This is a genomic window from Bacillus bruguierae, assembly GCF_037104725.1.
GTDB classification, from domain to species: domain Bacteria; phylum Bacillota; class Bacilli; order Bacillales; family Bacillaceae_G; genus Bacillus_A; species Bacillus_A bruguierae.
This window is the reverse complement of record NZ_JBAWSX010000023.1, coordinates 1-56,870: the sequence shown is the minus strand read 5'-3', so window position 1 is coordinate 56,870 and position 56,870 is coordinate 1. Positions and strand designations below refer to the sequence as shown.

Sequence of the window (56,870 nt, the reverse complement as noted above, 5' to 3'; positions counted from 1 at the left end):
AAGCGAAATCCCAATTAGATTATGATCAAACGAAAAAAATGATTATTGATATTTTAAAAACGGATCAAGGAAAAAAAGCAATTCAAGATGTACTAACCGATGAAAAAATGAAACAAGCTCTTATTTTAGACGAATCTGTAGTAAAAAAAACGATTGAAGATACTATGATATCAGAGAAAGGGCAACAATTTTGGGAAAAAGTATTTAAAGACCCTGAGTTTGCCACTAAATTTGCAAAAAGCATCGAGAAAGAACAAACAAATTTAATGAAAACTTTATTAAAAGATCCTGATTATCAAGCTGGTGTTATAGAAATCATGAAAAATCCAGAAGTAGGAAAAATCATGATGCAAACAATGAAAAGTAAAGAGTACCGTCAATATTTACAGCAAGTCTTAACCGAAACTGCCGAAAGTCCATTATTTCAGGCAAAAATGATTGATATTATTAGTAAAGGTGTTGAAAAAGCGCAGAAAAGTGGTGGTGAACAGAAAAAAGAAGGCGGATCAGAAGAAGGCAAAAAAGAACAAAAATAACCCTCGTACTGAGGGTTATTTTTGTTTAATTGCAGCTCTCTCAATTACTTGCTGAGCAATTTGTTTATAGATTACTCCAATTTTATGATTTTCATCGTATACAGATGGAGCAAATTCTTCTGTATTCCAATCTGGTTGCTGAAGCGGAATTTGACCGAGTACTACTGTCTGCAGTTCTGTTGCTAATTTTTCCCCTCCGCCTTTTCCGAATACATATTCTTTTTCACCAGTTACTTTACTTTCGAAATAAGACATATTTTCCACAACACCAATAATCTCATGCTCTGTACGAAGTGCCATTGCGCCAGCTCTAGCTGCTACAAAAGCTGCTGTTGGATGCGGTGTTGTTACAATAACTTCTTTACATGCCGGAAGCATTGAATGCACATCTAATGCTACATCACCTGTACCAGGAGGTAAGTCTAACACTAAGTAATCTAAATCCCCCCACTCTACTTCTGTGAAGAAATGATTTAACATTTTACCAAGCATAGGACCTCTCCAAATAACAGGCGCATTATCTTCTACGAAAAATCCCATAGAAATAACTTTCACACCAAAACGTTCTACTGGAATGATTTTATCACCACGTACAATAGGACGTTTTTCAATCCCCATCATATCCGGCACACTAAATCCGTATATATCAGCATCAACAATCCCAACCTTTTTCCCTAAACGGGCAAGAGAAATTGCCAAGTTTACAGAAACCGTTGATTTTCCAACACCGCCTTTTCCACTCGCTACTGCTAAGAAAGTTGTTTTAGCATGCGGTGATAATAAAGATTCACTCTGCTCTTCTTGCGGAGCAAATTGTAATCGTTCCTCTTCGGTAAATTCTGTAAAGCGCAATCCTACTGTCGCTGCTCCTAATTCTTTCACTAATTTTACGAGTGTTCCTTGCAGCTGCATTTGCTCCGCTGTTCCTGTTTTCACAATTGCAACTTTAATGCTAACATGTTCTTTTTCTGGTTTTACTGTAACTTCTTTAATAGCATTTGTTTCTTTTAATGTTTTATTTAGAAACGGATCTACAATCCCTTCAAGTGCTCCCATTACTTGTTCTTTCGTTACCATAATCTGTCCCGCCCCCTGTTATGAAGATAATTGAAATTAAGTTCTTACGAGCATGTAATTGCCGTTAAAACGAAATAAATGCGTTTTCATTGTAAGTATAGCATATTTTCGGAAAACTCCGTTACAAAGAAACCCTCCCTTAATCGGGAGGGTTTCCTTTTTCAGTAAAGTAGCGCAAGACTCCGCGATATATAGCAGCGGAAACTTTTTGCTGATATTTCTCTGAGTTCAGTAAATATCTTTCGTTTACATTTGATAAAAAACCAGCTTCAACTAATGCACCAGGTGTTTTCGCATACTTTAATAAATAAACATGAGAAATTGTTTTCGCCGAACGGTTCGTATTCTCAAGACTTGTTCGTAATTCAGCTTGAATAAATTTTGCCGCTCGTTCGTTTTCTACTAAAGAACGATAATAAAATGTTTGTGCTCCTTTTGAGCTACCACTTGGAAGGGCATTCAAATGCACACTAACAAAAAAGTCAACATCAGGCTTATTAATAATTTCTACACGTTTTTTTAAATCCTCTGCTTTACGGCGACTATATCCCTTCGTGCTTTTGTCAGCCAAATCATAATCTCCATTACGCGTTAAAATAACAAGTGCTCCTTGTTCCTGCAAATAGTCTCGTACCTTTTTAGTAATTTCTAGTGTAATATCTTTTTCAACAATATCTTCTCCGCCAACCGCTCCTCCATCTGGGCCGCCATGACCAGCATCTAATACAATAATTTTTCCAGACAAAGGCAAATTCCATGCTCTCCATGATTTTGTGATTTGAAATTCCTGCTTTACTAAAAAAAAGAGTACCACCGCTGCTAACATAAAAGAAATAATCCGAATTCTTTTCATACCTTTCCTCCTCTAGCTAGTCCCTCTACTTACTTATATGGGACAAGAGGAAAGTTTATGATTTACTTAATGCAGCTTCATGCGATATCTTTTCTCACCCTTCTCATATCCTTGTTGCCACCAAGCGCTAATAAAGTACTGACACGATTGATATAGCTGCTCATCTTCATTTTCTTCCAAAGTACGCAAAGGCACACTTGTCAAAAAATGAAACAGCATTTCTGTTAATTGAGTTTCTTCATGAGATGATCTGTTCTTTACATCTAAAAGCGATTCTCCATAATATCCAAACTTACTATACCTAGCTCCTAATAAATAAGACTCAATGCCGAGTTCTATACAATAATCTTCATAATGACGATGAAATGTATCCATACAAAAGCAATTACGAATATTTTCTCTAAGTGTTTGTAATGATAATTCACGCAATATTTTACGTTCATACTTCAATTGCTTTTCTCTTTGTTTTTCTTTCAGACTCACAATAACATTCATAGTACTTAAAACCTCCCTATGTACGTATTAGTCTAAACTTCTCAGTAGGAAGCATACACAAGAAGGTAGCACTAAAATATTCCAAAGAAGGAGATGCTAACAAAAACTATTGAAGAACATAAAAAAACCCCAGCCAAAAGGCTGAGGTTTGAAGTTCGCAAAAATTAACGTTTTGAGAACTGAGGTGCACGACGAGCACCTTTAAGACCGTATTTTTTACGCTCTTTCATACGTGCATCACGAGTTAATAGACCTGCACGTTTTAATGTTAAACGGTATTCTGGATCAGCTTTTAGTAAAGCGCGAGAAATACCGTGACGGATAGCACCAGCTTGACCAGTGTATCCACCGCCATGTACATTTACAAGTACATCGTAGTTACCTAAAGTTTCTGTTGCAACTAGAGGTTGTTTCACTACTTCACGTAATGCAGCAAATGGGATATAGTTTTCAAAATCACGACCGTTAATGATAACGCGTCCTTCGCCTGGAACTAGGCGTACGCGTGCTACTGAACTCTTACGACGTCCAGTACCATTGTATTGTACCTGTGCCAAAGTAAGCCCTCCTTTAATTAATTATCCGCGAAGTTCGTAAACTTCTGGTTTTTGTGCTTGATGTGGATGCTCAGATCCAGCATACACATTTAATTTTTTAGACATTTGACGTCCTAAACGTCCTTTTGGAAGCATGCCTTTAATAGCAAGCTCTAACATTTGTACAGGGTAGTTTGTACGCATTTCTAGAGCTGTTCTTTGTTTAAGTCCACCTGGGTGGTTAGTGTGACGGTAGTAAATTTTATCGTTTAATTTATTACCTGTTAAGTGAATTTTCTCAGCGTTAATAATAATTACATGATCACCCGTGTCAACGTGTGGTGTAAATGTTGGTTTGTTTTTACCACGTAAAATGGATGCTACTTCACTAGAAAGACGACCTAAAGTTTGACCTTCAGCGTCAATCACATACCATTTACGCTCAACTTCGTTAGCTTTTGCCATAAAAGTCGTACGCATTTGTTTCCCTCCTACTCGTTATCTTTTCCATAGAAAAAATCTATTGTTTATCTTAAACACGATTTCCTTCCGGGGCTAATCGTGGTTTTAGAAACAATACCATATGTTATGATATACTTTTGAGTTTCTAATGTCAAGCGAATGTTACACCAGGATTAGTTGTTATAGTTTACCTCCCATAAATAAAGGCCTTGCCCCGGTACCATCTTCCCAGCAAAACGGCGGTCTTGTTTTTTTAAAATGTCTGGAATGCTTTCAGGAGCAATTTTTCCTTGACCAACGCTAAGCAGCGTACCGACAATAATTCGAACCATGTTATATAAAAAACCATTTCCAACAAAGCGAAAGATTAGCTCATCGCCTTGCTCTATTAAATCTATTTCATAAATTGTTCGTACTTTATCTTTTTTATCAGTTTTTGCCGAACAAAATGAAGTAAAATCATGCGTTCCAATAAAATAAAGAAGTGCGTTTCGAATAGATTCTATATCTAATTCATACGGATACTGATATACATAATTTCTACGGAATACATCAGCTTTTTTAGATAATAATACACGATAACGATATTCTTTTTTTACAACGCCGTACCTTGCGTGAAAGTCTAACGTTTTTTTCTCAGCCTGCTGCACAGCAATATCATCTGGCAGCATTGTATTTAAAGCCGCCATCCATTGCTCTCCTGTTAATGATAGGGGTGTATCAAAATGAATAACCTGGCCTTTGGCATGAACGTTGGAATCTGTTCTTCCTGACGCTTGTACACGAACAGCTTCCCCTTTATGCACCTTTTGCAAAGCTTTCTCTATTTCTTGTTGAACAGTACGTTGATTCGGTTGAATCTGATATCCACAAAAGTTAATTCCATCATACGAAACTGTGCATTTTATTCTTTCCATATTCATACTCTCCATTACGATCGAACCAAAATTAAAATACACGCTAAACCAAATAGACTTAAAAGCGTTAATGTATCGATCCATTTCCATTCTAGCTGCCGGAATTTCGTACGATATCCGCTGCTTTGATAACCTCGTGCTTCCATAGCAATTGCCAAATCTTCTGCACGTTTAAATGCACTAATAAATAGCGGTACAAGTAACGAGATAATCGCCTTCACCCTGTCTTTCATTGGACCGCCTGCAAAGTCTATACCACGAGAAGCTTGTGCTTTCATAATTTTACTTGTTTCATCCATCAAAGTTGGAATAAAGCGCAAAGAAATAGACATCATAAGTGCGATTTCGTGAACAGGAACTTTTATACGTTTTAAAGGATGCAGCAGTGTCTCCATGCCATCTGTAATTTCAATTGGTGTTGTCGTTAATGTTAATAGGGTCGTCATTAAAATAATGACCAAAAAACGAATAGAAATATAAATTCCCTGCTCCAAACCTTTCTCATATATAGAAAACCATCCAAATTGAACGAGTACAGCACCTTCTTTTGTTGTAAAAATGTGCAGAAAGAACGTGAATAAAAAAATCCATAAAATAGGTTTTAGCCCAGAAAGAATATAGCGAATCGGCACTTTTGCAAAAAACAAAGCAATGAGTGCATACAAAAATAGCAAGCCGTATGAAATTGCATTATTTGCTAAAAATACAACAAATACATATAAAAAGACCATTAACAGTTTTGTACGAGGATCCAATCTATGAATAGCAGATTCTCCCGGAATGTACCTTCCAATAATTAACTGCTGCATGATGAATCCCCACCTTTTCTAAACAGTTGTATGACTTCATCTGCTAAATCTTCTAAAGACAAGGTGGCTTTCGGTATAGAAATGCCTAATTTCTCTTCAATTTCTCGCTTATACTTTAGCGACATCGGAAGAGATACACCAATTTGTTCAAGCTCATCTGCATGCGTAAAGACTTCCTCTGATGTTCCTTGCAAAAAGACCGTTCCTTTATGCATCACAACAATGTTGTCTGCATATTTTGCAGCATCCTCCATATTATGTGTCACAAGAATCACCGTAAGATTTTTTTGCTTGTGAAGATGATAAAACATCTCCATAAGTTCATTTTGTCCCTTAGGATCAAGTCCTGCTGTTGGTTCATCTAACACTAATACCTCAGGCTCCATCGCGAGTACACCTGCTATAGCAACGCGTCTCATTTGTCCACCGCTTAATTCAAACGGAGATCGTTCTAATAGCTCCTCTGGTAGCCCAACTAACCGAATAGAATCTTTTGCCTTTTGTTTTGCCGCTGCTTCAGATACACCAAAGTTTAAAGGCCCAAAGCAAATATCCTTTTCTACCGTTTCTTCAAATAATTGATGCTCTGGAAATTGAAAAACAACCCCTACTTTTTTTCGAAGAGGCTTTAACTTCTTCGCTTTCTTTTGAGAAGAAATTCTATATTCCCCAATTTGAACAGTACCAGTCGTTGGTTGTAATAAGCCATTTAAATGTTGAATCATCGTTGACTTACCCGATCCCGTATGACCGATAATCGCATAATAACCACCACTAGGAAGCGAAATATCTATATCGTAAAGGGCTCGTTTTTCAAATGGGGTTTTATATTGATAACGATGCTCTACTTTTTGGAATGTAATCTCCAAAGTTCGCTCACCAAACTTTCCATTGTAAGATGCATTGATTGTAAAGGAATTTTATTGCTTTTCAATAATTCTGCCATTTTCACTGAAAATGGTACGTCTAAACCGATTTCTTGCAGCATTTCCGGTGATTGAAAAATTTGTTCAGGTGTTCCCTCTTCTAGTAATTCTCCGCGATTTAAAATAATAATACGATCTGACTGCGCTGCTTCTTCTAAGTCGTGAGTAATCGAAAGAACTGTAATTCCCTTCGTACGAACAAGGTCTCTTACCGTTTCTACCACTTCTTTACGGCCTTGGGGATCAAGCATAGATGTTGCCTCATCTAATACTAAAATAGACGGCTGAAGTGCTAATACGCCTGCAATTGCAACGCGCTGCTTTTGTCCACCCGATAAATAGTGAGGTTCTTCATTTTGGAATTCTTCCATTCGAACGAGCTCCAAAGCGTGTTTCATACGTTCTACCATTAGTTCTCTTGGCATTCCGGCATTCTCAAGCCCAAAGACAACATCATCCTGTACAGTTGTTCCGACAAATTGATTATCTGGATTTTGAAAAACCATTCCAATCTGCTTACGAATATCCCATACAGTTTCTTCTGATAAAACAAGTGTTCCATTTACAGTAATTGTTCCTCCTGATGGTAAAAACAAGCCATTTAATAACTTTGCAAGCGTTGATTTCCCTGACCCATTCTGTCCAATAATAGATACCCACTCTCCTTCATATAAGGAGAGTGAAACGTCACGCAGGGCGTAAGAAGCAGCTTGAGGATATTGAAATGATATGTTCTCAGCACGAAGCTTCTCTTTTTTCACTTGTGGACACCCTCTTCCATTATTCAGCCCAATAAACGTTTTCTTCTATACTTAAAAAAAAAGGGCCATGACCAGTTACTTAAAAAGTACTGTCCTGCCCTTTTGCTTGACATTATACTAACTCGATAATTACCATTGGTGCAGCGTCACCGCGACGTGGACCAATTTTTGCAATACGAGTGTATCCGCCTTGACGCTCAGCATAGCGTGGAGCTACATCAGCGAATAATTTTTGTAATGCATCTTGACCAGTCTCAGCATTAGCAACTTCATTACGAATGTAAGCAGCTGCTTGACGACGAGCATGAAGATCTCCGCGTTTACCTAAAGTGATCATTTTTTCCACTACAGAACGAAGTTCTTTTGCACGAGTTTCTGTCGTTTGGATGCGCTCATTGATAATTAAATCAGTAGCTAAGTCACGTAACATAGCTTTACGTTGCGCACTTGTACGGCCTAATTTTCTGTATGCCATTCGTAGTTCCCTCCTTCGTTGATGAATTTAAATCCTCAGTCGTCTTTACGTAAGCCTAAACCTAATTCTTCCAGCTTATGCTTAACTTCTTCTAAAGATTTACGTCCTAAGTTACGAACTTTCATCATATCTTCTTCAGTTTTATTCGCAAGCTCTTGTACAGTGTTAATACCTGCACGTTTTAGGCAATTATAAGAACGAACAGAAAGATCAAGTTCTTCAATTGTCATTTCTAGAACTTTTTCTTTTTGATCTTCTTCCTTTTCGACCATAATCTCAGCATTTTGTGCTTCGTCAGTTAAACCAACAAAGATGTTTAAATGCTCTGTTAAGATTTTGGCACCTAAAGAGATAGCTTCTTTTGGCCCGATGCTTCCATCCGTCCATACATCAAGCGTAAGCTTATCATAATTTGCCACTTGTCCAACACGTGTCTTTTCCACTTGGTAAGTCACACGTGATACTGGAGTATAAATAGAATCAATAGGAATTACACCTATTGGTTGATCCTCGCTCTTATTTGCATCAGCTGGCGTATACCCACGGCCACGCTTTGCAGTTAAACGCACGCGGAAATGCGCATCCTTTGCTAACGTCGCAATGTATAAATCTGGATTTAAGATTTCAACATCACTATCGTGAGTAATATCAGCAGCTGTGACAACACCTTCGCCCTGTACATCGATTTCGAGTGTCTTCTCTTCTTCAGAGTAGATTTTGAGAGCTAACTTTTTCAAGTTTAAGATGATCGTTGTAACATCTTCTACTACACCCTCAACTGTCGAAAATTCGTGTAATACGCCATCAATTTGGATGGCAGTAACAGCGGCACCAGGGAGTGAGGATAAAAGGATACGACGTAAGGAGTTACCCAAAGTAGTACCATATCCACGCTCAAGCGGTTCAATAACGAATTTACCATACTTAGCATCTTCGTTAAGCTCAACCGTTTCGATTTTCGGTTTTTCAATTTCAATCATTAACTAAACCCTCCTTCAAAACGTCGAAACCTCGGCTAAACAAAGGAAAAACCTCTGTCTAACCGAAAGTCCCCCTTAGGCAGTTCCCGATTGTGCACAACAAGCGATGTTTCTGTACGAAATTTCTCGATAATGCATCATATCCATTATAGACAAAAGGGAAAATTCTATACAGAAAAATTAAACACGACGACGTTTTGGCGGACGACATCCATTATGAGGAACTGGAGTAACATCTCTGATTGCTGTTACTTCTAGACCTGCAGCTTGAAGAGCACGAATTGCAGCTTCACGACCAGCACCAGGACCTTTTACAGTAACCTCTAAAGTTTTTAAACCGTGCTCCATTGCAACTTTAGCAGCAGTTTCAGCAGCCATTTGTGCAGCGAATGGAGTAGATTTACGAGATCCACGGAAACCAAGTGCACCAGCACTAGACCAAGAAAGCGCGTTACCGTGAGTATCTGTAAGTGTTACGATTGTGTTGTTGAAAGTAGAACGAATATGAGCTACACCAGCTTCAATATTCTTTTTCACACGTTTTTTACGAGTGTTTGTTTTACGTGCCATTGTTAGTTCAACCTCCTTTACTTATTATTTCTTTTTATTTGCTACTGTACGACGTGGACCTTTACGTGTACGAGCATTGTTTTTAGAGTTTTGACCACGAACTGGTAAACCACGACGGTGACGAAGACCACGGTAAGAACCGATCTCCATTAGACGTTTAATGTTAAGGGATACTTCACGACGAAGGTCTCCTTCAACTTTGATACGATCGACGATATCACGGATACGTCCTAATTCGTCTTCAGTTAAATCGCGAACTCGTGTTTCTGAAGAAACACCAGCTTCAGCAAGAATTTTTTCAGCAGTTGTGCGACCAATGCCGAATACGTAAGTTAAAGAAATAACAACGCGTTTGTCACGAGGAATATCTACACCTGCGATACGTGCCATTCCGAATGCACCTCCTTCTGATTAACCTTGTTTTTGTTTATGTTTAGGGTTTTCACAAATAACCATTACTTTTCCACGTCTACGAATAACTTTACATTTTTCGCAGATCGGCTTAACTGACGGTCTTACTTTCATGTCTCGAACCTCCTTAAAGATTACGGAGTGCTATATTATTTAAAGCGGTACGTGATACGACCACGATTTAAATCGTACGGAGATAATTCTACCGTAACTTTATCTCCTGGTAAAATACGAATGAAGTTCATACGGATTTTACCAGAAACGTGAGCCAATACAACATGCCCATTCTCTAATTCTACTTTGAACATAGCATTTGGCAACGTTTCAATAACGGTACCTTCGACTTCAATTACATCATCTTTAGCCATTCAATGTTCTCCCTTCTTCAAATCAGTAACATTCTACACTGTTCTGAAATTCCGGAGAGCCAGCTACCTATAAAGTGGTAAGGATTTCGTATCCTGCTTCTGTAAGAGCAATCGTGTGCTCGAAATGTGCACACCATTTACCATCTACCGTTACCACTGTCCAGTCATCAGATAGTGTTTTTACATATCGTCTTCCTTGGTTCACCATCGGCTCAACACAAATGACCATTCCCGGTTTTAATCTAGGCCCTTGATTTGGTGGACCATAGTGTGGGATTTGTGGGTCTTCATGTAAGTCTTGCCCGATTCCGTGACCGACATACTCCCTAACGATCGAGAATCCACTATCTTCAACATACGTTTGAATCGCATGCGAAATATTTGATAATCGCTCGCCCGGTTTTGCGTGTTCTAGACCAAGATACAACGATTTTTCTGTGACATCAAGTAGCTTTTGAACAGATTCGGAAATGTTTCCTACTGGATACGTCCATGCAGAATCTCCATGGTATCCATTATATTTCGCACCAATATCGATACTAATAATATCGCCTTCTTGGAGCTTGCGCTTTCCTGGAATCCCGTGTACAAGCTCTTCGTTTACCGAAGCACAAATGCTTCCCGGAAATCCGTTGTATCCTTTAAAAGATGGCACAGCGCCATATTTTAGAATCGTTTTTTCCGCTATTTGATCGAGCTCTTTCGTTGTAATTCCTGGGGCAATATGCTTTTTTAACTCTTGATGAGTTAAAGCAACAATCTTGCCAGCTTCTCGCATAATCTCGATTTCGCGAGGAGTTTTGCAAATAATCATTACGCTAAGCCTCCGATGAGAAGATCGACATCAGCAAATACTTTATCGATATCTTGCTCACCATTAATGCTTTTTAAGTAACCAAGCTCTTCGTAGAAATCAAGCAACGGCTTTGTTTGCTTAATATTCACTTCTAAACGATTTGCTACAGTTTCTTCGTTGTCATCAGAACGCTGATATAACTCGCCACCACACTTATCGCACACGCCCTCTTTTGCTGGCGGATTGAATTCTAAGTGGTAAGTCGCACCGCACTCTTTACAAATGCGACGGCCTGTTAAACGTTTTAGCAGTAATCCTGAATCCACATTAATGTTTAAAACATAATTGATCTTTTTGCCAAGATCTTTCATGATTTCTTCAAGAGCTGAAGCTTGTGCAACTGTTCGTGGAAAACCATCTAATAAGAAGCCTTTTACACAGTCTTCTTGACTCAAACGCTCACGCACGATTCCGATTGTAACTTCATCTGGTACAAGTGCTCCTTTATCAATAAAGGACTTAGCTTGTAAACCAAGTTCAGTTTCATCTTTCATAGCAGCACGAAACATGTCTCCTGTTGAAATGTGAGGGATGTTATACTTGGCAACAATCTTTTCGGCCTGTGTGCCTTTACCGGCACCTGGAAGCCCCATTAAAATTAAGTTCATCTGTATTCCCCCTCATGAATGAGCATACAGGGAAGATGAATCTTCCCGCTTACTCACTGTTTGATAAACCCTTTGTAATGGCGTTTTACTAATTGACTTTCGAGCTGCTTCATTGTTTCTAAAGCAACACCGACAACAATTAGTAAACTTGTTCCACCTATCTGTGCAGATTGTGGCAGGTTTGCAAATTTAATAAATAAAACAGGCAGGATTGCAATCGCTGCTAAGAAAATTGCACCTACAAAGGTCAAACGATACAAGATCTTTGTTAGATACTGTTCTGTATTCTTACCCGGACGAATACCAGGAACATATCCACCTTGTTTATTTAAGTTTTCAGCCATCTGTTCAGGATTTACTTGAACAAATGCATAGAAATATGCAAAGGCAATAATTAGTGCAACATATACGATCATACCCACTGGATGAGAATAGTTAAAGTTTTTAATAATCCACTGCGATATTTCATGTTTCGGGAAAAACTGTGCAATAGTCGGAGGCGTAATCAAGAATGAAACAGCAAAAATTACTGGAATAACACCGGCACTATTTACCTTAAGTGGTAAATGAGTGTTTTGTGCTCCAGTATAACCACCGTTTCCAGTTACGCGCTTCGCATATTGAATCGGGATTTTTCTAACAGCTTGCTGAATGTAAATAACACCAACAATAACTGCTAACACAGCTAACAAAATTAAACCAACTTTTACGATACGGATGAACAATTGATCTCCAGCATCTTGGAACTGCTGTGCATACACTTGATTTATAGTATTTGGGATCGCTGCGGTAATACCTGCAAAGATGATGATAGAAATACCATTTCCTACTCCCTTTGCTGTAATTAACTCACCTAACCACATTAAAAATGCAGTTCCGGCAGTTAGTACCGTTGCAATATATAAATAAGTTGACCAGCTAGGATCCAAAATTAATTGTCCACCTGCCATACCGTTAAAACCGATTGACATACCAATTGCTTGAATAAAAGCAAGAACAATTGTAAAGTAGCGGGTAAACTGAGCTAGTTTACGACGACCCATTTCACCTTGTTTTGACCACTCCGTAAATTTAGGAACAACATCCATCTGCAATAATTGCACGATGATGGATGCTGTAATGTACGGCATGATTCCCATCGCAAAGATGGAAAAGTTTTTTAAGGCTCCGCCGCCAAATGTATTCAGAATGCCCAATACATTCAACTGGTCTTGCGCTCTCAGTACATCTGCATTTGTATGAGGCACTGGGATGAACGTGCCAATTCGAAACACGATTAACATCGCTAAAGTGAATAATATTTTATTTCTTATCTCAGCAACGCGCATAAAGTTGGAGATTGTGCGAAACATTAGATCACCTCAACTGTTCCGCCAGCTGCTTCAATAGCTTCTTTTGCACTTGAAGAGAATTTATGAGCTTTAACAGTAAGCTTTTTCTCTACAGCACCGTTTGCAAGAATTTTAACACCGTCGTTTAATTTGCTGATAACGCCAGTCTCAAGCAATAATTCAGGTGTTACTTCTGTACCGTCTTCAAAACGATTTAACGTTGTTAAGTTAACGATAGCAAATTCTTTACGGTTGATGTTTGTGAAGCCGCGTTTTGGTAAACGACGGAATAATGGAGTTTGACCGCCTTCAAAACCAAGACGAACACCGCCACCAGAACGTGCGTTTTGTCCTTTATGACCTTTTCCAGCAGTTTTACCATTACCAGAACCGATACCACGACCTACACGATTACGAACTTTACGAGAACCTTCTGCAGGTTGTAATTCATGAAGTTTCATTCCCAGGCACCTCCTTATATTGATGAGTTATGATTAAGCTTCTTTTACAGTTATAAGGTGAGAAACTTTGTTGATCATACCGCGAATAGCAGGAGTTTCTTCCTTAACTACAGTTGAATTCAACTTTTTAAGACCTAAAGCTTCTACAGTCGCACGTTGATCTTGCGGACGACCAATTACACTACGAGTGAGGGTAATTTCTAACTTTTTCGCCATTATGTTTTCCCTCCTTCTTAACCTAGTAGCTCTTCTACAGATTTACCGCGTAATTTTGCTACATCTTCAGCACGCTTAAGATCTTTTAATCCGTTCACAGTAGCACGGATCATGTTAATTGGTGTGTTAGAACCAAGAGATTTAGAAAGAATATCTTGTACACCAGCTAATTCAAGAACCGCACGAACTGGACCACCAGCGATAACTCCAGTACCTTCTGCAGCAGGTTTTAAGAATACTTCACCTGCTCCAAAGTTACCGATAATTTGGTGTGGAATTGTTGTACCAACTAATGGTACTTCGATTAAGTTTTTCTTAGCATCTTCAATAGCCTTGCGGATTGCATCTGGTACCTCTTGCGCTTTACCAGTACCGAATCCAACATGACCGTTTTTATCACCAACTACAACCAGTGCAGCGAAGCGGAAACGACGACCACCCTTAACAACCTTCGCAACACGGTTTATCGTAACTACACGTTCTTCAAGTTCAAATTTACTTGGGTCAATGCGACGCATCTATTTTCCCTCCTTTGACCATTAAAATTGTAAGCCAGCCTCACGAGCAGCTTCAGCTAAAGCTTTAACACGACCATGGTATAAGTAACCGCCGCGATCAAATACTACTTCTTTAACGCCTTTCTCTACAGCACGTTTAGCAACGATTTCGCCAACTTTAGTAGCAGCTTCGATGTTGCTTGTACCGTTAAGAGTAAGTTCTTTATCAAGAGTAGACGCGCTTGCTAATGTTACACCGTTTACATCATCAATTACTTGAGCGTAAATGTGTTGATTAGAACGGAACACGTTTAAACGTGGACGCTCAGCAGTACCAGCAAGCTTTGCACGTACACGTGCATGTCTTTTCTTACGAACCACATTTTTATCAGGTTTAGTGATCATTCTTGTCACTCCTTTCTTTCACCTAACGGGTTTACTTAGCAGTTTTACCTTCTTTACGACGTACAACTTCGCCTTCGTAACGAATACCTTTGCCTTTATATGGCTCTGGAGCACGTACAGCGCGAACGTTAGCAGCGAATTCGCCAACACGTTGCTTGTCGATACCTTTAATTACGATCTTTGTAGGAGCAGGAACTTCAACTTCAAGACCAGCTTCTGGAGTCATCTCAACTGGGTGAGAATAACCTACGTTTAATACAAGTTTGTCACCTTGTTTTTGTGCACGGTAACCAACACCGATTAATTCAAGTCCGCGAGCGAAACCTGTTGTTACACCTTCAACCATGTTTCCAAGAAGAGCACGAGTTGTTCCGTGTAATGCACGGTGTTCCTTCTGTTCAGTAGGACGTTCTACTGTTAAGATATTTTCTTCAATTTTGATAACCATATCAGCATTGAAAGTACGAGTTAATTCACCTTTAGGTCCTTTTACAGTTACCGTATTATCTTCTGCTACTGTAACTGTAACACCTGCAGGGATTTCAAGAATCTTTTTACCAATACGAGACATGTGGTCACACCTCCGTTCGTTTAAATATATATTACCAAACGTATGCTACTACTTCTCCACCAGTTTGTAATTGACGAGCATCTTTGTCCGTCATTACGCCCTTAGATGTAGAAACAAGTGCAATACCTAATCCGTTAAGTACACGTGGTACTTCATCAGCTTTTGCATAAACGCGTAAGCCAGGCTTACTAATACGCTTTAATCCAGTGATTACACGCTCATTGTTAACACCGTATTTTAGGAAAATACGAAGGATGCCTTGTTTGTTATCCTCGATGTATTCCACATCACGGATGAAACCTTCACGTTTTAAGATTTCAGCGATTTCTTTTTTGATTTTAGAAGCAGGAACTTCTAATTTATCATGACGTACCATGTTCGCATTACGGATGCGAGTAAGCATATCTGCAATTGGATCTGTCATCACCATGTGTTTTACCTCCTTCCCATTTGTGGGTTTTACCAACTAGCTTTTTTAACACCAGGAATTTGACCTTTATATGCAAGTTCACGGAAACAAATACGGCAAAGTTTAAATTTGCGGTATACAGAATGCGGACGACCGCAGCGCTCGCAACGTGTATAGTCTTGTACTTTAAACTTAGGAGTACGCTTTTGTTTCGCAATCATAGATTTTTTAGCCACGTTTTCGCCTCCTCTACTTAGCGTTGGCTTCCATTATTTTTGGAATGGCATACCGAATTGTGTTAAAAGTTCACGAGCTTCTTCATCAGTTTTCGCTGTAGTAACGATTACGATGTCCATACCACGAACTTTGCTCACTTTATCATAATCAATCTCAGGGAAAATTAATTGCTCTTTAACACCTAATGTGTAGTTACCACGACCATCGAAAGATTTCTTAGAAACACCACGGAAATCACGTACACGTGGTAAAGAAACTGATACTAATTTGTCGAAGAACTCATACATTTGCTCGCCGCGTAAAGTAACCTTTGCACCGATAGGCATACCCTCACGAAGACGGAAACCTGCGATAGATTTTTTAGCGCGAGTTACAACAGGCTTTTGACCTGCGATTTGTGTTAATTCTTCTACAGCACTATCTAATGCTTTAGAATTGGATACCGCGTCACCAACACCAGTGTTGATTACGATCTTTTCGATTTTCGGTACTTCCATAACAGATTTATAGTTAAACTTGCTCATAAGAGCAGGAGTAATTTCTTTTTGGAATTTATCTTTAAGGCGATTCAATGAAGGGACCTCCTTTCATATAGAACTTATTTATCTAATAATTCACCAGATTTTTTTGCAACACGAACTTTTTTACCATCTTCCACTTTGTAACCTACGCGAGTAGGTACACCTGTTTTAGGATCTAATGGCATAACATTAGATACGTGGATAGGTGCTTCTTTCGTGATAATTCCACCTTGTGGATTTAATTGAGATGGCTTAGAGTGCTTCTTAACGATGTTAACACCCTCAACGATAACACGGTTTTCTTTTGGGAAAGCTGCAAGGATAACACCTTGTTTTCCTTTGTCTTTACCACTGATTACCTGTACTTTATCACCTTTTTTTACATGCATCTTACTTCTGCACCTCCTTAGCAAGGCAATACCTTAAATTATAGAACTTCTGGAGCTAAAGAAACGATCTTCATGAAGTTGCTATCACGTAATTCACGAGCTACTGGTCCGAAGATACGAGTACCACGTGGGCTCTTATCGTCTTTAATGATAACCGCTGCGTTTTCATCAAAACGAATGTAAGAACCGTCTGGACGACGAGCACCGCTCTTCGTACGTACTACTACTGCTTTAACAACGTCACCTTTTTTAACAACGCCACCTGGTGTTGCTTGTTTTACCGTAGCAACGATAATATCACCGATGTTTGCGTATTTACGACCAGAGCCGCCTAATACTTTGATTGTTAAAAGTTCACGTGCGCCAGAGTTGTCAGCTACTTTCAAACGAGATTCTTGTTGGATCATGTTATGAAACCTCCCTTCGGACTTAAAATTCCGATTCGTCTATTTAGATAATAACCGCTTCTTCAACGATTTCAACTAAACGGAAACGCTTAGTAGCAGAAAGCGGGCGAGTTTCCATGATTTTTACGATATCGCCAACTTTTGCTTGGTTTTGCTCATCATGCGCTTTGTATTTCTTAGAATACTTAACGCGTTTTCCATATAAGGAATGAGTTTTGTAAGTTTCAACTAAAACTGTAATCGTTTTGTCCATTTTGTCAGAAACAACACGACCAGTGTAAACTTTGCGTTGGTTACGTTCGCTCACTTTGCAAACCTCCCCTCAATTTATCGATTAATTCCGATCTCTCTTTCACGAACTACAGTTTTCATACGAGCAATCGCTTTACGCACTTCACGGATGCGTGTTGGATTCTCTAATTGGCCTGTAGCAAGTTGGAAGCGAAGGTTAAACAACTCTTCCTTTAATGCTTTAACTTTTGTTTCGATTTCAGCAGTGGTTAATTCACGAATATCATTAGTTTTCATTAGATTCACCACCATTTTCTTCACGTTTTACGAATTTACATTTCACTGGTAATTTGTGAGCTGCAAGACGTAATGCTTCACGTGCTACCTCTTCAGATACGCCCGCAATTTCAAACATAACCTTTCCAGGTTTTACAACTGCTACCCAACCTTCAGGAGCCCCTTTACCGGAACCCATACGTACTTCTAGAGGCTTAGCAGTGTAAGGTTTAGAAGGGAAAATTTTAATCCAGACTTTACCGCCACGTTTCATATAACGAGTCATTGCACGACGAGCTGCTTCGATTTGACGGTTTGTAATCCAAGATGCTTCTTGAGATTGTAAACCAAACTCACCAAAATGTACTTCAGCGCCACCTTTTGCGCGACCACGCATTTTACCACGATGCTCTCTACGATATTTTACGCGTTTAGGCATTAACATATTATTTTCCTCCTTCCTCAGAAGCTTTCTTTTTTGTAGGAAGGACTTCTCCACGGTAGATCCATACTTTTACACCTAATTTACCGTACGTTGTATCAGCTTCAGCTGTTGCATAGTCAATATCAGCGCGAAGTGTATGAAGTGGAACAGTTCCTTCACTGTAAGATTCTGCACGAGCGATATCAGCTCCGCCAAGACGACCAGAAACCTGTGTTTTAATACCTTTAGCTCCTGCACGCATAGCACGTTGAATTGCTTGCTTTTGTGCACGACGGAAAGATACACGGTTTTCTAATTGACGAGCGATGTTTTCGCCCACTAATTTAGCGTCAAGATCAGCTCTCTTAACTTCTAAAATGTTGATGTGTACACGTTTACCTGTTAATTGGTTAAGAGCTTTACGAAGTGCTTCAACTTCTGTACCACCTTTACCAATTACCATACCAGGTTTTGCCGTGTGAATTGTAACATTAACACGATTTGCCGCACGCTCAATTTCTACTTTAGAAACAGCAGAATCTTTTAAGCGAACGTTAATGTATTCACGAATTTTGATGTCTTCATGTAAGAACGTAGCGTAGTCTTTTTCAGCGTACCAACGAGATTCCCAATCGCGGATAATACCGACGCGAAGACCAACTGGATGAACCTTTTGACCCATCGATTATCCCTCCTTCTTTTCTGATACCACAACTGTAATGTGGCTTGTGCGTTTGTTAATTTGGCTTGCACGACCCATTGCACGTGGACGGAAACGTTTTAACGTTGGACCTTCGTCAACGAAAACTTTCTCAACAACTAAGTTGTTTACATCCATTTCGTAGTTATGTTCTGCATTTGCAATTGCAGATTTCAAAACTTTTTCTACAACTGGAGAAGCAGTTTTTGGTGTGTGGTTAAGGATAGCAATCGCTTCACCCACTTGCTTACCTCGGATTAAGTCTACTACTAAACGAACTTTACGAGGAGCAATACGAACTGTTCTCGCTACTGCTTTAGCTTGCATTGAAGTGCCTCCTCTCATTATCTTCTAGTTTTCTTATCGTCAGCATCATGACCTTTGTACGTACGAGTTGGTGCGAACTCACCTAACTTGTGGCCTACCATATCTTCAGTTACGTATACAGGAACGTGTTTACGACCATCATATACAGCGATTGTATGACCAATAAACTGTGGGAAGATCGTTGAACGACGAGACCAAGTTTTTACAACTTGCTTTTGCTCAGTTTCATTTAACTTTGTCATTTTGTTCATTAAATGATCATCGACAAATGGTCCTTTTTTCAAGCTACGAGCCATTTTGGTGCCTCCCTTCGTGATTGCCGTACGGTTCTAGAAATGAACCGTACTACAACCCCATTATTTTTTACGACGACGAACGATGAATTTGTCAGACGCTTTATTTTTCTTACGAGTCTTGAATCCAAGAGTTGGTTTACCCCATGGAGACATTGGAGACTTACGTCCGATTGGTGAGCGACCTTCACCACCACCGTGTGGGTGATCAACTGGGTTCATTACAGAACCACGAACAGTTGGGCGCTTACCTAACCAGCGAGAGCGACCTGCTTTACCAATTTTAATAAGTTCATGGTGCTCATTACCTACTTGACCTACTGTAGCGCGACAAGCAGATAACACTAAGCGTACTTCACCAGAAGTTAAACGTACAAGTACGTATTTACCTTCTTTACCAAGTACTTGAGCAGATGTACCAGCAGAACGAACTAATTGTCCACCACGACCTGGTTTAAGCTCGATGTTATGAACAACTGTACCTACTGGAATGTTGATTAATGGTAATGCATTACCGATTTTAATGTCCGCTTCTGGGCCAGACATGATTTCCATACCTACTTCTAAGTTTTTAGGAGCAAGGATGTAACGTTTTTCACCGTCAACGTAGTTAATTAATGCGATATTCGCAGAGCGGTTTGGATCGTATTCGATCGTAGCAACGCGTCCTGGAATTCCATCTTTGTTACGTTTAAAGTCGATGATACGGTATTGACGTTTGTGTCCGCCACCTTGGTGACGTACAGTAATTTTACCTTGGTTATTACGTCCAGCCTTTTTGCTTAAAGGCGCAAGTAATGATTTTTCCGGTCTATCAGTCGTGATTTCAGCGAAATCGTTCGTAGTCATGTTACGACGACCGTTAGTAGTCGGATTATACTTTTTGATTGCCATCTGATTTTCCCTCCTTCTTTAGTAAGGATTAAACTCCTTGGAAGATCTCGATTTCTTTGCTGTCAGCAGTAAGCTTAACGATTGCTTTACGACGACGGTTAGTAAAACCAGCGTGACGACCAACACGTTTTGCTTTTGGTTTGTAGTTCATGATATTTACTTTATCAACTTCAACACCAAAGATCGCTTCCACAGCATCCTTAACTTCCGTTTTATTAGCTTTAACGTCCACATCGAACGTGTATTTTTTTTCAGCCATCATTTCCATAGAACGTTCAGTGATAACTGGGCGCTTAATGATATCACGAGGATCTTTCATTATGCAAGCACCTCCTCTACTTTTTCCACTGCCGCTTTTGTCATGATTAGCTTATCATGATGAAGAACGTCTAATACGTTCACGCCATCAGCAGTGATTACTGTTACTCCAGGGATGTTGCGAGCAGATAACTCAACAGCTTCGTTTGCATCAGCAGTTACGATAAGAGCTTTCTTCTCAACAGCTAATCCTTTAAGAACTGCTACCATGTCTTTTGTTTTTGGTGCATTTAATACTAAATCCTCAAGAACTACGATGTTGTTCTCAACTACTTTAGTAGCTAATGCAGATTTGATAGCTAAGCGACGAACTTTTTTAGGTAGTTTGTAAGCATAGCTTCTTGGTGTAGGTCCGAATACCGTACCACCACCACGCCATTGAGGAGAACGGATAGAACCTTGACGAGCACGTCCAGTTCCTTTTTGACGCCATGGTTTGCGACCTCCACCGCGTACTTCAGAGCGAGTTTTTACTTTGTGTGTACCTTGACGTAAAGATGCACGTTGCATCGTTACAGCTTCAAAAAGTACAGCTTGGTTTGGTTCGATACCGAAAATAGTTTCAGCTAATTGGATTTCACCAACTTCAGAACCAGTTTGGTTAAATAACTTTACTTTTGGCATTGGGGTTCCTCCTTTCTTATAGAAAATTATTTGCTAGCCTTAACAGCACTACGAACAACTACAAGAGATTTCTTAGCGCCAGGAACATTGCCTTTTACTAATAGTAAATTACGTTCAACATCAACTTGAACGATTTCTAAGTTTTGAATAGTAACTTGGTCTCCGCCCATACGTCCAGCAAGTTTTTTGCCTTTGAATACACGGTTCGGAGCAACAGGGCCCATTGAACCAGGACGACGGTGGTAACGAGAACCGTGAGACATAGGTCCGCGAGATTGTCCGTGGCGTTTAATAACACCTTGGAAACCTTTACCTTTAGAAATACCTGTTACGTCTACAATTTCACCTGCAGTGAAAACTTCTACTTTTACCTCTTGACCAACTTCTTGTCCTTCAACGTCTGCATCGCGAAGTTCGCGAATGAAGCGCTTAGGAGCAGTAGTTGCTTTAGCAACGTGACCTTGTTCAGGTTTGTTAGCTAATTTTTCGCGTTTGTTATCAAAACCTAACTGAATTGCGTTGTAGCCATCAGTTTCAACAGTTTTCTTTTGAAGGATCACGTTTGGAGTCGCTTCGATAACAGTTACAGGAATTAGCTCGCCATTTTCAGCAAATACTTGAGTCATACCGATCTTTTTTCCTAAGATTCCTTTGGTCATGAGTTACACCTCCTACATTTTAACTTATATAAATTATAGTTTGATTTCGATATCTACACCAGATGGTAGGTCTAAACGCATTAAAGAGTCTACTGTTTGCGGAGTAGGGCTCACGATGTCGATTAGACGTTTGTGCGTGCGCATTTCAAATTGCTCACGAGAATCTTTGTATTTATGAACCGCACGAAGAATCGTGTAAACAGTTTTTTCAGTTGGTAATGGGATCGGACCAGAAACTGTCGCCCCAGAACGCTTAGCTGTTTCTACAATTTTCTCAGCTGACTGATCAAGAATACGGTGATCATAAGCTTTTAAACGAATACGAATTTTTTCTTTTGCCATTATTTTCCCTCCTTCGTTCGCCTATTTTAAAAATAGACATTCTCCATGGAAATTTCCACACACTCGCCATGGCAAAGCGGCCGGGTGTGTCAGCAACCTTCCACTTCATCGCAGTCAAAGACCAACATTGTTTATTATACAACGTTTCTAGTCTAGATGCAACACTTTATTTGTGCACATCATCATTTACTGTACTTTTGCTATTATACATGGTACTTTAATGAATTTCAAGTTTTCATCTGTCGTAATTACTTTAACAGTTTTTGGTCGCAAGGTTTTACGATTTATATATTATAGAAGAAACTCGTCAAAACTTAAAAAATAGGTTTTATCTATTATAAATAAAAAACCCAAGGGAAAATCCCTTGGGTTTCATATATCAGTTAAGATTACTCAACGATAGTTGCAACTACACCGTAACCTACTGTACGTCCACCTTCACGAATAGAGAACTTAGTTCCCTCTTCGATAGCGATTGGAGCGATAAGTTCGATAGTCATTTCGATGTTGTCACCAGGCATTACCATTTCAGTACCTTCTGGTAATTGGATGATACCAGTTACGTCAGTTGTACGGAAATAGAATTGCGGACGGTAGTTAGCGAAGAATGGAGTGTGACGTCCACCTTCTTCTTTAGATAATACGAAAACTTCAGCTTTGAATTTAGCGTGAGCTTTTACAGAGCCAGTTTTAGCAAGAACTTGTCCACGTTGGATTTCTTCACGAGCTACACCACGAAGTAGTGCACCGATATTGTCTCCAGCTTGTGCTTGGTCAAGAAGCTTACGGAACATTTCTACACCAGTTACAGTTGTAGATTTGTTTTCTTCAGTGAAGCCGATGATTTCTACTACGTCACCAACTTTAACGATACCACGCTCTACGCGACCTGTAGCAACTGTACCACGACCTGTGATAGAGAACACGTCCTCAACAGGCATTAAGAATGCTTTTTCAGTGTCACGTTCTGGAGTTGGGATGTAAGCGTCAACTTCGTTCATTAATTCGATGATTTTTGCTTCCCACTCAGCATCTCCTTGAAGAGCTTTAAGAGCAGAACCTTTAATTACAGGGATATCATCGCCTGGGAAGTCGTATTCAGATAATAGATCGCGAACTTCCATTTCTACTAATTCTAGTAGCTCTTCGTCGTCAACCATGTCGCATTTGTTTAAGAATACAACGATGTAAGGAACACCTACTTGACGAGAAAGAAGGATGTGCTCACGAGTTTGAGGCATTGGGCCATCAGCAGCAGATACTACTAAGATACCGCCGTCCATTTGAGCAGCACCAGTGATCATGTTTTTAACATAGTCAGCGTGACCTGGGCAGTCAACGTGTGCATAGTGACGAGTTTCAGTTTCGTACTCAACGTGCGCAGTTGAGATTGTGATACCGCGCTCTCTTTCTTCTGGAGCAGCATCGATTTGGTCGTAACCTTTCGCTTCAGCACCACCAGCTTTTGCAAGAACTGTAGTGATAGCAGCAGTTAATGTAGTTTTACCATGGTCAACGTGGCCGATTGTACCAATGTTAACATGTGGTTTAGAACGTTCGAATTTAGCTTTTCCCATTCTAAATTCCTCCTTGTTTATATAGATTATTTTATATTTAGACTAGAAAGTAAGGGACCTAAGCCCCGCTTTCTAAGCTTACATAAGTAGTTATACTTGAACAATCGATAAAAATCAATTATTCACCTTTATTTTTTTTAACAATTTCTTCTGAAATAGACTTCGGTACTTCTTCATAATGATCAAATGTCATTGAGAATGTTCCGCGTCCTTGCGTGTTAGAACGTAATGCCGTTGCATAACCGAACATTTCAGAAAGTGGAACCATAGCACGAACAACTTGCGCGTTACCACGAGCTTCCATACCTTCTACGCGTCCACGGCGAGAAGTTACGTCACCCATGATATCTCCCATGTACTCTTCAGGAATTACAACTTCAACTTTCATCATTGGTTCAAGAATTACTGGGTTACATTTAGAAACCGCAGCTTTAAGAGCCATAGATGCAGCGATTTTGAACGCCATCTCAGAGGAGTCAACATCATGGTAAGATCCGTCAACTAATGCAGCTTTAATGTCTACTAGAGGATAACCAGCTAGTACACCATTTTTAAGTGCATCTTCAAGACCTGCTCCTACAGCTGGGATGTATTCACGTGGAACTACACCACCAACGATCTTGTTTTGGAACTCGAATCCTTTACCTTCTTCGTTAGGTTCAAACTCAATCCAAACGTGACCGAATTGTCCACGACCACCAGATTGACGAGCGAACTTACCTTCAACTTTCGCAGCAGCGCGGAAAGTCTCACGGTATGCTACCTGAGGAGCACCAACGTTTGCTTCCACTTTGAATTCACGGCGCATACGGTCAACGATGATATCAAGGTGAAGTTCACCCATACCAGCGATGATTGTTTGGCCAGTTTCTTGGTCAGTGTGAGCACGGAATGTTGGATCTTCTTCAGAAAGCTTAGATAATGCTGTACCCATTTTATCTTGGTCAGCTTTAGATTTTGGTTCGATAGCTACAGAGATAACTGGCTCTGGGAATTCCATAGACTCAAGGATAACAAGGCTCTTCTCGTCACAAAGAGTATCACCAGTTGTAGTATCTTTTAAACCAACAGCAGCAGCGATGTCACCAGCGTAAACTGTTGAAATCTCTTCACGGCTGTTTGCGTGCATTTGTAGGATACGACCTACACGCTCACGCTTACCTTTAGTTGAGTTTTTCACGTATGATCCAGAGTTTAACACACCAGAGTACACACGGAAGAATGTTAACTTACCAACATAAGGGTCAGTCATGATTTTGAATGCTAATGCTGCGAAAGGCTCTTCATCGCTAGAATGACGTTCTACTTCTTCATCTGTGTCCGGAAGAGTACCTTTAATAGCTGGTACGTCTAATGGAGATGGTAGGTAGTCGATAACTGCATCTAACAGAATTTGAACACCTTTATTTTTGAATGCAGAACCACAGATTACTGGGAAGAATTCTACAGAAGTTGTAGCCTTACGGATACCAGCTTTAAGCTCTTCTACAGTGATTTCTTCACCTTCTAGGTACTTCATCATCATTTCTTCATCAAGCTCTGCTACCGCTTCGATAAGTTTTCCGCGGTATTCATCAGCTAATTCTTTATGTTCTGCAGGAATTTCAATACGTTGAATATCTGTTCCTAAGTCGTTTGCATACATGTATGCACACTCTTCTACTAGGTCGATAATTCCTGTAAACTGATCCTCAGCACCGATTGGTAACTGAATTGGATGTGCGTTTGCTTGTAAACGGTCATGAATTGTTCCTACAGAGTATAAGAAGTCTGCACCGATCTTGTCCATTTTGTTAACGAACACGATACGTGGTACACCGTAAGTAGTAGCTTGGCGCCAAACAGTTTCTGTTTGTGGTTCTACACCAGATTGCGCGTCAAGTACTGCTACCGCACCATCAAGTACGCGTAAAGAACGTTCTACTTCTACAGTGAAATCTACGTGTCCTGGAGTGTCAATGATGTTTACACGATGACCTTTCCATTGAGCTGTAGTTGCCGCAGAAGTAATTGTGATACCACGCTCTTGCTCTTGCTCCATCCAGTCCATCTGAGATGCACCTTCGTGAGTTTCACCGATTTTGTGAATGCGGCCTGTGTAGTACAGGATACGCTCAGTTGCTGTTGTTTTACCAGCATCGATGTGAGCCATGATACCAATATTACGAGTGTTTTCTAAGGAGAACTCTCTTGTCATTTGGTGTCTTTCTCCTTCCTAATATGGATTGGATTTTTTTATTTTAAGTAGCAAAAAAGCCACTTTATTTTGTTACATATGTCAGTATGTCTAGTACCCTCATTATGTAAAACGAGCGCCCATTGAAAGGGAGAGGAATTCTCCCTCTCCACACTTCCATAAGCGACAAATAAAGCGGTTTATGCTTATAGTTATTTTTCGTTGAATCCTACCAACGGTAATGAGCAAATGCTTTGTTAGCTTCTGCCATTTTGTGAGTGTCTTCACGTTTCTTAACAGATGCACCAGCGTTGTTAGCTGCATCTAAGATTTCGTAAGCTAAACGCTCTTCCATAGTTTTTTCACCACGAAGACGAGCGTAGTTTACTAACCAGCGAAGACCTAAAGTTGTACGGCGTTCTGGACGAACCTCAACTGGAACTTGGTAGTTAGCACCACCAACACGACGAGCGCGTACTTCAAGAACAGGCATGATGTTCTTAAGAGCTTGCTCGAATACTTCCATTGGTTCGTTACCAGTACGTTCGCGAACGATATCGAACGCATTATAAAGAATTGTTTGAGATTTACCTTTTTTACCGTCAACCATCATTTTGTTGATTAGGCGTGTTACAAGTTTAGAATTGTACATTGGATCTGGTAACACGTCACGTTTCGCAACAGGTCCTTTACGAGGCATATTGAGTTCCTCCTTTCAGTTCAGTTTTATTATTTCTTAGCAGGTTTTGGTCTCTTAGTACCATATTTAGAACGTCCTTGCATACGTTTGTCAACACCAGCTGTGTCAAGCGCACCACGAACGATGTGGTAACGTACCCCTGGTAAGTCTTTTACACGACCACCGCGAATTAATACTACGCTGTGTTCTTGTAGGTTATGACCGATACCTGGGATGTAAGCAGTAACCTCGATACCATTTGTTAAACGTACACGAGCGTATTTACGTAACGCTGAGTTCGGTTTCTTCGGAGTCATTGTACCAACACGAGTACATACACCACGTTTTTGAGGTGCAGAGATATCAGTTGCTTTTTTCTTTAAAGAGTTGAAACCTTTGTTTAACGCAGGTGATTTAGATTTCCATACTTTATCAGTACGTCCATTTCTCACTAATTGGTTAATAGTAGGCATTAATTTATCCTCCCTTCGCACGTTTGTATGACCACATATCCAGGTGGTTCATTATTAGTTGAAAACAAAGTTTTTGCAAGGGAGAGCAAATGCTCTCTCCTCACAAAAACAGTTTTAACTTGTTATTCCTATCACTGAAGCTCCTACTTGATCTCACTCATTTTCATGTTAAGATCCAGTTTTGAAAAAGTATGTTATGTTGCATTGCTAAAAGCTACGACAACGTTCTAACTATACCGTGTTGAATTACATTCAACGTTTATTAAGGAGCAACCTTGCTTATATTAACATTTTGCATCGCATAATGTCAACTAGGATTATTTTTTTTATGCAAAATTTACGACGGAAAATTTTAGTTTTCTACGTAAACCTCGTCATTTTCTACATTTATTTCTTCTTGTGCTGTTTTCACAAGATCGACTTTACGGTAACGATTCATACCTGTACCAGCTGGAACAAGCTTACCGATAATAACATTTTCTTTCAGACCAAGAAGTTCGTCACGCTTACCTTTAATTGCCGCATCAGTTAACACACGAGTTGTTTCCTGGAATGATGCTGCAGATAAGAACGAATCTGTTTCAAGTGAAGCCTTCGTAATACCAAGAAGGATTGGACGCGCCGTTGCTGGTTGCTTGCCTTGAAGCAACACTTTCGCATTTGCATCTGTAAATTGATGGATATCAAGTAATGTTCCTGGTAATACGTCTGTTTCACCAGCATCGATTACACGAACTTTACGAAGCATTTGGCGAACCATTACTTCAACGTGCTTATCACCAATTTCTACCCCTTGCATACGGTATACTTTTTGTACCTCACGAAGCAAGTATTCTTGAACTGCCGTAATATCTGTTACTTTCAGTAATTCTTTCGGATCGATAGAACCTTCAGTAAGTTCTTTACCGTGTTCGATGCGGTGTCCTGGAGCTACTTTTAAACGAGCGCCATAAGGAATTGCATACGTACGAGCTTCTACATCACCTTGTACAACAACTTCTTGGCGATCTTTCACATCGTTAATCGCTGCAACAACACCATCAATCTCACTGATAACCGCTTGCCCTTTCGGATTACGCGCTTCGAAAATCTCTTGAATACGCGGTAAACCTTGTGTGATATCGTCTCCAGCAACCCCACCTGTATGGAATGTACGCATCGTTAACTGTGTACCTGGCTCACCGATAGATTGAGCTGCGATAATACCTACCGCTTCTCCTACTTCTACGTCTGTACCAGTAGCTAAGTTACGACCATAACACTTCTTACATACGCCGTGGCGTGTGTTACATGTAAATGCAGAGCGGATGTACAATTGTTCAACGCCTGATTTTTCGATGATATGAGCGATATCTTCTGTAATTAATTCATTTTCACGAACTAACACTTCGCCTGTTTCTGGATGTTTCAGAGTTTTTCTTGCGAAACGTCCTACAAGACGATCGTATAAGGATTCGATAATTTCGTTTCCTTCTTTAATTGCGCCAATTAATAAACCACGATCTGTTCCACAGTCATCTTCACGAACGATAACATCTTGTGCAACGTCAACAAGACGACGTGTTAAGTAACCAGAATCGGCAGTTTTAAGTGCTGTATCGGCAAGACCTTTACGCGCACCATGCGTAGAGATGAAGTACTCAAGTACCGTTAAACCTTCACGGAAACTTGATTTGATTGGAAGTTCGATGATACGTCCAGATGGGTTGGCCATCAAACCACGCATACCAGCAAGCTGAGTAAAGTTCGATGCGTTACCACGGGCACCAGAATCACTCATCATGAAGATCGGGTTGCGCTTATCTAGAGTTTTCATCAGTTTTCCTTGGATAACGTCTTTTGCATTACTCCAAATAGAGATAACGCGATCATAACGTTCTTCTTCCGTGATTAAACCACGACGGAATTGTTTAATTACTGTATCTACTTTTGCTTGCGCTTCACGCAAGATTTCTTCTTTTTCACCTAATACAAGGATATCCGCTACCCCAACTGTAATACCAGCTTTTGTAGAATATTTAAATCCTAGGTTTTTCATACGATCAAGCATGCGAGACGTTTCTGTAATCTTGAAACGTTTAAATACTTCCGCAATGATATTACCAAGAATTTTCTTGCTAAATGGCGCCACTTCTTCGCGACTAGCAATAATTTCTCTTACGTTAGAACCTTTTTCAACAAAGTATTCCACTGGAGTTTCTTTCTCCAAGTTTGTTTTTGTTGGTTCATTAATGTAAGGGAATGATTTCGGTAAGATTTCATTGAATATTAACTTACCAACTGTTGTTAACAACAGCTTGCTGTTTTGCTCTTCTGTAAACGTTTCGTTATTTACAGAGCTTGCTGCAACAGCAACACGAGTATGCAAGTGTACATATCCGTTTTGGTATGCAAGTAATGCTTCGTTCGTATCTTTGAAAATCATACCTTCACCAATTGCACCCGCGCGCTCAAGCGTTAAGTAGTAGTTACCTAATACCATATCCTGAGACGGTGTAACAACTGGTTTTCCATCTTTCGGGTTCAAAATGTTTTGTGCAGCTAACATAAGAAGACGAGCTTCTGCCTGTGCTTCTGATGATAACGGAACGTGAACCGCCATTTGGTCACCGTCAAAGTCCGCGTTGTATGCAGTACATACAAGTGGATGCAGACGAATTGCACGACCTTCTACCAATGTAGGTTCAAACGCTTGAATACCAAGACGGTGAAGCGTTGGAGCACGGTTTAAAAGTACAGGGTGTTCTTTAATTACAGACTCTAAAACATCCCAAACTTCAGGTTGTACTCGTTCAATTTTACGTTTAGCACTCTTAATGTTGTGCGCTAAACCTTTTCCTACTAACTCTTTCATAACGAAAGGTTTGAACAGTTCCAGCGCCATTTCTTTTGGCAGACCGCATTGGTACATTTTCAGGTTCGGTCCTACAACGATAACGGAACGACCAGAGTAGTCAACACGTTTACCTAATAAGTTTTGACGGAAGCGTCCTTGCTTACCTTTTAACATATGGGAAAGAGATTTTAACGGACGGTTACCAGGTCCAGTAACTGGACGACCACGACGACCGTTATCAATTAAAGCATCTACTGCTTCTTGTAACATACGCTTTTCGTTTTGGACAATAATGCTTGGTGCACCTAAGTCTAATAAACGTTTTAAACGATTGTTACGGTTAATTACACGACGATATAGGTCGTTTAAGTCAGAAGTTGCAAAACGTCCACCATCTAACTGTACCATCGGGCGAAGTTCTGGTGGGATAACTGGAAGAACATCTAGAATCATCCAAGATGGTTCGTTTCCAGAGTTACGGAATGCTTCTAATACTTCTAGACGTTTAATAGCGCGCGTACGACGTTGTCCTTGCGCTGTTTTTAACTCTTCTTTTAAGAAGTCTACTTCTTTATCTAAATCGATATCTTGTAATAACTTCTTAATTGCTTCTGCGCCCATGGAAGCTTGGAAAGAGTTTCCGTATCTATCGCGATACGCACGGTATTCTTTCTCCGAAAGAAGTTGCTTCTTATCAAGTGGTGTATCTCCACTTTCTGTTACTACATAAGAAGCGAAATAAATTACTTCTTCAAGCGCGCGAGGGGACATGTCTAAGACAAGTCCCATGCGGCTTGGGATACCTTTGAAATACCAAATATGAGATACAGGAGCAGCTAATTCAATATGACCCATACGTTCACGACGAACTTTCGCACGCGTTACTTCAACGCCGCATCGATCACAAACTACACCTTTATAACGGACACGTTTATATTTACCACAATGACATTCCCAGTCTTTTGTTGGACCGAAAATACGCTCACAGAACAAACCGTCTTTCTCTGGTTTCAATGTACGATAGTTAATCGTTTCGGGTTTTTTTACTTCCCCATATGACCAAGAGCGAATTTTGTCTGGTGATGCAAGTCCAATCTTCATATATTCAAAGTTGTTTACATCTATCAAGGGGCCTACCTCCCTTTTAATCTACAGGTTATCCCAATTATTCCTTCGTTGCCTCAACTTCGACATTTAATTTATCTGCAGATTGATGATCATCGTCATCAGTATCACGCATTTCAATTTCAGTATCGTCGCTAGACATCATCTTAACATCCATACCTAAACTTTGTAATTCCTTAATCAATACTTTGAATGATTCAGGAACACCTGGTTCTGGAACGTTTTCGCCTTTTACAATCGATTCGTACGTTTTCACACGCCCAACAACATCATCCGACTTAACTGTTAAGATTTCTTGAAGAGTATATGCAGCACCGTAAGCTTCAAGTGCCCAAACCTCCATCTCACCGAAACGCTGTCCACCGAACTGCGCTTTACCTCCAAGAGGTTGCTGCGTTACAAGTGAGTATGGTCCAGTAGAACGAGCATGAAGTTTATCGTCAACCATGTGTGCAAGTTTAATCATGTACATGACACCAACAGATACACGGTTGTCGAACGGTTCACCAGTACGGCCATCGTATAAAATTGTCTTCGCATCACGCGCCATACCAGCTTCTTCAATTGTTCCCCATACATCTTCCTCACGAGCACCATCGAATACTGGTGTTGCAACGTGGATACCAAGATATCTTGCTGCCATACCTAGATGAAGCTCTAACACCTGACCGATATTCATACGAGATGGTACCCCTAATGGGTTTAACATGATATCGATTGGTGTACCATCTGGTAAGTAAGGCATATCTTCTTCCGGTAAAATACGGGAGATAACACCTTTGTTACCGTGACGGCCGGCCATCTTGTCACCTTCAGAAATTTTACGTTTTTGAACGATATATGCACGTACAAGTTGATTTACACCTGGTGGCAATTCATCGCCATCTTCACGGTTAAATACTTTTACGTCTAAGATAATACCGCCACCACCGTGTGGTACACGTAGTGATGTATCACGTACTTCACGAGCTTTCTCACCAAAGATTGCATGTAATAGGCGTTCTTCTGCTGTTAACTCCGTTACACCTTTTGGCGTTACTTTACCAACAAGCAAGTCTCCGTCTTTTACTTCTGCACCGATGCGGATGATACCGCGCTCATCAAGGTTGCGAAGCGCATCTTCCCCTACGTTTGGAATGTCTCGTGTAATTTCTTCTGGTCCTAGCTTCGTATCACGAGCTTCAGACTCATATTCTTCAATATGAATTGAAGTGTACACATCATCTTTTACAAGGCGCTCACTCATAATGATCGCATCCTCGTAGTTATAACCATCCCATGTCATAAAGCCAACAAGCACGTTACGACCAAGTGCAAGTTCACCTTTTTCCATAGAAGGACCGTCTGCAAGAATCTCCCCTTTTACAACTTCATCGCCAACACTTACGATTGGACGTTGGTTGTAACAAGTTCCTTGGTTAGAACGGATGAATTTCAACATTTTGTAGCGATCTAAGTCACCTTTTACTTGCTGACCGTCTACTTCGATATAACGGCGTACCCAAACTTCGCGAGCTTCTACACGTTCAACAATACCAGGGTGTTTACAAATTACTGCAGCACCTGAATCTTTCGCCGATACGTACTCCATACCAGTACCTACAATTGGAGATTCTGGGTTCATAAGTGGAACCGCTTGACGTTGCATGTTCGCACCCATTAGCGCACGGTTCGAGTCATCGTTTTCTAAGAACGGAATACAAGCTGTCGCAGCAGACACAACCTGTTTTGGAGAGATATCCATATAGTCGATACGTTCACGTTTTACTACAACGTTCTCATCTCGGAAACGAGCTACAACGTCTTCGTCAAGGAAATCTCCATCTTCAGATAAACGTGCGTTTGCTTGGGCAACAACATAATTATCTTGTTCATCAGCTGTTAAATAATCTACACGTGTTGTTACACGGCCAGTTTCTGGATCCACGCGGCGATATGGTGTTTCAATGAAACCAAACTCATTTACTTTCGCAAATGAAGATAAAGAGTTAATCAAACCGATGTTTGGTCCCTCTGGCGTTTCAATTGGACACATACGACCATAGTGAGAGTAGTGAACGTCACGCACTTCAAAGCCTGCGCGCTCACGCGTTAAACCACCAGGTCCTAATGCAGATAGTCTTCGTTTATGTGTTAACTCTGCTAATGGGTTTGTTTGATCCATAAACTGAGATAACTGAGAGCTACCGAAGAACTCTTTAATAGATGCAATAACCGGACGAATGTTAATTAACGCTTGCGGTGTAATTGCATTTGTATCTTGAATTGACATTCTCTCACGAACAACACGTTCCATACGAGAAAGACCGATACGGAATTGGTTTTGTAACAATTCCCCTACAGAACGTAGGCGACGGTTTCCTAAATGGTCAATATCGTCTGTGTCTCCTACTTTATATAGAAGATTAAAGAAATAGCTAATAGATGCAATAATATCGCCTGGTGTAATATGTTTTACATCGCGATCGATATTCGCATTACCAATAATATTGATAGAACGCTCTCCATCTGCATCCGGAGCATAAATCTTAATAGATTGTAATTCAACATTACCTTCTACCACTCCGCCCATTGGTTTCACTGTTTTAAAACCAATGTTCTTTTCTAAATAAGGTAAAATACGATCTAATGTACGACGATCTAGGATTGTTCCTTCTGTTGCTAAAATTTCACCTGTTTCAGGATCCACTAAAGTTTCAGCCAAACGTTGGTTAAACAATCTGTTTTTAATGTGTAATTTCTTATTAATTTTGTAGCGACCTACATTTGCTAGATCATAACGTTTTGGATCAAAGAAGCGAGAAACAAGCAAACTCTTTGCATTTTCTACTGTTGGTGGCTCACCTGGACGTAGACGCTCATAAATTTCGAGCAGCGCTTTTTCTGTGCTATCCGTGTTATCTTTTTCTAGCGTATTGCTTAAGTATTCGTTATCACCTATCAATTCGGTGATTTCTTGATCAGAGCCAAACCCTAATGCGCGTAACAAAACAGTTACAGGTAATTTACGCGTACGATCGATACGCACATAAACAACATCCTTAGCATCTGTTTCATACTCCAACCAAGCTCCGCGGTTTGGAATTACAGTAGCAGTAAATCCGCGTTTTCCGTTTTTGTCCACTTTTCCGCTGTAGTATACACTTGGTGAACGAACTAACTGAGAAACAATAACGCGTTCTGCACCGTTAATTACAAATGTTCCTGTCTCTGTCATGAGCGGGAAATCCCCCATGAACACATCTTGCTCTTTTACTTCACCAGTTTCTTTATTGATTAGACGCACTTTTACACGAAGTGGTGCTGCATACGTCACATCACGCTCTTTACACTCTTCTACAGAATATTTCGTTTCACCTAGACTGTAGTCGATAAACTCAAGCGATAGATTTCCCGTAAAGTCTTCAATCGGAGAAATGTCTTGGAACATTTCTCGCAAACCCTCATCAAGAAACCACTGATAAGAAGAGGTTTGAATTTCGATAAGATTTGGTAATTCTAATACCTCACTAATACGGGCATAACTTCTTCGTTGGCGGTGTCGTCCGTATTGAACTAGTTGACCTGTCAACTGCTTCACCCCTCAAATCAAGAGTATTATAAATGCACAAAAATGTGCAAAATCACAACTAAATACGACTAACGCAAATTACGTAGCCTTTTTCCTCTAAAAAGATAGATACGTTGAGTGTTTCTAACTGCTCAAAAAAGAAAAATGGCTTCTATAAGAAAACCATCATTCTGTTTCATAATCTGCTGATTTTACTATCTTTTCCAAGAGAAGCAAAAATATACATTGTTCTCAACGCAGAAAATCATATATTGGCATTTTATAATGTTAACACAACCCAAAATAACCGTCAACGTTTTTTTGATTTTATGATATAATAGCCTTTTTTCTTTTCTACGACTTCCACAACATCGAACACTTCTTCTAATTTTTTCATCGCAGATGGCGCACCTTGCTTTTTCTGAATTACAATCCAAAGCTCGCCGCCCGGCACAAGATGATTCACCGCTTCTTCTAAAATTTCATGCACAACTTGTTTTCCAGCACGAATTGGCGGATTTGATAAAATAGCAGCATATTCTCCACTCACATTTTCATATACACTACTTTGATAGATTTGGACATTTCCAATTCGGTTATTAGCAGCGTTTTCTTTTGCAAGCCCAAGCGCCCTTTCGTTTACATCCACCATATGAACTACGCGCCCTTGAAACTCTTTCGCTAAAGATAAACCAATTGGACCATACCCACACCCGACATCCAACACATCACCTTGAACATCTGACATTTGAAACGTTTCAATTAAAAGACGAGAACCAAAATCCACTTCATTTTTTGAAAATACTCCGTGGTCAGATAAGAAAACAAATTGAGATCCTCTAAGCGTATATTCCCAACGTTTACGATCACTTTTGCTAGAAGGATCATTAGAAAAATAATGGTCTGCCATATGGCCACCTCTTTTCTTTACAGTTAAAAAAAAAGCTCGCATGAGAGCGAGCTTTTTTTAAGCTTCAAAAGTTAATTACTTAACTTCTACAGCAGCGCCAACTTCTTCAAGTTTAGCTTTGATTTCTTCAGCTTCTTCTTTAGAAACGCCTTCTTTAACTGCTTTTGGAGTGTTGTCAGCTACTTCTTTAGCTTCTTTTAATCCAAGACCAGTGATTTCACGAACAACTTTGATAACTTTGATTTTTTGAGCGCCTGCATCAGCAAGTACTACATCAAATTCAGTTTTCTCAGCAGCAGCTTCACCAGCAGCGCCACCCATAACAGCTACAGGAGCAGCAGCAGTTACGCCGAATTCTTCCTCGATAGCTTTTACTAAGTCGTTAAGTTCTAATACAGTCATATTTTTAACTGCTTCAATGATTTGTTCTTTAGTCATTGTAAATATCCTCCCTTATTAAATAAGTTCATATTGTTTGATCGATAACACGTAATTATCTTTTAAAAAATTAAGCGCCTTGCTCTTCTTTTTGATCAGCAACAGCTTTTGCAGCAAGTGCAAGGTTGCGGATTGGAGCTTGAAGAACGCTAAGAAGCATAGAAAGTAAGCCTTCACGTGATGGAAGAGTAGCGATAGCTTTAACCTCATCAACAGTTACAAGTTTACCTTCGATTACACCAGCTTTAATTTCTAAAGCTTCGTGATTTTTCGCAAAGTCGTTTAATACTTTCGCAGGAGCAACTACATCTTCGTTACTGAACGCGATAGCGTTTGGTCCTGTTAGGAATTCATTTAACTCAGTTAGTTCAGCAACTTCTGCAGCACGACGAGTTAAAGAGTTTTTGTAAACTTTGAACTCAACGCCAGCTTCACGTAATGTTTTACGTAATTCTGTTACTTCAGAAACTGTTAAACCACGGTAGTCAACAACGATTGTTGATTTACTTTCGCTAAGTTTACCAGCGATTTCAGTTACAACATGTTGTTTTGCTTCGATTGCTTTAGTCATGTTATTACACCTCCTGTAGATTATATAGAAGATGTACCGAAAGTGCACTAAAAAGCCTCCGTGCCCAGTTATAGACATGGAGGCATATAGTCACAGAAAATTTCCGTTCCGTATATTTACACCTCGGTAGGATATTAAGCCAAGATGGCACCTACTGTCTACGGTACACTATTAAAATTCACAACATAGATGATTATATTAAAACTTCATCATGAAGTCAACTTCCAATTTTTACGCAATAGTTGAAACGTCAACGCGTACGCCAGGTCCCATTGTAGAAGCAACTGTTACGTTCTTCATGTAAGTACCTTTTGCAGCAGCTGGCTTAGCTTTTAGAAGCGCGTCAGCAACTGTTTCTAAGTTTTCAACTAATTTCGCATCTTCGAAAGATACTTTACCGATTGGCACATGGATGTTACCAGCTTTATCAACGCGGTATTCTACTTTACCAGCTTTGATTTCGTTAACTGCTTTTGTTACGTCGAAAGTAACTGTTCCAGTTTTAGGGTTTGGCATTAAACCTTTAGGTCCTAATACACGACCAAGTTTACCAACTTCACCCATCATGTCAGGAGTTGCTACTACTACATCAAAATCGAACCAACCTTGTTGGATTTTGTTGATGTAATCTGCATCACCTACGAAGTCAGCTCCAGCTGCTTCAGCTTCTTTTAATTTTTCGCCTTTAGCGAATACTAATACACGTTGTACTTTACCAGTACCGTGTGGAAGAACAACTGCACCACGAATTTGTTGGTCAGCTTTCTTAGGATCAACGCCTAAACGGAATGCAGCTTCTACACTTGCATCAAATTTAGCTGTGTTTGTTTTCTTTACTAATTCTACTGCCTCTGTTGCAGAGTAAGCAGTCGCACGATCAACAAGCTTCGCAGCTTCTACGTACTTTTTACCTCTTTTAGCCATTTTATTTCCTCCTCAATGTGGTTTTAGCGGAATAACCTCCCACGTTTACGCCTTATTTTCGATACAACCGAGGATGTGCGCCCACCCTTTTATTTAAAAAACGACATTCATTTACGATAATAAAGGTTGCGAATTGGAACTCCAGACCCGCAACCTCTTTTACAAAATAACAAATCGAATTAGTCTTCGATAACAATGCCCATACTGCGTGCAGTACCTTCAACCATACGCATTGCAGCTTCTACGCTAGCAGCGTTTAGGTCAGGCATTTTAGTTTCAGCGATTTCGCGAACTTTATCACGCTTAACAGTTGCCACTTTATTACGGTTTGGTTCACCAGAACCAGACTCGATACCAGCTACTTTCTTAAGAAGAACAGCAGCAGGAGGAGTTTTAGTAATGAAAGTGAATGAACGGTCTTCAAATACTGTAATTTCAACAGGAATGATTAGACCAGCTTGATCTGCTGTACGAGCGTTGAACTCTTTACAGAAGCCCATGATGTTAACACCCGCTTGTCCTAATGCTGGACCAACTGGTGGAGCTGGGTTAGCTTTACCTGCAGGAATTTGAAGTTTTACCATTTTAATTACCTTTTTAGCCACGAGACACACCTCCTTAAGTCCGTGATGTGGTCAATGGGCAATTATTTTTTGCCCTCCCACTTCATATTTTATCTTTAGCGATAAAATTTTTCAAAAAACGTCTCCGTTTCCGAAGACGTACTGACTTTAAAGATATTATCACTTTTTACAATTCATTTCAAGTTTGATTTTATAATTTTTCAATTTGGTGGAAGTCTAGCTCAACTGAAGTTTCGCGACCAAACATATCAACAAGTACTGTAACTCTTTGTTTTTCTAAGTCAATTTCATTAATAGCACCTGTATAGTTTGCAAATGGGCCTTCATTCACACGTACAGTCTCATGAAGTTCAAAATCAAAGTCAACTACTTCATTTTCCATCCCCATGTGTTTTAAAATCACAACTACTTCTTCTTCTAATAACGGAGATGGTTTTGAACCAGATCCAGAAGAACCAACAAACCCTGTTACCCCCGGTGTATTGCGGACAACATACCAAGAATCATCTGTCATGATAAGTTCTACTAATACGTAACCTGGAAATACTTTTCTCTTAGTTACTTTCTCTTTTCCGTTTTTCATTTCTACTTCTGTTTCCTCTGGAACAATAACACGGAAAATCTTATCTTGCATACCCATTGATTCTACACGTTTCTCTAGGTTCGTTTTTACTTTATTTTCATATCCAGAATAAGTATGGACAACATACCAACGTTTTTCCATTGATTTAGGACGACCGTCCTTCCCTCCCTGACGTACATTTTTTCGCGCAAATGAAAAAACCCGTTCACCGGGCTTTTACACAGTTCGTATAAATAACATTAACATTATATCATGTATAAGTGCTTCTTATTCAAGAATTAAACGAATTAAAGAAGAAATCCCCATATCCACCACTGCAAAGAAAACTGCACAGAATACAACGGTTGCAATTACAGTAAGTGTCGAACGGAATAATTCATCTTTTTTCGGCCAACTTACTTTTTTCATTTCACGGCTTACATCGCCAAAAAAGTTCGTCAAACGCATTTCCGGAACCTCCAGTGCATAATTACGATTATTTATTTTGTTTCCTTATGAATCATATGCGCATTGCATGTTTTACAAAATTTCTTTATCTCAAGACGCTCTACTGAGCTTATATCTTTCATTGTGGAATAGTTTCGATTATTACACTTTTCACATGCGAGTACAACTTTTTTTCTCATCTGTTACACCAGCCTTGTAACATTATTTCATTAAAAATGTATCATACAATAAAATACAATGTCAATGACACTTCCCACCTACTCCAAAAAGAAAAGGAGAGGAAAAACCTCTCTTTTCTATTAATCTACTATTTTAATATAATTTAAAGAAGCATCTATATAAACCCATTTTTGTTTCTCAACATATAAGCCGTTGCTTTATAAAGTGAAACTTCCGTCAGTGGGGGGTCTTCATCCCCCACCTATCTTCTTTAGAAAAGCGGAAGCGGCTCGCTCAGAATCGCAGGACGCCCACACCCCTGACAAAGAGGCACTTTTTGCCTCGTCGGAGGGGGCGAAACGACCGGAAATTCTAGCCACTGGAACTGGACAACACTTCTCTCTGAATCTTGAGGTGGAGGTCTTACTGCCCACGAATAGTGGGATAAAATAAAAATGACCCGCTGGCTTTCGCCCTTTATTTTAATCTGTGTATTTTTGGCAAAAGGATCTGACCGCTTCTATGTATAGCCAAATACCTTCTCCCCTCTAGAAAGGATTCGATTTTTCAATTGGCATTTATATATTTCGCTTAATGGAGGACGCATTAACAGTTGCCGCTTCTCTCATTTCCATATAACGTTCTAGTTTTCTTTTCACTCGTTGCAGAGCATTATCAATGGATTTCACATGACGATTCAATTGCTCTGAAATCTCTTGATACGATCTTCCATCTAAGTACAAAGACAATACTTTTCTTTCTAAATCGCTTAATAATTCAGATATTTTTGATTCTATATCAACATACTCTTCTTGGCTAATAATCATCTCTTCAGGATCCGTCATCTTCGCCTCAGATATAACATCTAACAGAGTTCGATCAGATTCTTCATCATAAATTGGCTTGTCTAAAGAAACGTACGAATTTAAAGGAATATGTTTCTGCCTTGTCGCAGTTTTAATAGCGGTGATAATTTGGCGTGTAATACATAATTCCGCAAAAGCTTTAAAAGAAGATAGCTTGTCCTCTTTGTAATCACGAATCGCCTTAAATAATCCAATCATACCTTCTTGAATAATATCTTCACGATCAGCACCAACTAAAAAATAAGATCTTGATTTTGCACGAACAAAGTTTTTGTACTTATGAATCAAATACTCTAGCGCATCTACATTACCTTTCCTTACTAATTCAACTATCTCTTCATCCTCTAAACCACTAAATATAACACTGTTGTCGCTTGCGAAGTCTACTTCCAATCTGATCCCTCCGACCGCTAGTTATTTAGCAATATTATACAGTAAGAAATTGGAGAGCGTCAACATTTCAACGCCCTCCTCGTCTTAATTTTTCTAATTTTTCTGTAACTTCTTCACTAAATATCGTTCGCATAGCCGGTTGCGTTTCTTTTGTTTTCTTCGTTTCATGACGTACGGTTCGTTCCATCGCCTGAACTTCTATCTCTAACTCACGCGCTGATTTACGCAGAGCACCTTGTCCAAAAATAGCCCACTGCTCTGTGTAATCAGACGTCGCAACATAAATACGCGTATTAATATTACGTAGTTCAATTGCAAGTTGCTCAATTTTCTCATCGGCCGTTTGGTTCTTTCTTGTAAAAATCACGTCAACACGCGCTTGTTTCATCTTCTTTTCAATTCCATAAACAGAATACGCATCAAACACAATCATAACTTTCGTGCCTGTATATCCTTGATAATCTGCCATTTTATCAATAAGTAAGTCGCGTGAAGCCTGCAAGTCTACATCCCTTAGCTTTCTCAAATCTGCCCAAGCCCCAATAATGTTGTAGCCATCAACGATTAAAATATCATTCATTCTTACTTACCGATTGGATGACGTTTCCGATACACTTCATACATTAACAAGCTAGCAGCAACTGAAGCATTCAAGGATGTAACTTTACCAGCCATCGGCAAATGGATGAGGAAATCGCATTTCTCGCCAATAAGGCGACTCATACCTTTCCCCTCACTACCAATCACTAAGCCAATTGGCATATTTCCATCTAAATTACGATAGTCATCTTTTCCTTTTGCATCTGTACCTGCAATCCAAAGTCCACGCTCTTTTAACTCATCAATCGTTCTCGATAAATTTGTCACACGAGCTACCGGAACATACTCAATCGCTCCCGTCGAAGCCTTTGCAACTGCCGCTGTTAAACCAACCGCTCTGCGCTTCGGAATAATAATACCGTGAGCTCCTACCGCATCTGCCGTACGCATAATAGAACCTAAGTTGTGTGGATCTTCAATCTCATCAAGAATTAAAAAGAAAGGATCTTCATTCCGCTTCGCTGCTACTGCAAATAAATCCTCTAAGTCTGCATATTCATATGCTGCCACTTGTGCAATTACACCTTGATGATTCCCCTCTACAAGTTGATCTAATTTTTTCTTTGGCGCATTCTGTACTAAAATTTTATTTTCTTTCGCTAATGCAAGTACAATTTGCACTTGTCCTTTCGCAGCACCTTCTGCAATCCAAATCTTATTAATATCACGACCTGATCTCAGCGCTTCAATTACAGGGTTACGACCAATAATATATTCACTATTCACGCTTACGCGCCTCCTTCCTTATTCTCTAATACACGAATCGCTTCACATACAATCTCTTCTATTCGCGTTTGATGATTTAATAAATAATGATATCCAATCAACGCTTCAAAAGCAGTACTATATCGATACGTTTGTACATCTGTATTTTTCGGAACAGAACCTGATTTTGCATTACGTCCTCTTCTTAATACAGCTTCCTCTTCTTCATTAAGAAATGCTGTCTCCAATAAATGATGAACCACTTTTGCTTGTGCTTTTGCAGAAACAAAGCTTGTCCCCAAACGATGTAGTTGATTTGGACGAACTGTCCCTTTTTGAAGCAAGTGATAGCGGATATACTGTTCATATACCGCATCACCCATATACGCTAACGCTAAGCTATTTAATTGCTTTGCATCAATCATGTTTAGCCTCTTTTCCATCTCGTACCTTGTGGTGTATCTTCCAAAATAATGTTACGCTCTTTTAACTCATCGCGAATCTGATCAGATAATGCAAAATCACGATTTTTACGAGCCTCAATACGTTTTTGGATTAATGCTTCAATTTCCTCATCAAGTAATTCTTCTTTCGTTAATTCTAATCCTAAGATTCCAAATAGCGTTTCAAATTGCTTCACATACGCTTCAATTACCGCTTTTGATGTATGTTGTTCTAATAAATATTGATTTGCATGATTTGCTAAGTTGTATAACTCCGTTACGGCGTTTGCTGTATTAAAATCATCATCCATTGCCTCTTCAAATGCAGCCTGGAATTTCTCCATCTCAGCTAACCACTTCTCATTGTGATCCGTTAAATCTGTACTACTTTCCATGCGATGCTTTAAGTTACCATAAGCCGTTTTAATACGATCTAATCCGTTACTTGTATGCTGCAATAATTCCTCACTAAAATTAATTGGGTGACGATAATGCACAGATAACATAAAGAAACGAATTAATTGCGGATCGTACTGCTTAATAATATCGTGAACAAGAACAAAGTTACCCAACGATTTAGACATCTTTTCATTATTAATATTAATATATCCATTGTGCATCCAGTAACGTGCAAATGTTTTTCCAGTCAATGCTTCTGATTGAGCAATTTCATTTTCATGATGCGGGAATGTTAAATCTTGCCCACCAGCATGAATATCGATTGTATCACCTAAATACTTACGTGCCATGGCTGAGCACTCAATATGCCAACCTGGGCGACCTTCCCCCCAAGGGCTATCCCAGAAGATTTCTCCTTCTTTCGCCGCTTTCCATAATGCAAAGTCAAGTGGATCTTGTTTCTTTTCTCCAACTTCTATGCGTGCACCATGACGCAGGTCTGCAATTGGTTGATGTGATAATTTACCGTACCCTTCAAATTCCTTCGTTTTGTAATACACATCCCCTTCAGACTCATATGCATATCCCTTAGCTACAAGCTCTTGAATAAATTCGATAATAATATCCATATTTTCCATTACACGAGGGTGAGCCGTTGCATGTTTGCAACCTAGTGCAGTTACGTCTTCAAAATATGCTTTAACAAAACGATCTGCAACTGTCGGAACATCTACTCCTAATTCATTGGCAACTTTAATCAATTTATCATCCACATCCGTGAAATTAGATACATATTGAACATCATAACCACGGTGCTCCAAATAACGGCGTACTGTATCAAACACAATCGGCGGCCTTCCATTCCCAATATGAATGTAGTTGTATACAGTTGGTCCGCATACATACATTTTCACTTTATTTTCTTCTAATGGAATAAATGCTTCTTTTTGACGCGTTAACGTATTATAAATGTGAATAGTCATTTTTATCCGTCCTTTCTACTTTTACTTCAAGTTGCTCTTTTAATTTCTCAATTTCAGCTTCCATCGCTTTCAACTTATCAAAAATTGGATCTGGAAGATCACAATGATTTAATTCCTGGCCTACTTTTACGCCATTTTGAATCACGACACGACCAGGAATGCCTACAACTGTAGAATGCGTAGGCACTTCTTTCAGCACAACTGAACCAGCACCAATTTTAGAATTTTCTCCAACTGTAATCGATCCAAGCACTTTCGCACCTGTCGCAATTAACACATTATCTTTAATCGTTGGGTGGCGTTTCCCTTTCTCTTTTCCTGTACCACCTAACGTAACGCCTTGATAAATCGTCACATTATCTCCAATTTCACACGTTTCTCCAATTACAACTCCCATACCATGATCGATAAAAAACTTCCGACCGATCGTTGCCCCTGGGTGAATTTCAATACCTGTAAAAAAACGGCTCATTTGCGAGATAACACGTGCAAAAAAGAAAAATTTTCGCTTATAAAAGGCGTGCGCAATACGATGTGCCCAAATTGCGTGCAATCCAGAGTAAGTTAAAATCACTTCGATATAACTTCTCGCCGCTGGATCCTGTTCAAAGACGACTTCAATATCCTCCCGAAGCCTCTTAAACATCGGTGTTCCCCCTTTTTTGTTTAAAGTAAAACTTCCCCCCATACCTTTCATGTATAGAAAAAGGCGTCTCTGTCTATAGACAGAGACGCCTTACTAGCGCGGTTCCACTCTGTTTAGGCCTAAAAAGACCTCAAACTCAAACATGATAACGGTTTATACCGCTTCTGCTTACTTTACATCATCATGACGTTTCTCGAAATACATTCGTTGTTCAGCAGAAGACTCAAAGGGGCACTTCAAAAATCCGCTTTTAAACCACTTCCAGCCAAATGGTGGTTTTCTCTGTGAAAAGCATGATTTTCTACTTCTCCTTCTCGTCGCTTTTGTTTATTTCATTTTGGAGTATTTCTATTATATTTCTAAATCCGTAAAATGTTAACCAATTACTTTACGAACACGATTTAAAACTTTTTCTTTTCCAAGAAGTGCGATTGCATTCGGAAGCTCTGGTCCGTGTGTTTGACCAGTTGTTGCAACACGAATTGGCATGAACAAACCTTTTCCTTTTTGACCAGTTTGTTTTTGAACAGCTTTAATCGCCGCTTTAACTGTTGCAGGTTCTACTTCTTCTAATGCTTCTAATTCTGCTGCAAACACGCGAAGAACTTCTGGTACTTGTTCACCTTTCAGCACCTCTTGTCCTTCTTCTTCATAATCTACATGATCTTTAAAGAACATATCAGATAGCTCAACAATTTCAGCACCAAAACTCATTTGATCATGATATAGAGCAATCACATCGCGAATCCAAGCCAATTCTTGCTCACTTGAATTTTCACTTACACGGCCAGCTTTCACTAAATGCGGTAAGCTTAATTCAACAACGCGATCTAAGTCTTGCTTTTTCATATATTGGTTGTTCATCCACTTTAATTTTTGCGAATCGAATAACGCTGGTGATTTCGATAAGCGAGCTGCATCGAACATTTCAATAAACTCATCCTTAGAGAAGATTTCCTCTTCCCCTACTGGTGACCAACCTAATAATGCGATAAAGTTAAAAATCGCTTCTGGAAGATATCCTAGCGCTTCATATTGTTCAATAAATTGAATAATTGATTCGTCGCGTTTACTTAACTTTTTACGGCTTTCATTCACGATTAACGTCATATGACCAAATTGCGGTACATCCCAACCAAATGCTTCATAAATCATCATTTGTTTTGGTGTATTGGAAATATGGTCATCACCACGAAGAACGTGCGAGATTTCCATAAAATGATCATCTGCTGCTACTGCAAAGTTATAAGTTGGAATACCATCTTTCTTCACAATAACAAAATCACCGAAATCATTTGAGTTAAAGGATACTTCACCTTTTACAATATCATTAAAAACATATTCACGGTTTTCAGGCACACGGAAACGAATACTCGGAATGCGTCCTTCTTCCTCGAATTGTTTTACTTGTTCTTCTGTTAGTTCACGGTGATTACCTGCATAACGAGGTGTTTCACCACGGGCGATTTGCCCTTCACGTTCTGCTTCCAATTCTTCTTCTGTCATATAGCATTTATAAGCTAAACCACGCTCAAGTAAATCTTCATATAAATTTTTATAAATATCTAAACGCTCCATTTGACGGTACGGACCGTATTCGCCACCAACATCGACGCTCTCATCCCAGTCCATGCCAAGCCATTTTAAGTACGTTAATTGGCTTTCTTCGCCGCCAGCAATATTACGCTTTACGTCTGTATCTTCAATACGGATAATAAATTTTCCGTTTTGACTACGAGCGAATAAATAGTTAAATAATGCCGTACGTGCATTTCCGATATGTAAGTGTCCTGTTGGACTTGGCGCATAGCGCACTCTCACTTGCTTTTCCATAATTGGTACACCTTCCATTCTTAATGTCAACAGATTCCTTAATTGTACACCAAAAAAATATGATTATCCATCTTACGAATTAAAAACAACTATTTTTTCTGTAATAATACAATAGCTTGTGAAGCAATTCCTTCTTCTCGTCCTGTAAAACCTAATTTTTCTGTCGTCGTTGCTTTTACATTCACATTCTCGATGTCTGTTTGCAGCAGCTCACTAATTCTCACACGCATACTTTCAATGTGCGGTGCCATTTTTGGCTTTTGAGCAATAATTGTACAATCTAAGTTGCCAAGTACATACCCTTGCTCTGTAACAAACTCCCATACTTTTTGCAAAAGCACAGCTGAATCCGCATCCTTAAATGCAGGATCTGTATCCGGAAAGTGCTTACCGATATCTCCCGCAGCGATTGCTCCTAAACAAGCATCCGCAATTGTATGTAAAAGGACATCAGCATCAGAGTGTCCAAGTAAACCTTTCTCATATGGAATTGTAATCCCACCAATAATTAATGGTCTTCCTTCTGCAAATGCATGCACATCAAAACCTTGTCCAATTCGAAACATTTTCAATTCCTCCTCAAACTACACTAATAAATTTTATCCCGCTCTAACGGGCAGTAAGACTCCCACCTCAAGATTCTGAGAAAACAAAGAAGATAGGTGGAAGATAAAAAACCCCCACTGATGGAAGTTTCACTTTATCCCGCTATTTATAGGCAGCTTCACATTATATTACTCGCGCGGGCCTTTATATGTCCGCGTGCCGAATTTTCCACTCTATACATAGAAAAGCTCGGTAGCTACCGAGCTTTTCTATTATAACATCGCTACTGTATTTGCAAAACTCGCAAGAAGCTTTCAGCAATCACTAAATCTTCAGGTGTTGTCACCTTAATATTGTAATAGCTTCCTTCTACAACTCCTACATCTTTAGAAAGGCGTTCTACCAAGCTGGCATCGTCAGTTCCAAGAAAATCCGCTTGTTTTGCACTCTCATGCGCCTCTAACAAAATAGGAACATGAAACCCTTGCGGTGTTTGAACCGCTCGCAGTTGGGAACGTTCTACTGTTTCAACAACAGCATCATACATCACTTTTTTAATTGTATCTTTCACAGGTACTGCACAAATAGAAGCACCCTTTTCTTTCGCCATTTGCAATACATCTTCAATCATCTTTTTCGTTACAAACGGACGTGCCCCGTCGTGGACAAGTACATACTCTATCTCTCTTACATACATAAGAGCATTATATACACTATCCTGGCGCTCATTTCCGCCTTGAACAAATCGAATATCTTTTTGAATATGATAAGTTTGAAGAAGTTCTTCAAAATAAGAACGCTCTCTCTCATTAATCGCTAAAATAATTTGTCTACATTGTTCATCTTTTTCAAAAGCCCGTAATGTATGAATAATAATGGGAACATTATCAAGTTGCAAGAATAACTTATTTTTCCCTGCGCCCATACGCTTACCTTGTCCTGCTGCTGGAATAATTAATGTATACATCGTCTTAATCCTCTACTTATAACGCTTTCTCTAACAATTTACGTTTGGCAAAGATCATACGGCCTGCAGATGTTTGCAGTACACTTGTAACAAGCACATCAAGTTGGGAACCAACATACTCTCTACCATCTTCAACAACGATCATTGTACCATCATCTAAATAAGCAACACCTTGATTTTGCTCTTTCCCGTCTTTCACGACATATACCCTTAATTCTTCACCTGGAAGTACAACTGGCTTAATGGCATTTGCTAAATCGTTAATGTTTAAAACTGTCACACCTTGCAATTCAGAAACTTTATTCAAGTTAAAATCATTGGTAACAACAGTTCCACCAGTTAATTTTGCTAGTTTCACAAGCTTACTATCGACTTCTTGAATGTCTTCAAAATCACCTTCATAAATTTCTACTGGAATAGGTAACTCTTTTTGAATACGATTTAAAATATCCAAACCTCTTCGTCCGCGATTACGCTTTAACGCATCCGAAGAATCAGCAATATGCTGTAATTCTTCTAACACAAATTGCGGAATGACAATTGTGCCTTCCAAAAATTTTGTTTGGCAAATATCCGCAATGCGCCCATCAATAATAACACTAGTGTCCAATATTTTCCAATCAGAGGTTAGCGTTTCTACTTCCTCATTTTCATTGCTAATATTTTTTTTCTTTCCTCCACGTTGCGATAATGTAAACAACCCCAACAGCTCATTTCTCTTTTTAAACCCTACTTGGAATCCTAAATAACCAAGTAATAGCGTGAAAAAGATTTGCAATACTGTACTAATGACTTGAATGGTAATTTCGCGAACCGGAATCAAGATCAAATACGCAACAATTAGCCCTGAGATTAATCCTAACGTTCCAAATAAAACATCTGTAACAGGCGCTTTTACAAGCGCTTCCTCAATATGTTTAATAAGCTGAACAATATAATCTACAAGCCAAAACGTTGTTAAAAATAAAATGATTGCACCAATAATTGCACGAATATAAGAACCTTCAAGCCAAGGAACTGCACCTATACCCAACATATCAATCACTTTTGGAATAAGAAAAATTCCTAATGCTCCTCCAATAACTAAAAAGAAAAGCTGTACGATTCGTTTTAACATTCAACCACCTCCTACTCATTATTAACCATTACTTCGCCACTCAAAACGTCGAGTGCAAAAGTGGACGTGTTTTTTTCATGATTTGTTTTATTTACCAATATATCATATCATATATAAAAAATCTTTGAGTGTCGTTATATTATGAAACCAATGTAATATTCTTAATTGTGTCTGCTCATATATAAGTGTTCTTGAATTCGTTTTAAACCCTCTCGTATCTTTTTCGCCCGCACTTCTCCAATTCCTTCCACATCATCCAATTCTGCAATTGTTGCACGGCAAATTCCTTGCAAATTCTTAAAACGATTAATTAGATTTTCGATAATAAGAGGTGGAACTCTAGAAATTTTACTTGCAATCCGATATCCACGCGGTGTAATGCTTTCTTCTAGTTTCATTTGTCCAGAATATCCAAGTAGTTTTACTAAATCGCTATCTTCTAGAAGCTGGGCATTCGCAAGCTCTTGTAACTTTTTTAAAATTTGATAGTGATCCTGTGTTTTTTCATGATAATAGTCTTTAATTAATAGTGCAGCTTCTGCTTCTACGTCAGCAAGCAACTCCGTTAACTGTAAACGAATAAGTCTTCCTTCTGTTCCTAACTCATGAATGTAACTAAAGATTTCATTTTTAATACGCAGCATCATCTCAACGCTATGCAATACATGTACAACTTCAGACATCGTAACGACTTCTTCAAATTCCAAAATACCAAGGTTTGTTATTCCTTCATTCCATACGGCCTTATACTTTTCTAATGTTTGAATTGCTTGATTTGCTTTTGTTAAAATAACCCCAATATCTTTTAATGTGTAACGTAAATTCCCTTGATATAAGGTGATTACATTCCGTCTTTGTGAAATAGCAACAACAAGGCTACCCGTTTGCTTCGCCACTCGCTCTGCTGTTCGATGGCGCATACCTGTTTCAATGGAGTCAATAGTTGGATCAGGAACTAACTGTCCATTCGCAATTAAGATTTTACTCCCCGTTTCATTTAAAATCAGAGCTCCATCCATTTTTGCTAGTTCGTATAAACTGGCAGGAGAAAAGGCACAATTAATATGAAATCCTCCATCAACAATACTTTTAATTTGTTCGTTGTATCCGAGTACAATAAGCCCACCCGTTTGTGCACGAAGCACATTATCAATTCCTTCTCTTAGCGGTGTCCCCGGTGCAACAAGCTGCAAAATATTAATAATACTTTTAGAACGTTGCTTGTTTTCTTCCATATCTTATCCTCCTAGTGCAAATCGAAGAGCTTCTCCTATATTTGATACGCCAACTACTTCAATCCCTTCCGGAATCGCCCATCCGCCCAAATTTTTCCTTGGGATAATTACACGTTGAAACCCTAATTTTGCCGCTTCTTGTACACGCTGTTCAATACGAGAGACACGGCGAACTTCTCCAGTTAAACCAACTTCACCAATAACAGCATCGCCTGGGGAAGTCGTTTTATCGCGGAAACTTGATGCGATGCTTATTGCAACCGCTAAATCCACTGCAGGTTCATCTAACTTGATTCCTCCAGCAACTTTTAAATAAGCATCTTGGTTTTGGAGCAATAACCCCGCTCTTTTTTCCAGCACTGCCATAATAAGAGAGACGCGATTATGATCAATTCCCGTTGCCATTCTCCTTGGATTCCCGAAACTTGTAGGAGAAATTAATGCTTGTATTTCTACTAAAACAGGTCTTGTTCCTTCCATAGAGGCAACAACCGTTGAACCCGCAACACCCACAGGCCTTTCTTCTAGAAAAATTTCCGAAGGATTTAACACCTCTGAAAGACCAAGTTCCTTCATTTCAAAAATCCCCATCTCATTAGTTGAACCGAAACGATTTTTTACTGCTCGTAAAATTCGATATGTATGATGACGATCCCCTTCAAAATAAAGAACAGCATCCACCATATGCTCTAACATACGAGGACCAGCAATAGCCCCTTCTTTCGTTACATGCCCTACAATAAAAATAGGAATTCCTTTTGTTTTCGCAAGCTTCATCAATTCTGCTGTACATTCACGTACTTGTGCGACACTTCCCGGTGCTGAAGTTACTTCTGGTAAATGAATCGTTTGAATAGAATCAATTACAACAAATGACGGATTCATTTCATCTATATATACTGCAATTCGTTGTAGATCTGTTTCTGATACAACAAATAAATTATCTCCATTTACATGAAGACGATCTGCCCGAAGTTTAATTTGTTTTGCGGATTCTTCCCCCGATATATATAAGACATCATAAGAAAGATCTGCTAGTTGTGATGATATTTGCAATAACAATGTCGATTTCCCAATACCAGGATCTCCCCCTATAAGTACGAGAGAGCCATCTACAATTCCTCCTCCAAGAACCCGGTTAAATTCTTGGAAATTTGTTTCAATACGCGCTTCTGTTTTCGTTTCCACTTCTTTCAAACGACGAGGCTTCGTTACTTCAGTTTGAATTGCATTTGCATAATTAAGTCGACGTGATGATACAACTGGTTCCATCTCCTCGACTAGGGTATTCCACTGTCCACATCCTGGGCACCTTCCCATGTACTTCGGTGACTGATAACCACATTCTTGACATATAAATTTTGTTTTCTTTTTAGCCATCGTTTTTTACACTTCACTTTCATGTGTAACAAAAGTATTTCTTTCTTGTACAAGAAAGAGGGCTATTGTTTAGCCCTCTTTTGTTTGTCTATACTTATTTTACCTTTTCTGCACTGCGAATGACAAATGATTCCCCTTCTGTATCAAAAACAACTTTTTGACCTTTCTCAACAACTCCTTTAAGAAGCTCTTCCGATAATCGATCTTCAACATGTTTTTGAATCGCACGACGCAGTGGACGTGCACCATACTCAGGATCAAATCCTTTATCCGCAATCGCTTCAATTGCCGCACCTGTTAACTCTAAATCAATCTCTTGTTCTCTTAAACGTTTAACTAACTGTTCTACCATAAGAGTAACAATTTCTTTAATATGTTTCTTCTCTAATGTATGGAAAACAATAATTTCATCAATACGGTTTAAAAACTCAGGGCGGAATGCTTTTTTCAACTCATCCATTACTTTACCCTTCATATCTGCATAATCACGACCTTCATCTTGTACATTAAATCCAAGATGTTTATTTCGCTTTAATGCATCTGCACCGACGTTAGAAGTCATAATCACAATTGTATTACGGAAATCGACTGTACGGCCTTTTGAATCGGTTAAACGACCATCTTCTAGTACTTGTAATAAAATATTGAATACATCTGGATGCGCTTTTTCTACCTCGTCAAGTAAGACAACAGAATATGGCTTTCGACGAACCTTTTCTGTTAATTGGCCACCTTCTTCATATCCAACATATCCTGGAGGAGAACCAACTAAACGAGAAGTAGAGTGTTTCTCCATGTACTCCGACATGTCAATACGAATCATTGCATCCTCATCACCAAACATAGATTCCGCTAACGCACGGGCAAGTTCTGTTTTACCAACACCAGTTGGTCCTAAGAAAATAAAAGAACCGATTGGACGTTTTGGATCTTTTAAGCCTGCTCTTGCACGGCGAACTGCTTTCGCAACCGCAACTACAGCTTCATCCTGTCCGATTAAACGATCATGTAGAATATTTTCTAAGTTCAATAGTTTGTCTGTTTCTGTTTGAGCTAGCTTAGAAACTGGAATTCGAGTCCACGTTGAAACAACATTTGCAATATCTTCTACTGTTACTTCTGAGTTCTCTTTACCTTGCTGCTCTTTCCATTGACGCTTCGTATCCTCTAATTTCTCACGTAGGCGCTGTTCCATATCGCGTAAAGAAGCCGCTTTCTCAAATTCCTGACTTTGCACCGCTGCATCTTTTTCTTTTCTTACTTCCTCTAAATTCAATTCAAGTTCTTTTAAATTTGGTGGTGTTGTATAAGAACGTAAACGAACCTTCGAAGCTGCTTCATCAATTAAATCAATTGCTTTATCAGGTAGGAAACGATCTGTAATGTAACGATCAGATAATTTTACAGCTGCATCAATCGCGTCATCTGAGATAGAAACGCGATGATGCGCTTCATAACGGTCACGTAATCCTTTTAAAATTTGGATTGATTCCTCTAGACTTGGTTCATCAACTTGGATTGGTTGAAAACGTCGCTCTAATGCAGCATCTTTTTCAATATATTTACGATACTCATCTAGCGTTGTTGCTCCAATACATTGCAGTTCCCCGCGTGCTAATGATGGTTTTAAAATATTTGATGCATCAATTGCTCCTTCTGCACCACCCGCACCTATTAATGTATGAAGCTCATCAATGAATAAAATAATATTACCCGCTTGACGAATTTCATCCATAACTTTCTTTAAGCGGTCTTCAAACTCACCGCGATATTTCGTACCAGCAACTACAGTTCCCATATCTAATGTCATAACACGCTTATCACGTAAAGTTTCCGGAACTTCATTGTTTACAATTTGTTGTGCTAATCCTTCAGCAATCGCCGTTTTACCAACACCAGGTTCTCCGATTAATACAGGATTATTTTTTGTTCTTCTACTTAACACTTCAATTACACGTTGAATCTCTTTACTGCGGCCAATCACTGGATCTAAACGACCTTCTCGAGCTACAACTGTTAAATCGCGAGCTAAACTATCAAGTGTCGGTGTACTTGCATTAGCAGAACCACCACCTTGATGACCAGACGCAGTCTCATTACTACCAAGAAGCTGCAGTACTTGTTGGCGTGCTTTATTTAAACTTACACCTAAATTATTTAAAACACGGGCTGCAACCCCTTCTCCTTCTCGAATAAGACCGAGTAAAATATGCTCCGTTCCCACGTAAGAATGACCTAGTTTACGTGCTTCATCCATGGACAACTCTATCACTTTTTTTGCACGTGGCGTATAGTGAACTGTTTGAGACATCTCTGTACCACGCCCAATTAACGCCTCTACTTCCTTTTGAACTTTCTCCGGGCTTAATCCAAGTGCGACCAATGCTTTCGCAGCAATTCCTTCTCCTTCTCGTACAAGACCGAGTAAAATATGCTCTGTACCGATATTATTATGACCAATGCGAATTGCTTCTTCTTGGGATAACGCTAATACTTTTTGTGCTCGCTCTGTAAATCTTCCAAACATCATATAAATCACACTCCTACTTCGCTCGATTTTGTTCAATTTGCAATCTTTCACGAATAAGTGCTGCTCTGCGGTAATCTCTTTCATCAGGTTGCAGTGGACCACCAGCATATTGCTGCAAAATTCCCGGCTGTGTAAGTACCATTAACTCTGTTAAAATATTTCTGGATATATTTTCGATATAGCCAAGATCAATACCAAGTCGCACATCCGATAAACATGTTGCAGCCTCAGCAGATTCAATTAAGCGGCTATTTGCCAATACACCATAAGAACGATATACCTTATCCTCAAGCTCTACGCCTGAATTTTTCATGATAGATTCCCTCGCTGTTCGCTCTTGTTGAATAAGTTGCTGAACAACACTTTTTAAATCTTCTACAATATCTTCTTCAGGTTTTCCTAGCGTCATTTGATTCGAAAGTTGAAATATATTTCCTAGCGCTTCACTACCTTCACCATATATCCCTCTTACCACTAAACCAAGTTGATTAATTGCTTGAACGATACGATTCATTTGTCCTGTCAACACAAGAGCAGGCAAATGTATCATCACTGAAGCTCGTAAACCCGTTCCTATATTTGTAGGACAACTCGTTAAATAACCAACTTGTTCATCAAATGCGTATTCAACCTGACTTTCTATCCAATCATCAATTCGATTTGCACTATGCAGCGCTTCTGATAATTGTAATCCCGGAAATAAACATTGAATTCGAATATGATCTTCTTCATTAAGCATAATGCTTACTTGTTCATTCTCAGATAATAAACAAGCACCATATTCTGTTCCCACTAAATCTGGACTTACAAGGTGCTTTTCTACTAATACTCTGCGCTGCAGCGGCTGAATGCTATTCATTTGTAAAAGTTCAAATATCCCAAAAGGTTCGACCGTTTGATTAGCAAACCTTTCTTGAAATACTTTAATCATTTGCTCTGCTTCTTCATTTGTTAACATAGTCGGGAATTGGTAATCTCGTAAATTCCGAGCCAATCGAACGCGACTGCTTAAAACAATATCGGAATCAGGACCATCTTCCCTCATCCACGGGCTAATTGCTTCGCTCATAATACGATCGAGTGACATAGAACTATTCCCCCTCTCTATGCTCACGAAGCTGATTTTCTAAGCTGCGAATTTTATCGCGTAATTCTGCAGCCTGTTCAAACTCTTCTTGTTGTATGCATTCCTGCAATTTTAGTTTTAACTCATCTAATTCTTTTTTTAGATGAATATTTCCTCCTATACGGTTAGGAATTTTCCCATTGTGACTTGTATGCCCGCCATGAAGCCGCTTTAGCATCGGTTGTAATTGTTCTTTAAATGTTTCATAACAAGAAGAGCAACCAAATCTACCGGCCTTTGCAAATTGCGAATACGTCATATTACATTTCGAACATTGCAAAGGATCCGTATTCGAAAAGCCATTTGTTTTTTTCTCAAGCGTAGGTTGTTCAACATGCAGTAAACCTGCTAATAAATTATGAAATGAAAAACTGGACTTGTTTGATTGAAAGAAAGACGTATATTCATTTTCTTGTGCACACTGCTCACAAAGATGAATCTCCGTCTTTTCTCCATTCATTACTTTTGTAAAATGTAGCGTTGCTGATCGTGAATTACAGTTTTGACAAATCAACGTATTTCCCCACCTTTACAATAGGAACGAATTATGAATTTATAACCTTATTCGTTCAACTAACCTTTAGGAGATAGATCATTCCTAAAAGAAGTTTTACTTATACTTCAGTGTTCTAAGCATTGCTCGAAGCATACGTGCTCGCAATTCATCTCGAAGCGGTAAGTCTGTTAGTAGTACAGATCGATCTATCACACTAAACATGAGCTTTGCTTCCCTGGTTGTAACAATGCCTTCTTCAGCTAAACGCCTTATTATACTCTCCGCACTCGACTGTGCAATACTATACTGAATCATTTGTAACATTTGATCAATAATGTCTATATCATCATGCAATTTGACTTTTATAATGCGAATGTAACCTCCGCCACCACGTTTACTTTCCACTACAAATCCTCTTTCTAGCGTAAAACGAGTATTAATAACGTAGTTAATTTGAGATGGCACGCAATCAAACTTATCAGCAATTTCGCTTCTTTTAATTTCAATTGCATTATTATTACTTAAGTCAATAACTTGCTTTAGATATTGTTCAATAATATCAGATATATTTCTCATTTATCCTCCACCTTTATTGACTTTGACTATCTTTGACTTTAATTATATACGTATTAAAAAATTTTGCAACTCTTTTGCTTCCTTCTCTATCCTATCCATATTTTCTCACGTTTAATCAGCTGTTCTTTATTTTATGAATAAAGAATGTAAAGTTTCCTAATTATAAAACGAAACTTCCCCTCATGAAGGTTTTCAATTCAGTTTTTTCAGGATAAAGTGAAACTTCCATCAGTGGGGGTTTTTTCATTCCCCTACTGATGGAAAGCTCGCCCAATCGAGCACATGCCTGCAGTTATCCCCCACCTATCTTCTTTAGAAAAGCGGAAGTGGCTCGTCCAGAATGTGAGGGAGGATGGAGCTTCTGACGTAGAGGTGTTTTTTACCTCGTAGGAAGAAGCAAAGCCACCGAACATTCTAGCCACTGGAACTGGACAATACTCTCTCTCAATCTTGAGGTGGGGGTCTTACTACCCACGAATAGCGGGATACAAAACACAAAAAAAGACGAGTCCATTGACTCGTCTTTCGTTTGCCTGGCAACGTCCTACTCTCACAGGGACAAAGTCCCAACTACCATCGGCGCTAGAGAGCTTAACTTCCGTGTTCGGTATGGGAACGGGTGTGACCTCTCTGCCATCATTACCAGACTTATGAAGGTATATTCCTTCAAAACTAGATAACATTTGCTTCATATTATTTGGTTAAGTCCTCGATCTATTAGTATTCGTCAGCTCCACGTGTCACCACGCTTCCACCTCGAACCTATCAACCTGATCATCTTTCAGGGATCTTACTAGCTTAACGCTATGGGAAATCTCATCTTGA

70 protein-coding genes, 2 rRNA genes and 2 other annotated features (1 of these 74 running past the window's edge) are annotated in these 56,870 nt (G+C 39.4%); of the genes, 1 reads left to right on the top strand and 71 read right to left on the bottom strand.

What is annotated here, in order from left to right; translation table 11 throughout:
* A protein-coding gene (gene gerD, locus WAZ07_RS24075) for a spore germination lipoprotein GerD (RefSeq protein ID WP_020063205.1) crosses the window boundary here: on the top strand, positions 1–536 show its 3' portion. It extends 73 nt beyond the left edge of the window; the window shows 536 of its 609 coding nt (coding positions 74–609); the start codon falls outside the window, past its left edge; its stop codon occupies positions 534–536.
* A 15-nt stretch (positions 537–551) separates the two neighbouring features.
* Here gerD and WAZ07_RS24070 read toward each other — a convergent pair whose 3' ends face one another.
* From WAZ07_RS24070 to WAZ07_RS23720, 71 genes are all read right to left on the bottom strand, one after another.
* Positions 552–1,613, bottom strand: a complete 1,062-nt coding sequence (locus tag WAZ07_RS24070; protein ID WP_090920411.1) for an Mrp/NBP35 family ATP-binding protein — start codon at positions 1,611–1,613, stop codon at positions 552–554.
* A 139-nt stretch (positions 1,614–1,752) separates the two neighbouring features.
* Complete coding sequence (cwlD, locus tag WAZ07_RS24065; protein WP_336474436.1) at positions 1,753–2,466, bottom strand: N-acetylmuramoyl-L-alanine amidase CwlD; 714 nt, start codon at positions 2,464–2,466, stop codon at positions 1,753–1,755.
* A 66-nt stretch (positions 2,467–2,532) separates the two neighbouring features.
* A complete protein-coding gene (locus WAZ07_RS24060) occupies positions 2,533–2,961 on the bottom strand; it encodes a DUF2521 family protein (protein WP_336474435.1) in 429 nt (142 codons plus the stop codon).
* 164 nt (positions 2,962–3,125) lie between these two features.
* A complete protein-coding gene (gene rpsI / locus WAZ07_RS24055) occupies positions 3,126–3,518 on the bottom strand; it encodes a 30S ribosomal protein S9 (protein ID WP_020063209.1) in 393 nt (130 codons plus the stop codon).
* A 21-nt stretch (positions 3,519–3,539) separates the two neighbouring features.
* The gene (gene rplM, locus WAZ07_RS24050) at positions 3,540–3,977 is read right to left on the bottom strand and encodes a 50S ribosomal protein L13 (RefSeq protein WP_035434682.1); all 438 of its coding nucleotides are present in this window, start codon (positions 3,975–3,977) and stop codon (positions 3,540–3,542) included.
* Between the two features lie 155 nt (positions 3,978–4,132).
* The gene (gene truA, locus WAZ07_RS24045; RefSeq protein ID WP_336474434.1) at positions 4,133–4,876 is read right to left on the bottom strand and encodes a tRNA pseudouridine(38-40) synthase TruA; all 744 of its coding nucleotides are present in this window, start codon (positions 4,874–4,876) and stop codon (positions 4,133–4,135) included.
* A 14-nt stretch (positions 4,877–4,890) separates the two neighbouring features.
* Positions 4,891–5,685, bottom strand: coding sequence for an energy-coupling factor transporter transmembrane component T family protein (locus tag WAZ07_RS24040; RefSeq protein ID WP_336474433.1), 795 nt, complete (start codon positions 5,683–5,685; stop codon positions 4,891–4,893).
* Entirely contained in the window at positions 5,673–6,554 is an 882-nt protein-coding gene (locus WAZ07_RS24035) for an energy-coupling factor ABC transporter ATP-binding protein (RefSeq protein WP_336474432.1), read from the bottom strand. The genes WAZ07_RS24040 and WAZ07_RS24035 overlap by 13 nt, the downstream gene beginning before the upstream one ends.
* Positions 6,530–7,372, bottom strand: coding sequence for an energy-coupling factor ABC transporter ATP-binding protein (locus WAZ07_RS24030; RefSeq protein ID WP_336474431.1), 843 nt, complete (start codon positions 7,370–7,372; stop codon positions 6,530–6,532). The genes WAZ07_RS24035 and WAZ07_RS24030 overlap by 25 nt, the downstream gene beginning before the upstream one ends.
* A gap of 112 nt (positions 7,373–7,484) precedes the next feature.
* Positions 7,485–7,847: a 50S ribosomal protein L17 gene (rplQ, locus tag WAZ07_RS24025; protein ID WP_020063215.1), complete on the bottom strand. Its 363-nt coding sequence runs from the start codon at positions 7,845–7,847 to the stop codon at positions 7,485–7,487.
* A 35-nt stretch (positions 7,848–7,882) separates the two neighbouring features.
* Positions 7,883–8,827, bottom strand: a complete 945-nt coding sequence (locus WAZ07_RS24020) for a DNA-directed RNA polymerase subunit alpha (RefSeq protein ID WP_242224055.1) — start codon at positions 8,825–8,827, stop codon at positions 7,883–7,885.
* Positions 8,828–9,007: 180 nt separating this feature from the next.
* A complete protein-coding gene (gene rpsK, locus WAZ07_RS24015; RefSeq protein WP_000101801.1) occupies positions 9,008–9,397 on the bottom strand; it encodes a 30S ribosomal protein S11 in 390 nt (129 codons plus the stop codon).
* 24 nt (positions 9,398–9,421) lie between these two features.
* Positions 9,422–9,787, bottom strand: coding sequence for a 30S ribosomal protein S13 (gene rpsM, locus WAZ07_RS24010; RefSeq protein ID WP_090918549.1), 366 nt, complete (start codon positions 9,785–9,787; stop codon positions 9,422–9,424).
* Between the two features lie 21 nt (positions 9,788–9,808).
* On the bottom strand, positions 9,809–9,922 hold the full coding sequence (gene rpmJ / locus WAZ07_RS24005; protein WP_000868344.1) for a 50S ribosomal protein L36: 114 nt from the start codon (positions 9,920–9,922) through the stop codon (positions 9,809–9,811).
* Between the two features lie 35 nt (positions 9,923–9,957).
* Positions 9,958–10,176, bottom strand: a complete 219-nt coding sequence (gene infA, locus WAZ07_RS24000) for a translation initiation factor IF-1 (protein WP_020062312.1) — start codon at positions 10,174–10,176, stop codon at positions 9,958–9,960.
* Positions 10,177–10,243: 67 nt separating this feature from the next.
* Entirely contained in the window at positions 10,244–10,990 is a 747-nt protein-coding gene (gene map, locus WAZ07_RS23995; protein ID WP_242224054.1) for a type I methionyl aminopeptidase, read from the bottom strand.
* Positions 10,990–11,640 (bottom strand): adenylate kinase, encoded by a 651-nt coding sequence (locus WAZ07_RS23990; protein WP_035433699.1) that lies wholly within the window; start codon positions 11,638–11,640, stop codon positions 10,990–10,992. The genes map and WAZ07_RS23990 overlap by 1 nt, the downstream gene beginning before the upstream one ends.
* A 53-nt stretch (positions 11,641–11,693) precedes the next feature.
* Entirely contained in the window at positions 11,694–12,992 is a 1,299-nt protein-coding gene (secY, locus tag WAZ07_RS23985) for a preprotein translocase subunit SecY (RefSeq protein WP_090918553.1), read from the bottom strand.
* The gene (gene rplO / locus WAZ07_RS23980) at positions 12,992–13,432 is read right to left on the bottom strand and encodes a 50S ribosomal protein L15 (RefSeq protein WP_020062308.1); all 441 of its coding nucleotides are present in this window, start codon (positions 13,430–13,432) and stop codon (positions 12,992–12,994) included. The genes secY and rplO overlap by 1 nt, the downstream gene beginning before the upstream one ends.
* 33 nt (positions 13,433–13,465) lie before the next feature.
* On the bottom strand, positions 13,466–13,648 hold the full coding sequence (gene rpmD / locus WAZ07_RS23975) for a 50S ribosomal protein L30 (protein WP_242224051.1): 183 nt from the start codon (positions 13,646–13,648) through the stop codon (positions 13,466–13,468).
* A gap of 17 nt (positions 13,649–13,665) precedes the next feature.
* A complete protein-coding gene (gene rpsE, locus WAZ07_RS23970; RefSeq protein ID WP_090918555.1) occupies positions 13,666–14,166 on the bottom strand; it encodes a 30S ribosomal protein S5 in 501 nt (166 codons plus the stop codon).
* 21 nt (positions 14,167–14,187) lie between these two features.
* Complete coding sequence (gene rplR, locus WAZ07_RS23965) at positions 14,188–14,550, bottom strand: 50S ribosomal protein L18 (protein ID WP_336474430.1); 363 nt, start codon at positions 14,548–14,550, stop codon at positions 14,188–14,190.
* A 31-nt stretch (positions 14,551–14,581) separates the two neighbouring features.
* On the bottom strand, positions 14,582–15,121 hold the full coding sequence (rplF, locus tag WAZ07_RS23960) for a 50S ribosomal protein L6 (protein ID WP_336474429.1): 540 nt from the start codon (positions 15,119–15,121) through the stop codon (positions 14,582–14,584).
* A 31-nt stretch (positions 15,122–15,152) separates the two neighbouring features.
* The gene (rpsH, locus tag WAZ07_RS23955) at positions 15,153–15,551 is read right to left on the bottom strand and encodes a 30S ribosomal protein S8 (RefSeq protein ID WP_090918559.1); all 399 of its coding nucleotides are present in this window, start codon (positions 15,549–15,551) and stop codon (positions 15,153–15,155) included.
* A gap of 29 nt (positions 15,552–15,580) precedes the next feature.
* Complete coding sequence (gene rpsN, locus WAZ07_RS23950) at positions 15,581–15,766, bottom strand: 30S ribosomal protein S14 (protein WP_020062302.1); 186 nt, start codon at positions 15,764–15,766, stop codon at positions 15,581–15,583.
* A gap of 33 nt (positions 15,767–15,799) precedes the next feature.
* Complete coding sequence (gene rplE / locus WAZ07_RS23945; protein ID WP_090918560.1) at positions 15,800–16,339, bottom strand: 50S ribosomal protein L5; 540 nt, start codon at positions 16,337–16,339, stop codon at positions 15,800–15,802.
* Positions 16,340–16,365: 26 nt separating this feature from the next.
* Entirely contained in the window at positions 16,366–16,677 is a 312-nt protein-coding gene (gene rplX / locus WAZ07_RS23940) for a 50S ribosomal protein L24 (RefSeq protein WP_090918562.1), read from the bottom strand.
* Positions 16,678–16,715: 38 nt separating this feature from the next.
* The gene (gene rplN, locus WAZ07_RS23935) at positions 16,716–17,084 is read right to left on the bottom strand and encodes a 50S ribosomal protein L14 (RefSeq protein ID WP_011983254.1); all 369 of its coding nucleotides are present in this window, start codon (positions 17,082–17,084) and stop codon (positions 16,716–16,718) included.
* Between the two features lie 43 nt (positions 17,085–17,127).
* Positions 17,128–17,391: a 30S ribosomal protein S17 gene (gene rpsQ, locus WAZ07_RS23930; protein WP_011983253.1), complete on the bottom strand. Its 264-nt coding sequence runs from the start codon at positions 17,389–17,391 to the stop codon at positions 17,128–17,130.
* 20 nt (positions 17,392–17,411) lie between these two features.
* On the bottom strand, positions 17,412–17,612 hold the full coding sequence (rpmC, locus tag WAZ07_RS23925; RefSeq protein WP_000855718.1) for a 50S ribosomal protein L29: 201 nt from the start codon (positions 17,610–17,612) through the stop codon (positions 17,412–17,414).
* Positions 17,602–18,036, bottom strand: coding sequence for a 50S ribosomal protein L16 (rplP, locus tag WAZ07_RS23920; RefSeq protein WP_020062298.1), 435 nt, complete (start codon positions 18,034–18,036; stop codon positions 17,602–17,604). The genes rpmC and rplP overlap by 11 nt, the downstream gene beginning before the upstream one ends.
* 1 nt (position 18,037) lies before the next feature.
* Entirely contained in the window at positions 18,038–18,697 is a 660-nt protein-coding gene (rpsC, locus tag WAZ07_RS23915) for a 30S ribosomal protein S3 (RefSeq protein ID WP_035433709.1), read from the bottom strand.
* A gap of 3 nt (positions 18,698–18,700) precedes the next feature.
* The gene (gene rplV, locus WAZ07_RS23910; RefSeq protein WP_011983250.1) at positions 18,701–19,042 is read right to left on the bottom strand and encodes a 50S ribosomal protein L22; all 342 of its coding nucleotides are present in this window, start codon (positions 19,040–19,042) and stop codon (positions 18,701–18,703) included.
* Between the two features lie 17 nt (positions 19,043–19,059).
* Positions 19,060–19,338 (bottom strand): 30S ribosomal protein S19, encoded by a 279-nt coding sequence (gene rpsS, locus WAZ07_RS23905; RefSeq protein ID WP_090918566.1) that lies wholly within the window; start codon positions 19,336–19,338, stop codon positions 19,060–19,062.
* 60 nt (positions 19,339–19,398) lie between these two features.
* Positions 19,399–20,229 carry a 50S ribosomal protein L2 gene (rplB, locus tag WAZ07_RS23900; RefSeq protein ID WP_090918568.1) on the bottom strand — a complete coding sequence of 277 codons (831 nt, stop codon included), beginning with the start codon at positions 20,227–20,229 and terminating at the stop codon, positions 19,399–19,401.
* A gap of 28 nt (positions 20,230–20,257) precedes the next feature.
* Positions 20,258–20,548, bottom strand: a complete 291-nt coding sequence (rplW, locus tag WAZ07_RS23895) for a 50S ribosomal protein L23 (protein ID WP_020062294.1) — start codon at positions 20,546–20,548, stop codon at positions 20,258–20,260.
* Entirely contained in the window at positions 20,548–21,171 is a 624-nt protein-coding gene (rplD, locus tag WAZ07_RS23890; protein ID WP_336474428.1) for a 50S ribosomal protein L4, read from the bottom strand. The genes rplW and rplD overlap by 1 nt, the downstream gene beginning before the upstream one ends.
* A gap of 26 nt (positions 21,172–21,197) precedes the next feature.
* On the bottom strand, positions 21,198–21,830 hold the full coding sequence (gene rplC, locus WAZ07_RS23885) for a 50S ribosomal protein L3 (RefSeq protein WP_336474427.1): 633 nt from the start codon (positions 21,828–21,830) through the stop codon (positions 21,198–21,200).
* 33 nt (positions 21,831–21,863) lie between these two features.
* Positions 21,864–22,172, bottom strand: coding sequence for a 30S ribosomal protein S10 (gene rpsJ, locus WAZ07_RS23880; RefSeq protein WP_001040596.1), 309 nt, complete (start codon positions 22,170–22,172; stop codon positions 21,864–21,866).
* A gap of 389 nt (positions 22,173–22,561) precedes the next feature.
* Entirely contained in the window at positions 22,562–23,749 is a 1,188-nt protein-coding gene (gene tuf / locus WAZ07_RS23875; protein ID WP_090918574.1) for an elongation factor Tu, read from the bottom strand.
* Positions 23,750–23,867: 118 nt separating this feature from the next.
* On the bottom strand, positions 23,868–25,946 hold the full coding sequence (fusA, locus tag WAZ07_RS23870) for an elongation factor G (protein WP_336474426.1): 2,079 nt from the start codon (positions 25,944–25,946) through the stop codon (positions 23,868–23,870).
* 208 nt (positions 25,947–26,154) lie between these two features.
* Positions 26,155–26,625, bottom strand: coding sequence for a 30S ribosomal protein S7 (gene rpsG / locus WAZ07_RS23865; protein ID WP_020062289.1), 471 nt, complete (start codon positions 26,623–26,625; stop codon positions 26,155–26,157).
* A 29-nt stretch (positions 26,626–26,654) separates the two neighbouring features.
* Positions 26,655–27,077 carry a 30S ribosomal protein S12 gene (gene rpsL, locus WAZ07_RS23860; protein WP_090918580.1) on the bottom strand — a complete coding sequence of 141 codons (423 nt, stop codon included), beginning with the start codon at positions 27,075–27,077 and terminating at the stop codon, positions 26,655–26,657.
* Positions 27,078–27,429: 352 nt separating this feature from the next.
* Positions 27,430–31,041, bottom strand: a complete 3,612-nt coding sequence (gene rpoC, locus WAZ07_RS23855; protein WP_336474425.1) for a DNA-directed RNA polymerase subunit beta' — start codon at positions 31,039–31,041, stop codon at positions 27,430–27,432.
* Positions 31,042–31,078: 37 nt separating this feature from the next.
* The gene (rpoB, locus tag WAZ07_RS23850) at positions 31,079–34,609 is read right to left on the bottom strand and encodes a DNA-directed RNA polymerase subunit beta (protein WP_336474424.1); all 3,531 of its coding nucleotides are present in this window, start codon (positions 34,607–34,609) and stop codon (positions 31,079–31,081) included.
* A gap of 289 nt (positions 34,610–34,898) precedes the next feature.
* Positions 34,899–35,498, bottom strand: a complete 600-nt coding sequence (locus WAZ07_RS23845; RefSeq protein WP_090918585.1) for a class I SAM-dependent methyltransferase — start codon at positions 35,496–35,498, stop codon at positions 34,899–34,901.
* 75 nt (positions 35,499–35,573) lie between these two features.
* On the bottom strand, positions 35,574–35,936 hold the full coding sequence (gene rplL / locus WAZ07_RS23840; protein ID WP_090918586.1) for a 50S ribosomal protein L7/L12: 363 nt from the start codon (positions 35,934–35,936) through the stop codon (positions 35,574–35,576).
* Positions 35,937–36,006: 70 nt separating this feature from the next.
* Positions 36,007–36,507: a 50S ribosomal protein L10 gene (gene rplJ, locus WAZ07_RS23835; RefSeq protein ID WP_336474423.1), complete on the bottom strand. Its 501-nt coding sequence runs from the start codon at positions 36,505–36,507 to the stop codon at positions 36,007–36,009.
* 40 nt (positions 36,508–36,547) lie between these two features.
* Positions 36,548–36,689: a sequence feature (ribosomal protein L10 leader region), on the bottom strand.
* Between the two features lie 49 nt (positions 36,690–36,738).
* The gene (gene rplA, locus WAZ07_RS23830) at positions 36,739–37,431 is read right to left on the bottom strand and encodes a 50S ribosomal protein L1 (protein WP_035433734.1); all 693 of its coding nucleotides are present in this window, start codon (positions 37,429–37,431) and stop codon (positions 36,739–36,741) included.
* A gap of 179 nt (positions 37,432–37,610) precedes the next feature.
* Complete coding sequence (rplK, locus tag WAZ07_RS23825) at positions 37,611–38,036, bottom strand: 50S ribosomal protein L11 (protein WP_001085872.1); 426 nt, start codon at positions 38,034–38,036, stop codon at positions 37,611–37,613.
* Positions 38,037–38,205: 169 nt separating this feature from the next.
* On the bottom strand, positions 38,206–38,739 hold the full coding sequence (gene nusG, locus WAZ07_RS23820) for a transcription termination/antitermination protein NusG (RefSeq protein WP_090918590.1): 534 nt from the start codon (positions 38,737–38,739) through the stop codon (positions 38,206–38,208).
* A gap of 126 nt (positions 38,740–38,865) precedes the next feature.
* A complete protein-coding gene (gene secE, locus WAZ07_RS23815) occupies positions 38,866–39,045 on the bottom strand; it encodes a preprotein translocase subunit SecE (protein WP_020062280.1) in 180 nt (59 codons plus the stop codon).
* A gap of 32 nt (positions 39,046–39,077) precedes the next feature.
* Positions 39,078–39,224 (bottom strand): 50S ribosomal protein L33, encoded by a 147-nt coding sequence (gene rpmG / locus WAZ07_RS23810; protein WP_090918592.1) that lies wholly within the window; start codon positions 39,222–39,224, stop codon positions 39,078–39,080.
* A gap of 558 nt (positions 39,225–39,782) precedes the next feature.
* A complete protein-coding gene (locus WAZ07_RS23805) occupies positions 39,783–40,469 on the bottom strand; it encodes an RNA polymerase factor sigma-70 (protein ID WP_336474438.1) in 687 nt (228 codons plus the stop codon).
* Between the two features lie 61 nt (positions 40,470–40,530).
* On the bottom strand, positions 40,531–41,043 hold the full coding sequence (locus WAZ07_RS23800; RefSeq protein WP_090918596.1) for an NYN domain-containing protein: 513 nt from the start codon (positions 41,041–41,043) through the stop codon (positions 40,531–40,533).
* Positions 41,044–41,045: 2 nt separating this feature from the next.
* Positions 41,046–41,789 carry a 23S rRNA (guanosine(2251)-2'-O)-methyltransferase RlmB gene (rlmB, locus tag WAZ07_RS23795; RefSeq protein ID WP_090918598.1) on the bottom strand — a complete coding sequence of 248 codons (744 nt, stop codon included), beginning with the start codon at positions 41,787–41,789 and terminating at the stop codon, positions 41,046–41,048.
* Positions 41,790–41,791: 2 nt separating this feature from the next.
* Positions 41,792–42,193 (bottom strand): Mini-ribonuclease 3, encoded by a 402-nt coding sequence (locus WAZ07_RS23790; RefSeq protein ID WP_090918600.1) that lies wholly within the window; start codon positions 42,191–42,193, stop codon positions 41,792–41,794.
* 2 nt (positions 42,194–42,195) lie between these two features.
* Positions 42,196–43,593: a cysteine--tRNA ligase gene (gene cysS, locus WAZ07_RS23785; protein WP_336474422.1), complete on the bottom strand. Its 1,398-nt coding sequence runs from the start codon at positions 43,591–43,593 to the stop codon at positions 42,196–42,198.
* Positions 43,574–44,239 (bottom strand): serine O-acetyltransferase, encoded by a 666-nt coding sequence (gene cysE / locus WAZ07_RS23780; protein ID WP_336474421.1) that lies wholly within the window; start codon positions 44,237–44,239, stop codon positions 43,574–43,576. Before cysE ends, cysS begins: the two co-directional genes overlap by 20 nt.
* 78 nt (positions 44,240–44,317) lie before the next feature.
* Positions 44,318–44,566, bottom strand: a binding site (T-box leader).
* Between the two features lie 48 nt (positions 44,567–44,614).
* Positions 44,615–46,072 carry a glutamate--tRNA ligase gene (gene gltX / locus WAZ07_RS23775; RefSeq protein WP_336474420.1) on the bottom strand — a complete coding sequence of 486 codons (1,458 nt, stop codon included), beginning with the start codon at positions 46,070–46,072 and terminating at the stop codon, positions 44,615–44,617.
* Between the two features lie 89 nt (positions 46,073–46,161).
* Positions 46,162–46,638, bottom strand: coding sequence for a 2-C-methyl-D-erythritol 2,4-cyclodiphosphate synthase (gene ispF / locus WAZ07_RS23770; RefSeq protein ID WP_090918607.1), 477 nt, complete (start codon positions 46,636–46,638; stop codon positions 46,162–46,164).
* A 263-nt stretch (positions 46,639–46,901) separates the two neighbouring features.
* Positions 46,902–47,585 (bottom strand): 2-C-methyl-D-erythritol 4-phosphate cytidylyltransferase, encoded by a 684-nt coding sequence (gene ispD, locus WAZ07_RS23765; RefSeq protein ID WP_336474419.1) that lies wholly within the window; start codon positions 47,583–47,585, stop codon positions 46,902–46,904.
* Between the two features lie 16 nt (positions 47,586–47,601).
* Positions 47,602–48,702: a PIN/TRAM domain-containing protein gene (locus WAZ07_RS23760; RefSeq protein ID WP_336474418.1), complete on the bottom strand. Its 1,101-nt coding sequence runs from the start codon at positions 48,700–48,702 to the stop codon at positions 47,602–47,604.
* A 161-nt stretch (positions 48,703–48,863) separates the two neighbouring features.
* A complete protein-coding gene (gene disA, locus WAZ07_RS23755; RefSeq protein WP_090918614.1) occupies positions 48,864–49,937 on the bottom strand; it encodes a DNA integrity scanning diadenylate cyclase DisA in 1,074 nt (357 codons plus the stop codon).
* Positions 49,938–49,940: 3 nt separating this feature from the next.
* Positions 49,941–51,317, bottom strand: a complete 1,377-nt coding sequence (gene radA / locus WAZ07_RS23750; protein WP_336474417.1) for a DNA repair protein RadA — start codon at positions 51,315–51,317, stop codon at positions 49,941–49,943.
* A gap of 94 nt (positions 51,318–51,411) precedes the next feature.
* Positions 51,412–53,847, bottom strand: coding sequence for an ATP-dependent protease ATP-binding subunit ClpC (gene clpC / locus WAZ07_RS23745; RefSeq protein ID WP_336474416.1), 2,436 nt, complete (start codon positions 53,845–53,847; stop codon positions 51,412–51,414).
* Between the two features lie 13 nt (positions 53,848–53,860).
* Entirely contained in the window at positions 53,861–54,934 is a 1,074-nt protein-coding gene (locus tag WAZ07_RS23740; RefSeq protein WP_090918619.1) for a protein arginine kinase, read from the bottom strand.
* A 4-nt stretch (positions 54,935–54,938) separates the two neighbouring features.
* Positions 54,939–55,487, bottom strand: coding sequence for a UvrB/UvrC motif-containing protein (locus WAZ07_RS23735; RefSeq protein ID WP_090918621.1), 549 nt, complete (start codon positions 55,485–55,487; stop codon positions 54,939–54,941).
* 96 nt (positions 55,488–55,583) lie between these two features.
* Positions 55,584–56,045, bottom strand: coding sequence for a CtsR family transcriptional regulator (locus WAZ07_RS23730; RefSeq protein ID WP_336474415.1), 462 nt, complete (start codon positions 56,043–56,045; stop codon positions 55,584–55,586).
* 531 nt (positions 56,046–56,576) lie between these two features.
* Positions 56,577–56,692 (bottom strand): 5S ribosomal RNA (gene rrf / locus WAZ07_RS23725).
* Between the two features lie 50 nt (positions 56,693–56,742).
* Positions 56,743–56,870: ribosomal RNA gene (locus WAZ07_RS23720) — 23S ribosomal RNA — on the bottom strand; the annotation flags it as partial.

Excerpts from the sequence above, each read along its gene's own strand:
- WAZ07_RS24070 (WP_090920411.1), bottom strand. The coding sequence starts at position 1,613 with ATGGTAACGAAAGAACAAGTAATGGGAGCACTTGAAGGGATTGTAGAT.
- cwlD (WP_336474436.1), bottom strand. The coding sequence starts at position 2,466 with ATGAAAAGAATTCGGATTATTTCTTTTATGTTAGCAGCGGTGGTACTC.
- WAZ07_RS24060 (WP_336474435.1), bottom strand. The coding sequence starts at position 2,961 with ATGAATGTTATTGTGAGTCTGAAAGAAAAACAAAGAGAAAAGCAATTG.
- rplM (WP_035434682.1), bottom strand. The coding sequence starts at position 3,977 with ATGCGTACGACTTTTATGGCAAAAGCTAACGAAGTTGAGCGTAAATGG.
- truA (WP_336474434.1), bottom strand. The coding sequence starts at position 4,876 with ATGGAAAGAATAAAATGCACAGTTTCGTATGATGGAATTAACTTTTGT.
- WAZ07_RS24040 (WP_336474433.1), bottom strand. The coding sequence starts at position 5,685 with ATGCAGCAGTTAATTATTGGAAGGTACATTCCGGGAGAATCTGCTATT.
- rplQ (WP_020063215.1), bottom strand. The coding sequence starts at position 7,847 with ATGGCATACAGAAAATTAGGCCGTACAAGTGCGCAACGTAAAGCTATG.
- WAZ07_RS24020 (WP_242224055.1), bottom strand. The coding sequence starts at position 8,827 with ATGATTGAAATTGAAAAACCGAAAATCGAAACGGTTGAGCTTAACGAA.
- rpsK (WP_000101801.1), bottom strand. The coding sequence starts at position 9,397 with ATGGCACGTAAAACAAACACTCGTAAAAAACGTGTGAAAAAGAATATT.
- rpsM (WP_090918549.1), bottom strand. The coding sequence starts at position 9,787 with ATGGCACGTATCGCAGGTGTAGATATTCCTCGTGACAAACGCGTTGTT.
- rpmJ (WP_000868344.1), bottom strand. The coding sequence starts at position 9,922 with ATGAAAGTAAGACCGTCAGTTAAGCCGATCTGCGAAAAATGTAAAGTT.
- infA (WP_020062312.1), bottom strand. The coding sequence starts at position 10,176 with ATGGCTAAAGATGATGTAATTGAAGTCGAAGGTACCGTTATTGAAACG.
- map (WP_242224054.1), bottom strand. The coding sequence starts at position 10,990 with ATGATTATTTGCAAAACTCCTCGCGAAATCGAGATTATGCGAGAAGCT.
- WAZ07_RS23990 (WP_035433699.1), bottom strand. The coding sequence starts at position 11,640 with ATGAACTTAATTTTAATGGGGCTTCCAGGTGCCGGTAAAGGCACACAG.
- secY (WP_090918553.1), bottom strand. The coding sequence starts at position 12,992 with ATGTTTCGCACAATCTCCAACTTTATGCGCGTTGCTGAGATAAGAAAT.
- rplO (WP_020062308.1), bottom strand. The coding sequence starts at position 13,432 with ATGAAACTTCATGAATTACAACCTGCAGAAGGTTCTCGTAAAGTTCGT.
- rpmD (WP_242224051.1), bottom strand. The coding sequence starts at position 13,648 with ATGGCGAAAAAGTTAGAAATTACCCTCACTCGTAGTGTAATTGGTCGT.
- rpsE (WP_090918555.1), bottom strand. The coding sequence starts at position 14,166 with ATGCGTCGCATTGACCCAAGTAAATTTGAACTTGAAGAACGTGTAGTT.
- rplR (WP_336474430.1), bottom strand. The coding sequence starts at position 14,550 with ATGATCACTAAACCTGATAAAAATGTGGTTCGTAAGAAAAGACATGCA.
- rplF (WP_336474429.1), bottom strand. The coding sequence starts at position 15,121 with ATGTCTCGTATTGGTAAAAAGATTCTTGAAATCCCTGCAGGTGTTACA.
- rpsH (WP_090918559.1), bottom strand. The coding sequence starts at position 15,551 with ATGGTGATGACAGATCCAATTGCAGATATGCTTACTCGCATCCGTAAT.
- rplX (WP_090918562.1), bottom strand. The coding sequence starts at position 16,677 with ATGCATGTAAAAAAAGGTGATAAAGTACAGGTAATCAGTGGTAAAGAC.
- rplN (WP_011983254.1), bottom strand. The coding sequence starts at position 17,084 with ATGATCCAACAAGAATCTCGTTTGAAAGTAGCTGACAACTCTGGCGCA.
- rpmC (WP_000855718.1), bottom strand. The coding sequence starts at position 17,612 with ATGAAAACTAATGATATTCGTGAATTAACCACTGCTGAAATCGAAACA.
- rplP (WP_020062298.1), bottom strand. The coding sequence starts at position 18,036 with ATGTTAATGCCTAAACGCGTAAAATATCGTAGAGAGCATCGTGGTAAA.
- rpsC (WP_035433709.1), bottom strand. The coding sequence starts at position 18,697 with ATGGGTCAAAAGGTTCATCCAGTTGGTCTTCGCGTCGGTATTATCCGC.
- rplV (WP_011983250.1), bottom strand. The coding sequence starts at position 19,042 with ATGCAAGCTAAAGCAGTAGCGAGAACAGTTCGTATTGCTCCTCGTAAA.
- rpsS (WP_090918566.1), bottom strand. The coding sequence starts at position 19,338 with ATGGCTCGTAGCTTGAAAAAAGGACCATTTGTCGATGATCATTTAATG.
- rplB (WP_090918568.1), bottom strand. The coding sequence starts at position 20,229 with ATGGCAATCAAAAAGTATAATCCGACTACTAACGGTCGTCGTAACATG.
- rplW (WP_020062294.1), bottom strand. The coding sequence starts at position 20,548 with ATGAAAGATCCTCGTGATATCATTAAGCGCCCAGTTATCACTGAACGT.
- rplD (WP_336474428.1), bottom strand. The coding sequence starts at position 21,171 with ATGCCAAAAGTAAAGTTATTTAACCAAACTGGTTCTGAAGTTGGTGAA.
- rplC (WP_336474427.1), bottom strand. The coding sequence starts at position 21,830 with ATGACCAAAGGAATCTTAGGAAAAAAGATCGGTATGACTCAAGTATTT.
- rpsJ (WP_001040596.1), bottom strand. The coding sequence starts at position 22,172 with ATGGCAAAAGAAAAAATTCGTATTCGTTTAAAAGCTTATGATCACCGT.
- tuf (WP_090918574.1), bottom strand. The coding sequence starts at position 23,749 with ATGGGAAAAGCTAAATTCGAACGTTCTAAACCACATGTTAACATTGGT.
- fusA (WP_336474426.1), bottom strand. The coding sequence starts at position 25,946 with ATGACAAGAGAGTTCTCCTTAGAAAACACTCGTAATATTGGTATCATG.
- rpsG (WP_020062289.1), bottom strand. The coding sequence starts at position 26,625 with ATGCCTCGTAAAGGACCTGTTGCGAAACGTGACGTGTTACCAGATCCA.
- rpsL (WP_090918580.1), bottom strand. The coding sequence starts at position 27,077 with ATGCCTACTATTAACCAATTAGTGAGAAATGGACGTACTGATAAAGTA.
- WAZ07_RS23845 (WP_090918585.1), bottom strand. The coding sequence starts at position 35,498 with ATGGCAGACCATTATTTTTCTAATGATCCTTCTAGCAAAAGTGATCGT.
- rplL (WP_090918586.1), bottom strand. The coding sequence starts at position 35,936 with ATGACTAAAGAACAAATCATTGAAGCAGTTAAAAATATGACTGTATTA.
- rplJ (WP_336474423.1), bottom strand. The coding sequence starts at position 36,507 with ATGACTAAAGCAATCGAAGCAAAACAACATGTTGTAACTGAAATCGCT.
- rplA (WP_035433734.1), bottom strand. The coding sequence starts at position 37,431 with ATGGCTAAAAGAGGTAAAAAGTACGTAGAAGCTGCGAAGCTTGTTGAT.
- nusG (WP_090918590.1), bottom strand. The coding sequence starts at position 38,739 with ATGGAAAAACGTTGGTATGTTGTCCATACTTATTCTGGATATGAAAAT.
- secE (WP_020062280.1), bottom strand. The coding sequence starts at position 39,045 with ATGCGTTTGACGAACTTTTTTGGCGATGTAAGCCGTGAAATGAAAAAA.
- rpmG (WP_090918592.1), bottom strand. The coding sequence starts at position 39,224 with ATGAGAAAAAAAGTTGTACTCGCATGTGAAAAGTGTAATAATCGAAAC.
- WAZ07_RS23800 (WP_090918596.1), bottom strand. The coding sequence starts at position 41,043 with ATGAATGATATTTTAATCGTTGATGGCTACAACATTATTGGGGCTTGG.
- WAZ07_RS23790 (WP_090918600.1), bottom strand. The coding sequence starts at position 42,193 with ATGATTGATGCAAAGCAATTAAATAGCTTAGCGTTAGCGTATATGGGT.
- cysS (WP_336474422.1), bottom strand. The coding sequence starts at position 43,593 with ATGACTATTCACATTTATAATACGTTAACGCGTCAAAAAGAAGCATTT.
- cysE (WP_336474421.1), bottom strand. The coding sequence starts at position 44,239 with ATGTTTAAGAGGCTTCGGGAGGATATTGAAGTCGTCTTTGAACAGGAT.
- gltX (WP_336474420.1), bottom strand. The coding sequence starts at position 46,072 with ATGGAAAAGCAAGTGAGAGTGCGCTATGCGCCAAGTCCAACAGGACAC.
- ispF (WP_090918607.1), bottom strand. The coding sequence starts at position 46,638 with ATGTTTCGAATTGGACAAGGTTTTGATGTGCATGCATTTGCAGAAGGA.
- ispD (WP_336474419.1), bottom strand. The coding sequence starts at position 47,585 with ATGTATACATTAATTATTCCAGCAGCAGGACAAGGTAAGCGTATGGGC.
- WAZ07_RS23760 (WP_336474418.1), bottom strand. The coding sequence starts at position 48,702 with ATGTTAAAACGAATCGTACAGCTTTTCTTTTTAGTTATTGGAGGAGCA.
- disA (WP_090918614.1), bottom strand. The coding sequence starts at position 49,937 with ATGGAAGAAAACAAGCAACGTTCTAAAAGTATTATTAATATTTTGCAG.
- radA (WP_336474417.1), bottom strand. The coding sequence starts at position 51,317 with ATGGCTAAAAAGAAAACAAAATTTATATGTCAAGAATGTGGTTATCAG.
- clpC (WP_336474416.1), bottom strand. The coding sequence starts at position 53,847 with ATGATGTTTGGAAGATTTACAGAGCGAGCACAAAAAGTATTAGCGTTA.
- WAZ07_RS23740 (WP_090918619.1), bottom strand. The coding sequence starts at position 54,934 with ATGTCACTCGATCGTATTATGAGCGAAGCAATTAGCCCGTGGATGAGG.
- WAZ07_RS23730 (WP_336474415.1), bottom strand. The coding sequence starts at position 56,045 with ATGAGAAATATATCTGATATTATTGAACAATATCTAAAGCAAGTTATT.